Below are 46,284 nucleotides of genomic sequence, written 5' to 3' on the forward strand. Positions count from 1 at the left end.
ACATTCGAGCCGCAATCCTCAATCGGTTTACTGAACTGGGCTGCCCGCAGACGGTGGCTGTGGCGTAGCCACGTCTGGGGTTGGGGAAATCTGGCCTGGGGCTGATTTATGCAACAACGCCCTCAACGACTGGAAGCGGTCGTGGCGACCATCAAGTCCGTCCGTGCCTCTGTCGGTGCCAGTGTGCCCGTAGGCATCCGTGTGTCTCAGGGCAAGGTTAACGATTTCACTCACAAGTGGGCCGAGGGCGAGCAAGGTGCCGAGACCATCTTTGGCACGCTGGCCGCAGCAGGGGTGGATTACATCCACGTCACTGAGTTTGAAGCTTGGCAGCCTGCCTTTGGTACACATGGACCCACGCTGGTCCAACTGGCGCGCCGGTACGCTAAGGGCCCCGCGATCATTGCAAATGGTGGCTTGCATGATGCATCCCGGGCGCTGGACGTGCTGGAGCATGGCGCGGACATCATCGCTTTAGGGCGTGGCGCCCTTAGCAACCCGGATTGGCCCGCGAAGGTTCAGCAAGGCCTCGCACTGGAAGAATTCGACCGAAGCATCCTGGGCCCTATTGCGGACATCAAGGCATCAGAGCTGGCACAAGCGACTTGAGCAACTGTCACACGCAAAGCTGTACATCGCATACCCAGCTTTACGCTGCTTCTGCTTCGATGCTGCGCAAGACGCTCTCGGCGGCCTTTTTGACATGGGCCTCGCACAGTCTTGCTGCAGTATCGGCATCGCCTTGCTCAATGGCGGCAACGATGGCATCCAGCTCCTGCAGCGTTTGAGGCAAGCGTCCAGGCTGCGACATTGAGATACGGCGCAACACCGTCACTCGGTTGTTGAGCTGTTTGAGCATTTGGCCGGCCACCAAATTGCCGCAGCCGTCGATCAGGATGTCGTAGAACTGGTTTTTGAGCGTGAGGCGCATCGCGCCGTCGTCGCCCAGTTGAGCCAGATCGTCGAGCTTGGCGCGCAGGGCGGCCTTCTGGGCTGCAGTCGCATGCAAGGCGAATCCACGCCCAGCCAAGCTCTCCAAACTGGCGCGGACCTCATAGATGTCTCTTACTTCGGGCACCGAAATGCTGGTCACCTCTGGCCCCTTGTGCGGCACGATGGTGATCAAACCTTCCGCCTGAAGGTGCTGCAGTGCCTCGCGCAAGCAAGGGCGGCTCACATCCAAGCTCTCACACAGTTCGCGCTCGGATAGCTTTTGGCCAGGCGCAAATACGCCATCCAGGATGGCTGTTCGCAGCATATTGGTCGTCCGCTCGCGCAGGGACGTTTCTTCGCGGGGTACACGCAGCGTCTGAATCATGGTCGCATCCTACTTGGTTTGCATGCAATCTGATTGTCATACACGTGAATGTGTACTGGTGCAATACATGATTTCATTAATGTCATATTGTCTGACAATCTTAATAATTAGCTTTATCGACCGCTTGTCGCGGTGTTTTATCAAGGAGCTTTCATGACCCGTCCCTATGCACCTAAGAACCAGGCCCTGTTCGACCAAGGCTTGGCCACCCGCCGCGAAGTGCTCGGCCCTGAGTATGTGGATGCGTCGATCAAGAATGCGACCGACTTCAACATCGACATGCAGGAGCTGGTGACCCAATACTGCTGGGGCGATGTGTGGAACCGTCCGGGCCTGGAGCGTAAGACCCGCTCTTTCCTTAACCTGGCCATGATCACGGCCCTGAACCGTCCCCATGAACTCAAGCTGCATGTGCGTGGTGCCATCAATAACGGCCTGACCAAGGACGAAATCAAGGAGGTGTTCCTGCAGGCAGCGATCTATTGCGGCGTGCCAGCAGCCATCGATTCCTTCCGCGTCGCTTCGGAAGTGTTCAAAGAGATGGACATCTAAGGGGCCAATCATGAGACGTATCGGTTTTATCGGACTGGGAATGATGGGCTGCCCTATGGCCCACTTGCTGCACGGCGCTGGACACACCTTGGTGGTCCAGGATGCCAACCCGGACACCACCAATAGTTTTGCTGTCGAACATTCTGGTACGGTGGTGGCCGTCGCCGCGCAGGACTTTGCTGACTGTGACTCCGTCATCACCATGCTGCCCAACTCGGACATCGTGGATGCCGTGATTCAGAGCCTGCAGCTGCACCTGAAATCCGGAGCCTGCGTGATCGAGATGAGTTCGGCCGATCCCAACCGAACCCGCGCCCTGGCTACCCAGCTGGCACAACAGGGCGTGGGTCTGATCGACGCACCTGTCTCGGGCGGCGTCAAGAAAGCGGTCGCAGGGACGTTGGCCATCATGGTTGGCGGCGACCGGCAGGTGTTTGAGCAGCAAAAGTCCGTGCTGGAGTGCATGGGCAAGGCCATCTCCTATGTCGGACCTGTCGGTGCGGGCCATGCCCTCAAGGCTCTGAACAACTATGTCTCGGCAGCGGCGCTGCTTGCCACCGCCGAAGCCATTCACGTCGGCGCTGCGTTCGGCATCGATCCCGTAACCATCGTGGACGTGATCAATGCGTCCACCGGCAAGAACAACACCACTGAGAACAAGGCGCACCAGTTCATGCTGAACGGCGCCTTCAACTCCGGCTTTTCCCTGACCTTGCAGGCCAAGGATGTCGGCATTGCGGCTGCGTTGGGAGCTTCGATGCAGCTGCCCATGGATCTTGCGCAAAAGGTCTATGCAATGACAGCCGACGCGTCTAAGAAGCTGGGCGCTACGGCTGACCACACCGAACTCTACAAGTTCGTCGGCAACAACTAAACCTGCGCGCTCCCACGCGGGAGCTGCCTCTGTGCGAAGCGGTTGTTCAGCCACTTCGCCCTGGAACACACCATGAGTTTTCAACTAGTTTCCCTGTCCGGGCGGCAAGGGTATGGGCTGGTCTGCGACCGCCTTTTGTCCAACTTGGATGGTCCGTGCATCGATGTCAAGAATCCGGCCACTGGTGCGTTGGTCGCTCGCGTGCCCAAGGCCACGGCACAGGACACTCACGAAGCCGTCCAGGCCGCAGAGCGTGCCTGGCCTGAATGGAAGGCGCGAACCGCAGCAGACCGCAGCCGCGTGCTGGATGCATGGTTTGACCTGATCCAGGCCAATAGCGTGCGAATCGCGGAAACCATGGTGCTGGAGCAAGGCAAGCCCCTGGCCGAAGCAACCGCTGAAGTGACCTATGCCGCGAACTTCGTGAAGTTCTATGCAGAGGAAGCCACGCGGCTCTACGGGGAGGTCATCCCCTCGGCCGCCGGTGACCGTCGCAATCTAGTGGTACGCGAACCGGTCGGCGTGTGTGCCGCCATCACCCCGTGGAACTTCCCCGCGGCCATGGTGACCCGCAAGGCCGCCCCAGCGCTTGCGGCTGGTTGTACCATGGTGATCAAGCCGTCCGAGTTGACGCCGCTGACGGCGCTGCTGCTGGTGCAGCTGGCCCGCGAGGCAGGCGTACCTGCTGGGGCCCTCAACATCGTCGTGGGCGACGCATCGGACATTGGCCCCGTGCTCACCGGATCGCCTGTGGTGCGCATGCTCAGCTTCACAGGCTCCACGCGTGTGGGTCAGTTGCTGATGGAGCAATGCGCTCCAACTGTCAAGAAGCTTGGCCTGGAGCTGGGAGGAAATGCTCCCTTCATCGTTTTTGACGACGCAGACCTAGATGCAGCCGTCGAGGGGGCCATCGCTTCCAAGTTCCGCAATGCAGGCCAGACCTGTGTCTGTGCCAACCGGCTATTTGTGCAAAGCACGGTGTACGACGACTTTGCCAAGAGGCTTGCGTTACGGGTTGCACAGCTCAAGCCAGGGTTCGGCATGGAGCCTAGCGTCACACAAGGCCCGCTTATCAATGAGGCAGCCCGCGAGAAGGCCCTGGCCCACATTGCAGATGCGGTGGCCAAGGGGGCGATGGTCTCCGTTGGAGGCAAGGCAGTTGCTGGGCCTGGGTACTTCTTGGAGCCCACGGTACTGCTGAACGTGACGGCAGACATGCAGTGCATGCGGGAAGAGACGTTTGGCCCCGTCGCACCCCTGGTGAGCTTCGACACTGAGCAACAGGCCATCGATCTGGCCAATGCCACTGAGTTCGGCCTGGCCAGCTATTTCTATTCGCAGGACATCGCGCGGTGCTTCCGTGTAGCAGAGGCCATCGAGTCGGGGATGGTCGGCGTCAACACTGGTCTGATCTCAAGCGAAGTCGTGCCTTTTGGCGGGGTCAAGCAGTCGGGCATTGGTCGAGAAGGATCACGCCACGGACTCGATGAATACACCGAACTCAAGTACGTCTGCTTTGGCGGGCTCCGTACGCGCTGACGCATCCATACACCCATAACCAGGAGACAAATCCATGCGTTCTTTCACCAAAAAAGCTCTCGCGATTGCTTTGGCCGCGGCCTCATTGGCTGCAGCGGCCTTTCCCACCAAACCCATCACCATCATCGTGCCATACGCGGCAGGTGGCTCGACCGATGTGCTGGCACGGGTACTTGCGGAGGCTATGACTCGCGACCTCGGACAGCAGGTCATCGTGGAAAATGCCGGTGGCGCAGGCGGCACTATCGGCACCAGCCGCGTGACGCGTGCAGCCAATGATGGACACACCCTGCTGCTGCACAACATGGGCATCGCCACGGCTCCTGCTCTCTATAGCAAGCTCACTTTCGACGTGAAGAAGGACTTGGAGCCGGTGGCTTTGGCTGGCGATGTGCCCATGATCCTGGTGGCTAACAAAAAGTTCGCTCCTGCCAATCTCGCTGACTTCGTTAAACAGATGAAAGCCCATCCTGGCACAGTGAAGTTCTCGCATGCAGGCATTGGTGCTACATCCCATCTGTGTGCGATGCTGATCAACCAAACCCTTGGCACGACTGTGACCATGGTGCCGTACCGTGGGACGGGGCCTGCCTTGCAGGACCTGGTGGCAGGCAATGTGGATGTAATCTGTGATCAGCCGGTTGCGACCGGCCCGCACATCCAGGCGGGCATGCTGAAGGCTTATGCCATGGCCACCAAGGAGCGTGTTAGCACGATGCCAGACGTCCCCACATTCACCGAGTCCGGCATGCCAGGGTTTGAGCTGGCAGTGTGGCATGGCCTGTACGCCCCCAAAGGAACGCCATCCGCCGTCATAGAGCGCCTGAACAAAGCGACGCGTGTGGCTTTCAGTGAGCCTGCTCTGATCAAGCGCTTCAAGGATATGGGAGTCATGATTCCGCAAGGAGATCGACTGAAGCCCGAGGCCTTGCGCAAGCACACAGTGGTCGAAATTCAGCGATGGGACCCGGTGATCAAGGCTGCAGGAGCCAAGGCCGAGTAGCCGCCGGATCGAATGAAATCGGCATATCCGGCCAAACGTCTGGCTACACAGTGGATGGATTCACCTGCGGCCAGCGCTCTGGAGATTTCTTCTCGCTCGGCCAGAGACACCGTCAAGCGAGATCGGCGTCTTGCAGGTGGCCGAATGCCCCCGTCGCACTCAGGATGGTGTGAATGGAGGAGTGTGGTCGGTCAGACAGTTTGCCGATCTCGTGCAAGGTATCGCCAGCTTCCCAGCGATCCCATATCAGGGCTTTCTGGGCTTCGGTGTAGTAAATCCGCGGTCTTTGCTTCATGCCAGTACTCCTTAGTCATTGTGTTGCATTGACCGGTTGAATCCGCCGTCGAAAGCACAACTTGAATGCATGCAAAAACGTTCACTTGGTCGAGTCAGTCTCCGGGCGCAGCTTTGAGGTGTGGAGCGGACCTGCAAGGACGATTCAGTGCTATGACTGCTTTGGTAGCAGCCGTCATCGACCTTGTTGAGTTAACCGGCTGCAACCAGCCTGAAGCTGCTTACCGTGGGATTGTCCTCACCGGCTGCCCATGGCCGATAGCGTGAGCGCATGAATGCACCAGGAGGCAGACATTCTGAGGCGTGAGCTAGACCGGAAAAGTCAGCTGTCAGTGAGGTCGGCGAACTGGGGCTACCGGCCAGTAGCAGTCCTTGGAATTGCTCCTGCAAGGGACTGCTTCTGGCTATGTGAGCGGTCTGTCGCTGGGTGGCAGACTTGATGGGGCAGCGCGATAAACCGAGGGCACCCATCAGCGGTCCTTCGTATCGGCTATCGGTCGATCCTGAGCACTCGCTCACTTACTGCTTGCCAATGACTGCTTCAAGCGTCAAATAGCTGTCAACGGTTCTGATTCAAAAGCGCTATGCAACAACTCCAGGAAATCGGGCGCTGATGGAAGGTTGGCCGGGCCAAGGCGTCGCACTTCGACAGCTGGAGTCCACGAGTTCATGACCGCGGCCCCTTTAAGCGCGGTCAGCGAATCGATGGTGATCTCCTCAAAACGCTGCGGAACTCCCAGGCGCTCCAGCTGGCGCATCACGATGGACATCGTCGTTCCACGCAGCATTTTTGCCTTTGGCCACACAACGCCCTTGCCATCCCAGAAGACCAGATTCCAGATGCTCGCCTCACTCAGTCGCCCTTGGTTGTCGATGAACGCGGCATCATCAAAACCATGTTCAACGGCCTTGCGCTGAAACCATGTTTTTGCAATCTCCCCAACATGCTTGATTTCGGGAACGACTCTCTCGTAGTTCACGATATCCAGCGCCAACGGTCCCTGCGGGCCACTGGATGGCGGCGATGTTCGCACGAGCATGTGCAGCGGCGCATCATTGCCGGGAGGCGTGAACTCGCCCGCTGACGAATAGATGGTTGTGGTCAAGGAGAAGTCTCCGTCATTTCTGGTCTTCAGTGCAGACGCCAGATAGCTTTTGACCGCCTCATCGGTCAAGGCGCAGCCGAACATGGCCAGTGAAGCCGCATGCAAGCGCTGCAGGTGCAAATCCATGCCCCGCACTTTGCCTTCCCTCACCTGTAGGGCGGTGAAGTGGGCATATCCTGCGAAAGCCAGCGGCCCCAATGCCTCTGACGTTGCAGGACGCCCATTGCGCTGCACGGTTGCTTCATTGAAAGGTCGGTTGCTCATATCTGTCATCTTCAACTCCGTTGCTGGTGAAGTTCGGAGGTTAAACTTTGACAGCACTGTTAAGGTCAAGTGTTTTTTGAAAGGATGAGCAAATGCGGATTGGAGAGCTGGCTCGACGCAGCGGCGTCAGTGAACGTATGTTGCGCTACTACGAGCAGCAAGGGCTATTGCGACCTGCCCGCACCGAAGCGCGCTATCGCGACTATGGAGAGGCAGAGCTTTTGGCGGCGATGCGTATTCGCCAGCTCAATGAATCAGGGCTGAAATTGAATGCAATCCGCATTCTGTTGCCCTGCATGGTTGACGGCCCTGCGACCTTTGAGCCTTGCGACGAAATCCGCTCCGTTCTTACTGACGAGCTGAGTCAGCTTGAGAGAAAGCTTCATGATTTGAGAGAGAGTCGGGATATTGTGGTTGGCTACCTGGCATCGTTGGAACGGGCTGGACTCTAAAGTGTGGGACTCGGATGGTGCAAGTGGGAACGACGCGATTTCCTGTTGATCGGCATGCGCCATGCGTCAGCAGATATGACGATCCGGTCATCGTCATCTGCGAGAGGTGACGTTGAGCTGGGTAAATTCAGCGACGGCAGTTGGTCGGTCTCTGTCCGTCGCTGGGCGCCATAGCGAACGCTCGCCGGGATTGGTTAGCAGTGAAGTACCACGTTGAAGCCTTCTCGCGACGATGGCTCAACAAAATGCCTTGTGATCTGTTCAAACTGCTCATCCGTTGTCTGAAATGGATGAGCGCCAGATAAATTCCGAAGTCGTAAACGCTGCTTGCATTCTTCTTCCGGTACATCGAGAAAGTGCAGGTAATGAAACGCTCCTGCCTTTTCAAAAATACTGCGTCCCCATGCCCTTGCATTGAGAGTATTGAAAGGGAAGTCCAGCACGACGGAGGTTCCTGAACTCAGAAGGTCAACGATATGCACCTCCATGGCTGCTCGCAGTCGGCTCGAGAGTCTGACGTAGTCCGAGATCGTTTGAAGCTCATCGGGATAGAGCTGGGACAACCAACCGTCCTCGCTAATGAGAACTGTCTGTGGATTGGATGCGAGTTGTTTGGCAAGTGTGGATTTGCCCGCAGCAATCTTTCCGCTGATGAGGTGAAGCGATCCGATCACGGATTGGTTGGCACCAGCTTGTTCCGCATGGGTGAAGTCCATTCTTCCATCTCCTTTAAGGTGCCCCGGAGACGGAAAACCCACCTCCAGGGTGGGTTGCATGGCTGCGAGGTCGCGAGCTATCCCACCTTCAATGTGAAGATGGAAATAATTCGCTGGTGAACATGGCAAGCCATAGAAGTATGCTAGCAGAACAGGAAGGCAATACTCAGTCGGAAGGGGCTGATCTTTGCCCATTTCAGCGACGCCATGTGACCTATAGCCGTTGTTCACGCATTACGAGAAGAAGGTGCTGACGATCAACAGAACACGCGTCACTGCGATCCACTAGCTGCACCCAACAGGACGCCAAAAATGATCAAGAGTCCGCCGAAGGCTCGGTCAATCCAGTGGCGCACGCTGAGCAAACGGTCACGCATGGTCCCTGCCGAGAAGCAGAGCGCCAGCAACGAAAACCATGCCATGTGTGCCATAGCAATGAAAAGCCCATAGCCCACTTGCACGCTCACAGGTGTACCTGGGCGCACCACCTGCATGAAAAGACTCACGATAAATACCGTGGTCTTGGGATTCATAGCATTGGTCAGAAATCCGATCCGCAGGGCTGCAAGGTCTGACATCGGTGCCATTCTCTTATCGTGCAAGTCGCCTACTGACTTGGATCTGAGCATCTTCACACCCAGATAGATCAGATAGGCCGCCCCCAACCATTTGATGGCATTGAACAACCACAGAGACTGCTGGATCAGAAGACCCACGCCCAACAACGTGTAGGTGACATGGATCAGTACCCCGAGCCCGATTCCCAGGGCCGTCAGTACACCGGCACGTCGGGAAAGTAGCAGGCTATTGCGGGTAACCATCGCAAAGTCAGGTCCAGGACTTGCTACGGCGAGCAAAGTGATTGTGATAACAGCTATCAGTTCAGTCATTCAGAGTAAATTCGTAGGAACACAGATATGACCAATCCTATTGACCTTCGAAGTAGATGAATAACGATGTTTTCTGACAAAGTTGGTGAGTCTAATTCACTATTAAATGATTCGCGATTGCCTTCCCTCCTCGCACTGCGCTGCTTTGAAGCCGCAGCACGGCTAGAACATTTCAGTCGGGCTGCTGATGAATTGCATCTGACGCATGGAGCGGTCAGTCGAGCCGTGCGTCTGCTTGAAGATGAATTAGGTGTGGCCCTCTTTGAACGTCGCAGCCGACGGGTTCATCTAACGAGCGCGGGGCGTACTCTCGCTCAAGCGGTCACTGGTGGTTTTAACCTCATGCGAAACGCGGTCAGCGAGTTGCGCGCCAGCGCACAACGAGAGCGACGCTGGGTCCTTTCTTGCGAGCCCACGCTACTCATGCGTTGGCTCATTCCACGGTGGCCAGACTTCCAAGCACGCCATCCAGAAATCGACGTCCATCTCGTTGCAGGAGGAGGGCCATTTTCGTTCGCCAACGGTATCGACCTCGCCATCCGTCGGGACGATTTCGTGTGGCCTTCGAACTATCACTCTCACGCACTCTTTGCGGAAAGAGTCGGGCCGGTCTGCCGCCCCGACAAAGTGACAACGTGGTGTACCGGAAAGGGGAGCAAGGCAACGCTCGGCCCCAACGCATATTTCCTGCACACGCGCACTCGGCCGGATGCATGGAAAAACTGGGCAACTGCCACGAACAGAACCTTGGCCGTTGAAACAGGACAAAGCTTCGAGCACTTTTACTTTAGCCTTCAAGCGGCGGTTGCGGGCCTTGGTGTCGCTATCGGCTCTTGGCACATGGTTCGGGACGATCTCGACAATGGCGTGCTGGCTGCTCCATGGGGCTTTGTAGAAGACGGTTCACACTACTGCCTCTTTTCGCCGAATTCTTTATGTGACCACAGTCCCCAGGCATCATTGCTTGAATGGCTCAAGGAAATGGCGAAAAAACACCCGTCTGAAATGCCGGGGCAGGTAACCAGGTAAATATGACGGTTCTTGACCGGTCGCAGGCCCTCGCCAACGACCGCTAACCGGCATGCAAACTCGCAACCAAACCTCGTCCATATTGTCCAGTGTCGAGCGACCGCTCCCGCAGAGAGCAGACGCTGGCTAATGATCTCGCTGCGACTGCAATGGGTCGTCAGCACCAATTCGCTGCTTACGAGAGCTGCCGTTCAGGTTGCCTGGCGAGTTGTGATTCGGCAAGTTTCCGGTTTGAGGTGTACAGCGGACGCCTGTCTAGATAGCGGATCAACGTCTGGTATCGGCGGCAGCGGTCACAGGCTTGCCAAATCTCATCGGCTGAAACCAGCATATAGCGCCACTTCGTGCTGGTCGCCGATAGCTCTCTTTCGAACGATTACCTGTCCACAAGTCGAATGAAGAATGTCAGGGCGTACATTGAACTCGTGCTGCCGGCCATGAGCCGCTCTTCGAGGCTGGTAGCTATGCTTCCATGTCTTGCCCCTGACTAATGGCACTTTAATCGTGACTTTTTACATGCTGAACCTGATATTTCTTTCCAGAATTTCGAGGCAGTCGCGTAGGAGCAGGACTTGTACGTTATCTATTTTCGCAGTGTTAGCCAAAATGCTAACAAAGACAAAAAAGCTAACGTAGCTCAACGATGCAGGAAGATTAGGTAATTTCCCAATTTAGCAAAATACATAACTTGAGCTGTCGCGGATGCCCTGCCCAGCGGCTCAGCCGTCTATGGCCGAGTGGCAAGGGCACATTGTTAGATCCGATCCAATCTTGACCACCAGCTGGTCAGTTTTTGGTTAGCACTAACAGTCGCCAAGGCTACTTCCTTTCGCGGCGGGCCTGCACAGACGTCCACCAAGCGCCAAGCACATTAATATCCGCTTCCATCTCCTCGGGCGAGGGCAGCGGAGCATTCGCAACGTATGCACCGTCATGACCTGTGTAGTTTGAGCACTTTGACATCCACACAGTAATTGCCGTTACGTCTTCGCTCTCAACCGAGACCCTCTTCAATCGACTGGTCTCTATGCCCTTACCGAGTCCAAGCACCACATCATTGAGCAATACCTCTTCTACCTCATGTTTCCAAGTCATGCGAAGGTCGTTGTAGATATCTTGCGCGAGGAGCTTATATCCCGCGTTATCGCCCGTCTTGTGCCCGTGCACACTCCAGCTAGCTTGGCTCGTAGCACGCCAACGCGCTGAGCGACAGTCGCCCCTGCAAATGGACGCGCGTCCTCAACAACACAGAATCCCTCTGATGTCTGACTCAACGTGAGCGCCTTTGGTGCAATGCGACAAGCCCACTGACCGGTCTACGCGGCAGCGGTCATTGATCCACCAAAATGGGATGATGGCAGCCAGCCTCTAACAGACACTCTGCCTTTTTAACGAATGAAAAATTACCTCAATCCTTTGAAGATGAGATCTTTTTTTTGCTGGCCCAGACGATAGTTAAGTTGGCAAAAATGAGGAGTGCGGGAGTTTAAGTAGTTGTTTTACTTGAGCTGGTGTCGTGTTTACGACTTTAGTTCGACAGGGGGGTGTAAGTGATGCACTGGAAGGCGCATGGATGCTAGGCCTGTGTTTACGACATTAATTAGCCGGAATATGTAGCGACAACTGCAGTTTGTCCTCGAACCAAAGCCGCAACCCCAGGGTTGCGGCTTTTTCGTTGGCGGGCTTGCACTATCGGTTTTTCTATTGACTTGGCTCAATACCGGCCTGGCCCAGGCGCGGCACAGTGAGCAACTTATGTTCACTCTGCCCTCCATGTCTCAGCTGGCATCCCGTTTTGGTCAGCCAGAATCGTTTGCTGCAGGCTCATGGCTGAGACTGCGCCGTCAAACCATTGATCATGTGCTCTATCTCGACACGGGCAGCGTGCTGCTCGGCGTGGAGCAGGAGTCGGTGCTGCGCCACCAGCTGGGGCAGCTGACGGGGCCGGCCTGGCTGGATGCCGCATTTGCCTTGCTGGGAAAATCCTCGTGCCTGGACATGCAGGCGCTTGGCGAAGGCCGTCTGTTCGTGATTCCGCTGGAGAAGTTCCACCAGGCTGTGGCCGAAATGCCCGGAGCCGCACAGCAGCTGCTTAAGGACCTGGCCAGCGCCTATTGCTCGCAAGCCGAGCTGGCCGTGAGCCGCCTGGCCCAGGATGCCGAAGCCCGCTGTGCCCAGTGGCTGCTGCACCATGCCACGCCCCATGTCGAAGGTGGGCTGCGGGTCATACTCCACTCCAGAAAGCGGCTGATTGCTGCCCAGCTGGGCATTGCCCCTGAGACTTTTTCACGCGTGCTGCGCCAGTTGCGCGAGCATGGGCTGATTGCGGGGCGGGGTAATGTCATCGACCTGCCGCAACCGGGTGCGCTGAAAAGGCTGGCGGTCGCCTGATAAAATTGTAAGAACGTGTTTGCGATGTTTATGCAGCCGCGCCGAGGCGAACGCAAACCAGCTCAAGTATTGCCATACGCAATCAATGTCAGCTTGAAGGCATAGCCCGAGAAGAGGCGGTGCACGACCCAAGCGCTCTGGGGTTCTTCCTGTTGGGCAACGCGAGGGGGCTCTCTATATTGAGTTCTCATGTCGCAAGGCACTCCATCTCTTCCCTCCCATCCGCCCTGGGTCGCCCCGGAGTCGCAGGATGCAGCGGCAACAGACCGATTGTTGCCCTGGAGCCGCCGTGGGCCCGGCCCGATGCTGCGCGGCATGGTGCTGCTGGTAGCGGTTACCTTGCTGGTGGTCAGCGGCGGCTTGGCGACATGGTTGGTGTATTCCATGAGGCAGGCTGCGCTGGAGGAAGCTCTGCCCATGCGTACGCAGGCGCTGGAGCAGATTTCCCGCAATCTGGCCTTCAGGGTGGAGCAGCAGCAAAGACCGCTGCTGGCCCTGGCAGCCCTGATGGCGGAGCACATTCAGGACTCCCGCGAGGCGCAGGAGGCTCTGCTGACGCAGGCCACCTCCATGGCCCGTCTCTATGAAAAAGTACAGCTGGCAGATAGCAAAGGCCAGCTGCTGCTCAATCTGAGCGCAGCCCGTGCTCAGCCTTTGCCGGCCTTGCCTGAGCCGGTGCGCGATGTGCTCAGGCGCGGGCTGCTGGAGGGCAAGCCGCTGGTGCAAGCCTGGATACACAGCGAAGAGGCCGGCTCTCTACTGGAGCTGCAACATGTGGTGGCCATACGCGACAAGCAGGGAGCGCTGCTTGGCGTGCTGGGCGGGAGCAGCAAGGTCTCGGCCCAGACCTTGCTGCCTTTCGAGGCGGATGCATCGGGCAAGGCGTCCAGACTGTTTCTGTACGCCAAGGATGGCCGGTTGCTGGCCCACAGCACCCGTACCCGCTGGCAGCTGGGTATTCCCGAGAGCGGTGTGACCGAGAACATAGACCCCGCCTGGCTGACGGCAGCCCAGTCCGGCGCCGTCAGCGAGCGCAACGGTGCACAGCTCTGGAGTGCCGTGCCTCTGCCCTGGACCCAGTGGGTGCTGGTGCAGATCTCCGATGCCAAGGAGTGGGCTCCGCATCTTGGCAAAACAGAGTATTTGATGATTGCGCTGGTGCTGGTGGCGGTCGCGGTGATGCTGGGCCTGCTGCTGTCGCTGATGGCACATCCGCTGACGGATCTGTATCGCCGCGCCGATAGGGCGCTGGGCCGCGGTGTGGTGGATGTGGCCGATCCCCAGGTGCGCGGTGCCAACTGGTGGCAGCGCCTGTCCGAACATGATTGGGGCGAGGCCCGCACCTTGCGCACTGCGATACAGGCACTGGGCCAAGGGCAGGAAGGGCACAAAGAGCGTGAGTTGCAACTGCAGATGCAGCTGCAGACCTTGATGGACTATGCGCCCGTGGGTCTGGTCGTGACGCACGGCGAGCTGGTGCAGCGGGTGGGCATGCAGGCGGCGCGCGTTCTGGGCTACACGCCCAAGGAGCTGCAGGGCATGCCCATCCGCAGGCTGTGCGCTTCTACACAAAGTTATGAAGAGTTGATGAACCGGGTCAGCCGGGACCTGGATCTCTACGGCCAATTTGATAGCGAGACCTGCTTGCTGCGTAAGGACAAGAGCCCGGTCTGGGTGCGAATTCACGGCCAAAGCATGCAGCGCCTGCGCCGCAGCTGGGAAGCGCCCAGACGAGACAGTAACGAGGATTTTCTGGTCTGGGAGGTGGAGGATGTGACCACCCAGCGCCTGATGCGTGAGCAGTCCAGCTGGAAAGCCATGCACGATACCTTGACGCATTTGCCCAACCGGGCCGCGTTTGCACTGCGCCTCAAGGACTGGCTGCTGGAGAGCGCTGCCATGCCGCGCGAAAGCGTTTCGCTGGATCTGGCCGGCAGCGAGACCGAGGCCGTCTTGGCCCCGGAAGGGCAGGCCGGCGTGGTGCTCTATCTGGATCTGGATCATTTCGCCCAAGTCAACCGGCAGGGCGGTCGGCAGGCGGGCGATGAGGTGCTGGCGCATATCGCCCGTTTGATCGAAGCTTCGGTGCGCCCCCAGGGCTGGGTGGCTCGGGTCGGTGGTGATGAATTTGCGGTGTTGCTGCCCGGTTTTTCTCAGGAGCAGGGCATGCGGGTGGCGCAGCTGCTGTGCATGGCCGTACAGGACTGGGAGGGTTCTTACGAGGGCCAGCGCTATATGCTGGGTGCAAGCATAGGCCTGCTGGCGCTGGACTCCAGGCAGCACACCGTGGCATCGGCCTTGAAGGCGGTGGACATGGCCTGCTACGCTGCCAAGCGCAAAGGCAGAAACCGCGTGGAAGTCATGACAGTTTCGACCTGAGTGCATGCAAGCGCGTGTGATCACTCGCACAGCGATGGCATTGTTGCCGATGAAAGGGCAATCCCTTGGCTGTGCAATACCGGGTGCTGGGTTACGCTCGCCTCTTCCTTTTGTATACAAAACCAGTGATGGCTGCCTTGACCCCTGTGTGGGCCCATGCAGTGTTGGCCTATGCGCGACCAAACCCTGTTTGACAAGATAGATCTGCACCTGATTCGGGTGCTGCACATGGTGCTGACCGAGCGCAGCGTCTCGCGTGCGGCGCTGAAGCTGGGCATGCACCAGCCGGCGGTCTCGGCGGCCCTGCGGCGGTTGCGCGAGTTGTCGGGAGATGCCCTGCTGGTTCGTTCCGGCACGCAGATGCAGCCTACCGAGGTGGGGCAGCACATGGTGCAACCGGCCGCCGACATACTGCGTGCGGCAGAAAGCCTGTTCAGCGATGCGCGCCAGTTCGATCCGCGCACGGCCACGCGCACTTTTCGCATTGCTGCCAGCGACTATCTGGACCCGCAGTTTCTGCCCCGGCTGGTGGCCACGCTCAAGAAGGAGGCGCCTCAATGCCCGGTCGATATCCTGCCCCTGAGTGCCGAGGCCCATTACGAAGGACAGCTGGCCCAGGGCGAGGTGGATGTGGTGATAGGCAACTGGCCGCAGCCGCCCCAGGGACTGCACATGGCTCGCCTGTTCGAGGATGACGTGGTCTGCCTGGTCAGCCCCAGGCATCCTGCCGTGCGTCGGGGCTGGGATGTGTCTCAGTGGCTGGAGGCCGAGCACATCGCTCCCACGCCCACCTATCCGGGCGCGCGCGGCGTGATTGACGAGGAGCTGGCCGCTCTGGGCATGCAGCGCCATATCGTGGCGCGCTGTGCGCACTTCAGTCTGATACCGGACATGGTGGCATCAAGCTTGCTTGTGCTTACCTCTGGCCGGTTGTTCTGCGAGCGCTTTTGCGAGCGTCTGCCGCTGGTCATCCTTCCCTGTCCCGTACCGTTGCCGCCGCTGGGCTATTACCAGCTGTGGCACGCCCGCTCCCACACCGGAGCCGCCACGCGCTGGCTGCGGGAAATTGTCAAAAACGTGGCGCAAACACTGCGAAATCAATAGCTTGCTACGTAGGCCCATAAAGAGCAGAGAGCTTGTTTGAGTCAATTTGTTATTTAAATTGAGAGACAATCCAGCGATGAATCCCCCCCAAACAAACTCCTCTTCAGCGGAGGCGCCTGCACGCCTGCAGCTGGAAGGTATTACCAAGCGATACCCGGCTGTGGTTGCCAATAATGGGGTATCGTTGAAAGTGCGCCCCGGCGAGGTGCACGCCATCCTGGGTGAGAACGGCGCTGGCAAGTCCACGCTGATGAAAATCATCTACGGAGCGGTCAAGCCCGACGAGGGCCGCATTTTTGTGGACGGCAAGCCCGTCCAGATCCGCAATCCGCAAGAAGCCCGCCAATACGGCATTGCCATGGTGTTCCAGCACTTCAGCCTGTTCGATACGCTGACCGTGGCCGAGAACGTCTGGCTGGGCCTGGATAAAAGCATTCCCCTGCTCAAGGTGATCGAACGCATAGAAGCCACGGCCCGTGACTACGGTCTGGAAGTCGATCCCCATCGCCCCGTGCACACCCTGTCCGTGGGTGAGATGCAGCGCGTTGAAATCATTCGCGCCCTGCTGACCAATCCGCGCGTGCTGATTCTGGACGAGCCCACCTCGGTGCTCACGCCCCAGGCGGTGGAAAAGCTGTTTGTGGTGCTGCGCCGTCTGGCAGCCGAGGGCTGCTCCATTCTCTACATCAGCCACAAGCTGCATGAAATCCGCTCGCTGTGCACGGCCTGCACGGTGCTACGCGGCGGTGTGGTCACCGGCGAGTGCAATCCGGCCCAGGAGACCAATGCATCGCTGTCGCGCATGATGATTGGCTCGGAGCCGCCGGAACTCAAGCACCGCGAGGCCCAGGTGGGCGAGGCGGTGTTGCGGGTGCAAGGCCTGTCGCTCAAGAGCCAGGACCCGTTTGGTGTGGATTTGCAGGAGATCGCGCTGCAGGTGTGCTCCGGCGAAGTCATAGGCATTGCCGGCGTGTCCGGCAACGGCCAAAAAGAGTTGATGTACGCGCTTTCGGGGGAAGACACTCGCTCGAGCCCCGAGATGGTGCAGGTCCTGGGCAAGGGCGTGGGCCGCATGGGGCCTGGCCGTCGCCGTACGCTGGGTCTGCATTTTGTGCCCGAAGAGCGCTTGGGGCGCGGTGCCGTGCCCAGCATGGGTCTGGCGCACAACCTGCTGCTGACCCGCAAGACCTCGCTGGGCAAGGGCGGTTGGATTCGCCTGGGCCAGCTTAAGGAGCAGGCGGCGGACATCATTCGCCGCTTCAACGTCAAGGCCGGCGGCCCGGACGCTGCTGCGCAGTCTCTGTCCGGCGGCAATCTGCAGAAATTCATCGTGGGCCGCGAGATCGATGCCAAGCCCAGGCTGCTCATCATCTCCCAGCCTACCTGGGGGGTGGATGTGGGCGCTGCGGCGCAGATCCGGGGCGAGATTCTGGCACTGCGTGATGCAGGCTGTGCGGTGCTGGTGCTCAGCGAGGAGTTGGACGAATTGTTTGAAATCTGTGACCGCCTGCATGTGGTGGCCAAGGGCCGGCTGAGCCCATCGGTGGCGCGGGCGGACGCCACGGTGCAGCAAATTGGCGAATGGATGAGTGGTCTGTGGGAGGGCGCTGCCGCCCCGTCCACCGCCAAGGGAGGCGCCCATGTTTAAGCTGGAACAACGCCCCCAGGTTTCCAGGTTCTGGACCTATGGCTCGCCCATACTCGCGCTGCTGATCACCGTGCTGATCGGTGTGGGCCTGTTCATCTTGCTGGGCAAGGACCCGGTCAAGGGCTTGCAGGCCTTCTTCTGGGAGCCCATCAAATCCGGCTATGCGCTGGGCGAGCTGGCCATGAAGGCCACGCCGCTGCTGCTGATCGCGCTGGGGCTGGCCGTGTGCTTTCGCTCCAATGTCTGGAATATCGGCGCCGAAGGTCAGTTCGTGATCGGCGCGGTGGCCGCCGGCGGCATGGCCTTGCTGGCGGACAAGACCACCGGCCCCTGGATTGTTCCTGCCATCTTGATAGCAGGTGTCCTCGGCGGCATGGCCTGGGCGGGCATTGTGGCCTTGTTGCGCGACCGCTTCAATGCCAATGAGATTCTGGTCAGCCTGATGCTGGTCTATGTGGCGACGCTGACGCTGGGCTACCTGGTCTACGGTCCCTGGAAGGACCCCATGGGCTACAACTTCCCGCAGTCCAAGACTTTTGAGCGTGTCACGCAGATCCCCAAGCTGGTGCAGGGCATGCGCATGAATATCGGCGTCATCATCGCGCTGGCAGGCTCGGCCCTGCTCTGGATTTTCCTGTTCCGCACCCGTGCCGGCTTTGCGCTGCAAGTGGGCGGTCTGGCACCGGCCGCTGCGCGCTATGCAGGCTTTTCCTCGCGCAAGGCGCTGTGGATGGCCTTGCTGATCTCCGGTGGTGCAGCCGGCCTTGCCGGCGCACTGGAAGTGGCCGGCCCTCTGGGCCAGCTCACGCCTTATGTGCCTGCAGGCTACGGTTTTGCGGCCATCATCGTGGCCTTTGTCGGTCGCCTGCACCCGGTAGGCATGATTTTCTCGGCCATTCTCATGAGCATGTTTTATATCGGTGGTGAGCTGGCGCAGTCGCGTCTGGGCCTGCCCAAGGCGCTGACCGGCGTGTTCCAGGGCTTGCTGCTGTTCACGCTGCTGGCATGCGACACGCTGGTGGTCTACCGCATCCGCAGGGTGGGGCAGAAGATCGGTGCGGCTGTATCTGCTGTGAAGGGCGCCTGAAGATGGAATCCTATGCACTGCTTTTGGGCTCCACGCTGAGCGCAGGTACGGTTTTGGCGCTGGCCGCGCTGGGGCTGCTGATCAATGAAAAGTCCGGCATCGTCAACCTCGGTGCCGAAGGCATGATGCTGTGCGCCGCGATTGCGGGCTTTGCCGTCACTGTGCACACAGGCAATACCTGGATTGGCTTTGGTGCCGGCATGCTGGCCGGCGCCTTGCTGGCGGCCATCTTCGGCATTCTGGTCATCTGGCTCAATACCAACCAGTACGCCACGGGTCTGGCGCTGTCGCTGTTCGGCGCAGGCTTTTCGGCCTTTGTGGGCCTGGGTTATGTGCAGGCCAAGCTGCCCGAGCTGCCCAAGTACTCCATTCCCGGGCTGGCCGATCTGCCCGTGGTCGGTCCGGCGCTGTTCACGCTGCACCCTCTGGTCTACGCAACAATTGCGCTGGCGGCCGTCATGGTCTGGTTTCTATACCGCACCCGCGCCGGTCTGGTCTTGCGCGCGGTGGGTGAGTCGCCTTCTTCGGCCCATGCCCTGGGCTACCCCGTGCGCCGCATCCGCCTGATGGCCGTGATGTTTGGCGGTGCCATGTGCGGCCTGGCCGGTGCTTTCATCTCCGTGGTCTATACGCCGCTGTGGGTGGAGGGCATGGTCTCCGGCCGCGGCTGGATCGCGCTGGCGCTGACGACCTTTGCCACCTGGCGCCCCGCCCGCGTGCTGCTGGGTGCTTACCTGTTCGGCGGCGTGACCATGCTGCAGTTCCACCTGCAGGCCACGGGCGTGCAAATGCCCAGCCAGGTGCTGTCCATGCTGCCGTATCTGGCGACCATCGTGGTGCTGGTGCTGATCTCACGCAATCCCACCTGGATTCGTGCGAACATGCCGGCCTCTTTGGGCAAGCCTTTCTATCCGGGCGCCTAGCCCTGTTCCATTCCAATAACGACGTGTGAGGACCTCCTAATGACCACCAAGCGTGCCCTGATCAAGATGATTGGCCTGTCGGCCGTCTCGCTGGCAGCCCTGACGGCCTGCGGCAAGAAGGACGAAGCGCCTGCTGCAGCTCCGGCTGCGGCGCCTGCCGCTGCCCCTGCGGCAGACAAGCTCAAGATCGGCTTCATGTATGTCAGCCCCATTGGGGATGGCGGCTGGACCTTCCAGCACGAGCTGGCACGCAAGGCGATTCAGGAAAAGTTCGGCGACAAGATCGAGACCTCCATGGTGGAGAGCGTGCCCGAGAGTGCCGATGCCGAGCGCGTGATGCGCGACATGGCAGGCCAGGGCAACAAGCTGGTGTTTGCCACCAGCTTTGGCTACCAGGAGTTTGTGCAGAAGACGGCTGCCGATCTGAAAGACGTGAAATTCGAGCACGCCACGGGCTACAAGACGGCCGACAACGTGGCCGTTTACGACAGCAAGACCTTTGAAGGTGCTTACCTGGCCGGTATCGTGGCCGGTGCCATGACCAAGACCAAGACCGTGGGCGTGGTCGCTTCGGTGCCAATCCCCGAAGTGGTGCGCAACATCAACAGCTTTGTGCTGGGCGCGCAAAGCGTGGATCCTTCGATCAAGGCCAAGGTGGTGTGGGTGAATGAATGGTTTGCTCCTCCCAAGGAGTCCGAAGCCGCCACCAGCCTGATCAATGGCGGCGTGGACGTGATGTACCAGAACACCAACTCGCCCGCCGTTCTGAAGACGGCCGAAGAGCGTGGCGTGCGCGCCTTTGGCAAGGACGGCGACATGAGCGCCTTCGCGCCCAAGGCCCACCTGGGCTCGGCCGTGATCAACTGGACGCCTTACTACACCAAGGTGGTGGAAGACACGCTGGCCGGCAAGTGGCAGACCGGCAACTTCTGGTGGGGCGTGAAGGAAGGCGCCATGGATCTGGTCAAGATCGCTGACGACGTGCCCCAGGAAATCAAGGACAAGGTTGAAAAGGCCAAGGCCGGCTTGAAGGACGGTAGCTTCGCCGTCTGGACCGGTCCCATCAAGAACAATGCCGGCAAGGAAGTGCTGGAGAGCGGCAAGGTGGCCGATGACGGCTTTCTGCGCGGCATCAACTTCTACGTGAACGGTATCGAAGGTTCGGTGCCCGGCGCCAAGTAAGCGCACCGAGCAGGGAAAACGTGGCAACACGTTTTCTCCCAAGGCCCCTAGGGGCCTTTTTTTATTGCAGTTTCACCGGCTTAGACCCACCCAGGGGCTTGCATCTGTCGTTTTCCCGAAACCCTTGGAAACATTGGCCCGATTTATGCATATATTCGCAGGGCAGTTTCCAGTGCCATGGCTGCGAGACAGAAGGGCTGCAAACCGCATTGCCGGCTGCCCCCGGTTTTATTTCCCAACGACTCATCAAGGAAACCTCAATGACTGACTTCCACAAGCGCTCCCTGATCAAGGTGGCTGCACTGTCGGCCGTGACAGCCGCCGCCCTTATCGGCTGTGGCAAGAAGGAAGAAGCACCGGCACCGGCTGCTGCTCCTGCCCCCGCACCTGCAGCCGCTGCTGCCGAGCCGCTCAAGATCGGTTTTGCCTATGTGGGCCCTGTGGGTGATGGCGGCTGGTCCTATGCGCACGATCAGGCCCGCAAGGCGCTGGAGAAGGAGTTCGGCGACAAGATCAAGACCAGCTATGTGGAAAGCGTGCCCGAAGGCGCCGATGCCGAGCGCGTGCTGCGCGACATGGCCACACAAGGCAACAAGCTGGTGTTCGGCACCACCTTCGGCTACATGGACGTGATCCAGAAGCTGGCCCCGGAATTTGCCGATGTGAAGTGGGAACACGCCACGGGCTACAAGGTGGCGCCTACCGTCAGCACCTATGACAGCCGTACTTACGAAGGTGCTTATCTGGCCGGCATCGTCGCGGGCTCCATGACCAAGACCAACACCCTGGGCGTGGTGGGTTCGGTGCCGATTCCCGAAGTGATCCGCAACATCAACAGCTTCACGCTGGGCGCACAAAGCGTGAACCCCAAGATCTCGACCAAGGTGGTCTGGGTCAATGAATGGTTCAGCCCGCCCAAGGAAACCGAAGCCGCGACCAGCCTGATCAACGGCGGCGCCGACATTCTGTTCCAGAACACCGACTCGCCCGCCGTGCTCAAGACGGCCGAAGAAAAAGGCAAGCGCGCCTTCGGCTGGGATTCGGACATGACCGCCTACGGCCCCAAGGCTCACCTGGGCTCGTCCATCATCAACTGGGCGCCTTACTACATCGACACCACCCGCAACGCGCTGGAAGGCAAGTGGACCAGCCGCCAGACCTGGTGGGGTGTCAAGGAAGGTGTGATCGACCTGGTTTCCCTGGCGGACGACGTGCCGGCCGAGGCCAAGGCCAAAGTTGAGGAAGTCAAGAAGGGTCTGAAGGACGGTACATTCAGCATCTGGAAGGGCCCCATCCTGGGTCAGGACGGCAAGGAAGTGGTCGCAGCCGACAAGGTCGCTGACGACGGTTTCCTGAAAGGCATCAACTTCTACGTCAAGGGCGTGGAAGGCAAGGTTCCCGGCGGCAATTCGAAGTAATCGCCCCGTCGAGCTGTGAAGGCCGCCGCCGGGCGGCCTTTTTTATTGAAATCAAGAATATCCCCATGACTGAACGTACTCTGTGGCACCCCGTGGCCCAATCCCCTGAAGTGGTGACTGCACCGCTGCCTGTGCAACTGCTGGATCAGGCCCTGGTGCTGTGGCGCAATGCCGAAGGCCTGGTTCAGGCTTTCAACGACCGCTGTCCGCACCGGGGCGCGCGCCTGTCCATGGGGCGGGTGGAGAACGGCAGTCTGGAATGCCCTTATCACGGCTGGCAGTTCAGCAGCGGCGGCCAGTGCGTCAAGGTGCCGGCGGTGCCCGACTTCGTGCCGCCGCCCTCGCAATGTGTGAAATCCTTTGAGGTGCAGGAAGCCTACGGCCTGGTCTGGGTGCGACTGGAAGCTTCCGACAGCCAGCTGCCCGTGTTTGCCGCCGAGGCGGATGCGCATCTGCGCAAGCTCAACTGCGGTCCGTATGACGTGGCCGCCAGCGCGCCGCGCATCATAGAGAATTTCCTGGATATGTCCCACTTCGGCTTTGTGCACGAAGGTTGGCTGGGCAGCCGTGATGCCACGGCCATGGCCAGCTACAAGGTGGAAGCCACGGCAAACGGTGTGCTGGCCACGGGCTGCAAGGCCGTGCAGCCTCAGTCCAATCTGCACTCCACCCAGGCAGCCGAGGTCGAATACACCTATGAGGTGACGGCGCCCTATACCGCGCTGCTGACCAAGATTCCCGAAGAAGGCAGCTCCAAGCAGGGTTGGCGCGAATCGATAGGCCTGTTCATCTGTCCTGTCACCGCGGAAAGCAGCCGTGTCTGGTTTCGCCTGGCCGTGGCAGACTTTGAATCCAGCGACGAGCAGCTGCAGACCTTCCAGCACACGATTTTCGTGCAGGACCAGCCGGTGCTGGAGTCGCAGCTGCCCAAGGCCTTGCCGCTGGACCCGCGTGCTGAAATGCACTCGTCCGCCGATCGCATGTCCGCTGCCTATCGCCGCTTTTTGAAATCGCAAGCCATCACTTTTGGAGTTTGCTGATGAACCATACCGTCCCACAGATAGCGGCCTCGCGCCTGCCCGAGCTGCTGCGCGCCATGCCCAAGGCCGAGCTGCATATGCACATCGAAGGCTCGCTGGAGCCCGAGCTGATTTTTGCCCTGGCCCAGCGCAATCAGGTCGAGCTGCCCTATGACAGCGTGGAAGCCTTGCGCGCTGCCTACGCTTTCACCGATCTGCAAAGCTTTCTGGATATCTACTATGCCGGCGCCAGCGTGCTGCTGTACGAGCAGGATTTCTACGACATGGCGCGTGCCTATCTGAACCGCGCCGCAGCCGACAACGTGGTGCATACCGAGATCTTCTTCGATCCCCAGACCCATACTGCCCGCGGCGTGGGCATGGAGACCGTGATCAACGGCCTGTACCGCGCCTGCCGCGATGCGCAGATCTCGCAAGGCATCTCGGCCACGCTGATCCTGAGCTTTCTGCGCCATCTGAGCGAGGAAGATGCTTTGGCCACGCTGGAGGAGGCTCTGCCGCTGCGCGACCGCTTCATAGGCGTGGGCCTCGATAGCAGCGAAGTGGGCAACCCGCCCGAGAAGTTTGCACGCGTGTTTGCGCGCTGCAAGGAGCTGGGCCTGCATCTGGTGGCCCATGCGGGCGAGGAAGGTCCACCGGCCTATATCTGGGGCGCGCTCGACACCTTGAAGGTGGCACGCATAGACCACGGCGTGCAGTCCGAGAAGGACGAGCTGCTGATGCAGCGCCTGGTGCGCGAGCAGGTGCCGCTGACGGTGTGTCCGCTGTCCAACCTCAAGCTGTGCGTGGTGGACGATCTGGCCGATCACAACCTGCCGCGTCTGCTGGAGGCTGGGCTCAAGGTCATGATCAACTCGGACGATCCGGCCTACTTCGGCGGCTATGTGAACGAGAACTACACCCAGCTGTTTGCCGCCACCGGCATGGGCGCGGACCAGGCCTACCAGCTGGCGCGCAACAGCCTGGAAGCCAGCTTTGCCAGCGATGCGCAAAAAGCCGACTGGATTGCCCAGCTGGATGCGGTGTTTGCAAAGTTTGGCGCTGCAGCCTGAGCGCATCGTCGCTGAAATATCAGTAAAAATAGCATCAAGCGCAATGGATATATGCGCTTGATGCTATTTTTTAATAGTTCGTGTTTGATCTGCCCCTCTTCAGCGCGGCTGGCGCTGGGTGGAGCGACGGATGGCCAGAGCGGGCAGGGGGCTGCTGGCCATACGGCGGCTGGTATCGCCACGCAAATGCTCGAACAGCAGATCGACTGCTTGCTGGGCCACCTCTTCCAGATGCAGATCCAGCGCCGTCAGCGGCGGCTCGCAGCTGCGGGCACGCAGGCCGTCGTAGCGCGTGGCCAGGATCAAGTCTTCGGGGATGCGCAGACCGGCCTCCTGCACATAACGGGCGGCGCCCACGGCAAAAGTGTCCACCATGACCAGCAGAGCATCGAGTTGCGGATGCTCGGCTAACAGCTGCTGCGCCGCTGCGTAGCCGCCGCTCTCGCCCAGGGCTTCGTCCATGCGCAGCACCACGGGCGGCATGCCATAGCCTTCGGCCATGGCGGCGTAGGCCTGCTCGGCCTGGGCGTAGGAGGTGCGGCGCGATGATCCCACCACCAGCGCAATCCGTCTGGCGCCTGCGGCCTGCATATGGGTCAGCAGCACCTGGGTGGCCGGGCCGGACAGCAAGTCCACATAAGGCACGTCGACCTCATCGCCGCCGGGCCGGCCTATCGAGACCACGGGCAGGCCCTGGGCCAGCAGCTCGGCCAGCAGCGGATCGCCGGCCTGGGGCTCTATGACCAGCGCGCCGTCAATGTCCAGACTGCTCAGCGGGGTCTGACCGGACTTGAGCGGCGGCACCAGCACCATGGCCAGGCCGCGCTCCAGCGCCGAAGAGGCGGCGACAGCCGCCACTTCCATGAAAAAGCCCAGGCGCGAGGGCCCGCCCGAGACAGTGGCCGGCATGGACGACATCAGCGCAATCATGTTCGCGCCCCCGGTGCGCAGGCGCTGGGCATGGCGGTTGGGGCGGTAGCCCAGGGCGCGCGCCGCTTCCTCTACCTTCAAGCGCGTGGCTGGATCGACCTGACCGCGACCATTGAGCGCGTGGGACACCGTGGTGCGCGAAACACCGGCTTGTCTGGCCACGTCGGAAATGGTGATGCGTGGGGTTGGCGAGTCAGCCATGGAATTCCTCTGAAATGCAGCCGTGCGGGTAAAAACAGACGGCAGCCTGCGTAAGCCAAGTTTTTGTATACTTTACTTCTCCCAAATCGGTTTGGGTTTGCCTGTCATCAATGCGATCTGCTTTACGGCAGATTTTTTTGACAGTCATGCCAAATCGATTTGGTTTAACGCAACAAGCCTGAGCTTGGGCGTGCCAGGCGCAGCTGATCACGGCGCAGCGCATGGCCGACCTGATGGCCGCAGGCATGGCTTTGCGCCTGCAGTCTGCCTGACCGCAATGAATGAAATCAAGACCGCCTGATGGGCGCTGCCGTGCGCAGCCGCCATCAGGCGCTCTGTTAACTGGAGAATGAATGTGCCCAAATCGGATTTGAGCCGGCGCAGCTTTTTGAAAGCCACGGCCGCTCTGGGCGTGATGGCCGGTGTGCGCCCCCTGGAGCAGGCGCTGGCCCAGATGGTGGAGCCTGCCAGCGCACAGGACGCGGGCTGGATGGCCGACGGCCGTCTGCGTTACCGCCGCGACGGCATGGCCAAGGTCACGGGGCAAAAGCTGTTTGCCGTGGACTTGCGTGCCAAGGACATGCCGGGCTGGCCGGCCCAGCAGTCTTATGCGCTGCTGATCATGATTCCGCGTGCCGATCGCATTTTTGCGGGCCTGGATCTGTCGGTGCTGGGTCAGGAGTTTGCTCCCGATGTGTTGGTGGATGCGCAGCGCGTGCAGGCCGATGGCGTGCTCATGCCCGAGCCGGTCTTCTACGGCAATCATTTTTTGCCCAAAGGCCAGGTCTCGCCCATGCTGGGCCAGCCGGTGGCGCTGGGCATCTGGCATGACTACGAGCGTTACCGCGAGGCCGTGCGCCGGCTGCGCTTCAACGACGGCATCTTCCAGTACGGCGCGGCAGCCACGCCGCCACAGCGCAAGCCCTATGTGGCGGCGCGCTATGTGCGCATGGGCGCTGAAACCCACGACGAGCCCGATCTATACGCTCCGCTCACGCACGGCATCGTGCGCCCGGCGCTGACCGGCCCCGAGGTGCAATGGCCAGGGGTGGATGATGCCAAGCATGGCAAGGCCATGCAGTACGCGGGCGAGATTCAGCAACTGATGCAGCAGCCGCCAGAAGGCCTCAAGGTGTTCTCGCGCGACTATCAAAGCCAGTCCACCGAACCTGCGGCGCTGGAGCCCGAAAACGGTCTGGCCTGGTATGACGGCGCCAAGGGCGTGATGCACATGGTGGGCGCCACGCAGGCGCCCCATGCCACGGCCGCGCATGTGGTGAGCATGGTCAAGGCCAGCCGCTTCGCGCTGCATGAGATGGACTATCTGAGCGCCTACACCGTGGGTTACGGACAAAAAGAGCACCACTCCTTTCCCTACTACGTGGCGCTGGCGGCTTTGTATGCCCAGGGGCGGCCCGTGCGCCTGGCGCTGGATCGCTGGCAGCAGTTCCAGTTCGCGCTCAAGCGCCATCCTTTCGACCTCAATACCTCGATTGCCGTGGATGACCAGGGGCAATTCCAGGCGTTCACGGTCGATATGCGCGGCGACGGTGGCGGCACCATGAACTTCAGTCCCTCGGTGGGAACGCTGGGCGTGGCTTCCTCGCAGTCGGTGTATTACTTTCCCAAGAGCGATCTGTCGGTGGCGGTCTATCCCAGCGCCGAAGTCACGGCGGGCTCGGTGCGAGGCTATGGCACTTTGCAGTCCATGGCGCCCACGGAAATGCTGGTCGATGAAATCGCCGAGCAGCTGCAGATGGATGCGATTGCGCTGCGCCAGAAGAACATGATGCGCACCGGCTTGCGCAACACCCAGGGCTCGGTGCCCGCCGGGCATTTGCGCATCGGCGAGATTCTGGAACTGGCGGCCAAGGACAGCGTCTGGACCCAGCGCGCCAAGCGCAAGGCCGAGTACGAGGCCGCCAACCCCGGCATGCTGTATGGCGTGGGCTTTGCTGCGGTGCAAAAAAGCTTTGGCACGGCGGGCGAAGCTGCGCTGGCGCTGATCGAGCTGTCGCCGGACGGCAAGCTCAAGATGAAGCACATCACGGCCGAGATCGGCACCGGCACCACCACGGCGCAGATGCTGGCAGCCCAGCCTTTTCTGGGCCGTCCCATAGACGAGGTGGAGTTTGCTGCGCAAAAGTGGCCGCAGATGCCGGTGCATACCGAGGACAAGCCCAACTCCACGCCCCAGGCCGATGAAGACCGCCAGTCGCAAGACCCGTACTGGGTGCCCAGCTTCACCTCGCCCCAGTCGGCTTCCAACTCGGCTTACTACTTCACCCACACCACGCGCCAGGCGGCCAAATTGCTGCTGGCCCACGGGCTGTGGCCTGCGGCACTGTCTATCTGGGGCAACCCATTTGGCGGCCCGCTGCAAGGCATGCCCGTCACGCTGGACCAGGCCGAGTGGGTGGACGGCAAGCTGGTGGCCGGCGCCATGCCGCCGCTGAGCTTTGAACGCCTGGCCGAGCGCGCCCATGCCCTGGGTCTGGTTACCGGCGTGTGCGTGCACACCTTCAACCGCCGCTCCTGGGCCAGTGCGGAGTTTGAGCTGGACGGCAAGCGCTTTGCTGCCGAGATCGATGCCTTGTCCGTGCGCTGGGGCGATGGCGCAGACGCGGCCAAGAAAGCCGCCATGGACAGTGGCGGCTATGCCTTTCAGCCCCGTGTCAAGGTCAGCTACCCGCCGGTGCACCGCCTGGCGGCAGGCGCGGTGTATTACGCACCCTGCGCCACCCTAGTGGAGCTGGCGGTCTCCAGCGGCACCGGCAAGGTCAGCCTGCTGGGCCACAAGACCTGGCTGGACTGCGGCGCGCAAATCGTGCCCGAGCTGGTTTCCGGCCAGTTGCAGGGCGGCGTGGCCATGGGCATAGGCCATGCCCTGTATGAAGAGCTGCCGCTGGGACCTACCGGTCCGGGCAACGGACAGTGGAGCTTCAACCGCTACCACCTGCCGCGCGGCAGCGAGGTGGCGGTATGGAAGGCCGAAGGCCATGTGCTGGCGCCGATCTCCCGCACCGACCCACCCAAGGGCATGGCCGAGGTCGTAATGATCCCCGTCGTTGCCGCCTGCGCCAATGCCGTGGCCCACGCCACAGGCAAGCGTTTTTATCAATTGCCGCTGACTGCGCAGCGAATCAAGAAGGCATTGTGATGCAGCAACGTATTGAGTTTTACGCCACCATCAACGGCCAAAAGACCGGCCCGCATGATCTGCCCCAGGACTTGATGATGATCGAGTTTCTGCAGGAGTATCAGGGCCTGACGGGCACGCGCCTGGGCTGCGGCCAGGGCGTGTGCCGGGCCTGCACCATCATCGTGGACGAGCCCGGCAAGGGCTCGCACACCGTGCCCGCCTGCGTGACCGGCGTCAGCTGGCTCAACGGCAAAAGCATACGCACCATCGAAGGCGCGGCAGCTACCGATGACAAGGGCCAGATCACGGCCTCGGCGGTGCAAAAAGCGTTTCTGGAGCATTTCTCGTTTCAGTGCGGCTATTGCACGCCGGGCTTTGTCAACTCGGCCACGGTGCTGATGGAACAGCTGCGCGCCAAGCCTGTAGCCGCCAATGCGGTGGAAGAGGCCGTGGAAGCCGCGCTGGACAAACATATCTGCCGCTGCACCGGCTATGTGCGCTACTACCATGCCGTGCGCGACCTGATTTTGGCCACGCCCGGCCTGACCACCGGCCAGCGCACGCGAGAGGTCAGCCAGCATGGATAAGCGCAAGTTGACCAAAATTGCCGCAGCTGTGGCCGCAGCCGGCGCACTGCTGCTGGGCGCCATGTATATCGCCGGTAGTTCCAGCGGCAGCGTGCCGCCCGCCAGCGTGGATCTGAGCCAGCTCAGCCCCGAGCACAAGCAGCAGCTGTCCGAACGCGGGCTGCAGGTGTTTCGTGCGGCCGACTGCGCTGCCTGCCACAGCTCGCCCACCACGGGTGCCGAGCTGGCCGGCGGCATGGCCATGGTCACGCCCATGGGCACGCTGTATGGCACGAATATCTCGCCCTCCAAGGAGCACGGCATAGGCAACTGGTCGGCCGACGATCTGTACCGCGCCGTGGCGCGCGGCATGGCTCCGGGGCGCAAGAATCTGTACCCGGCCATGCCTTATGCCAGCTATCACGACATCACACGTGCCGACGTGGATGCGCTGTGGGTCTGGCTGCAGCAGCAGCCGGCGGTGGAAGTGCCCAACCGCGCGGCCGAGATGCACTTTCCCTTCAGCATCCGCCCGGCCGTGGCCTTGTGGAATGCGCTGGAGCGTCCGGCCAGCCAGCCCGCCCCCAAGGCAGCACCTGCGGCGGCCAATGAAGCCGACCTATTGATAGAGCGCGGCCGCTATCTGGTCAACACCCTGGGCCATTGCGGCGAATGCCATACGCCGCGTACCGCCAGCTTTGCCATGGACTTGAAGCAGTCCCTGGCAGGCAATGTGATCGAAGGCGCTTATGCCCCCGATCTGCGACCCGAAGCCATGGCCCAGCGCGGCTGGAACGAGGGCGATCTGCTGCGGTTCATGCGCACCGGTCTCTCGCCCCAGGGTGTGATGACCATGGGCATGTTCCCCGTGCTCGAGCATTCCAGCTCGCAGATGGACGAGGCCGACCTCAAGGCTATGGCCGCCTATCTGATGCGGGGCGACAAGGCCGGTGCAGCTGCTGCGGTGCCTGCCGTAGCCGCCAAGCCTGAGCCTTTGCAGGACGTAGCGCCCCAGACCCAGGTTTCGGCCAACGGCCAGCGGGTGTATCTGGGTCTGTGCGCGGGCTGCCACGGGGTGGATGGTCAGGGTCAGCCACATTCCTCGCTGCGCCTGGATAGCAACACCACGGCCATGTTTCCCACGCCGCTCAATCTGGTACGGGTGATTCGCGAAGGCCTGACTGAGCGTGATCTGGCCCATGGCGAGCGCATGCAGGCCATGCCGGGCTTTGCCCAGCAGCTGCCCGATCAGGACATGGCCGATCTGGTCAATTACATGCGGGTGCGCTGGGGTCGTCAGAAGGGTGATGTGACGCCGGCCCAGGTGGCGGATCTCATCAAGACCGCTGAGTCCCACTGAACCGGGCTTAAATAAAAAGAGCTGCCAGTGCTTTAGCAATAAGCGCTGGCAGCTCTTTTTTTGCTAGCGGTGCAATTTACTGCATCGCCAGTTGGAGCTTTTGCGCCAGCTCGGCCAGCACAGCAGGGCCGGGTTCCTCGCGCTTCCAGGTCACGGACAGGCCGTCGCCCGCGAAACGCGGCAGCACATGCAGGTGAAAGTGGAATACGGTCTGGCCAGCTGGTGCGCCATTGGCCTGGAAGAGGTTGATGCCATCGGGCGCAAACGCCTTGGCCGCCGCAGCCGCCACACGCTGGGCGGTCTGCATCACGGCAGCGGCTTCCTCGGGTGTCAGCTCCAGCAGATCCACAGCATGGCGCTTGCTGGCCACCAGCACATGGCCCAGGCTGGCCTGGCCTATGTCCATGAAGGCAATGCTCAGCTCGTCCTCATAGACCTTGGCCGATGGAATCTCGCCCTTGACCAGCTTGCAGAAAATGCATTCGCCGGGCGGGGAGTTGTCGATAAACATGGGCATACCCGTCTCCTTGTTGTTATGCAAAACCTGGATCTTATAAGCGAGGCCGGCGTTGCTGCTATGACTGGGCTAGCTGCTGGCGCAATGGTTTGAATGATTTCAAAGAGGTTTGCTTCTGATTTGATTCATAGATATGCGCAAGCTGCTTTCAATTGCATAGCAATTCACAAGGCTTGTTGCAGCACATTTTTGAACAATCCGTATAGGGCTTATAAGCCTGGGCGTGTGCCGCTTCAGGCCGCAGCGGCTTAAGCTTGTACCTTATGAAGATCTACCGTAGTGCTCTGCTGCGCTTTGCCGATGACGGCCAAGCTGTTTATGACTCTGACGCCTTGCTGGCCGTCGCGCCCGATGAGCGTGGCGTGCAGCGCGTGGTGGCTGCCGGTAGCTGGCAGTCGCTGGCGGCGCAGTACATCGACCGCGAAGGCGTGGAGGTCATCCATCTGCCTGGCCGCCTGCTGGCGCCGGGTTTTGTGGATTTGCATATCCACTATCCGCAAACCGATGTGATTGGCGCACCGGCCGCCGGCCTGCTGCCCTGGCTGGAAAATTACACTTTTCCCCACGAGTCGCGCTTTCACGACCGCGGGTACGCGGACAGCGTGGCCGACTTCTTCATGGACGAGTTGCAGCGCAATGGCGTGACCACGGCGCTGGCTTTTGCCACCTCGCATCCGACCTCGGTGGACGCCATAATGACGGCCGCCCAAAAGCGCAACATGCGCATGATTGCCGGCAAGGTCATGCAAGACCGCAACAGCCCCGACGGCGTGCGTGACGATACCGAACAAAGCCTGATCGATACCGAGACGCTGATCCAGCGCTGGCATGGCGTGGATCGTCTGGGCTATGCCATCACCCCGCGTTTTGCGCCCACCAGCACCGATGCCCAGTTGCGCGGTGCCGGCGAGCTGGCGGCCAAGTACAGCGATGTCTGGATCCAGTCCCATGTGGCCGAGAACCTGGACGAGATTGCCTGGGTCAAGGAGTTGTTCCCGCAGGCACGCAGCTATCTGGCCGTGTATGACGACTTTGGCCTGATGCGCGAGCGCGCGGTCTATGCCCACAGCATCTGGCTGGATGAAACCGATCGCCAGCTCATGCGCAGCACGCGCTCGGCAGCGGCGGTGAGCCCGACCAGCAATCTGTTCCTGGCCAGCGGCTTTTTCGACTACCTCAAGGCCGACGAAGCCCAGATGCTTTACGGCCTGGCCAGCGATGTGGGCGGCGGCATGAGCTTTTCGCCGTTTCGCACCATGCAGGCCGCCTATGTGGTGGGCCGCGAAAGCCATACCAAGCAGGGCCAGAGTCTGTCGCCGCAAAACCTGTGGTGGCAACACACGGCGGGCGCGGCGCGGGCCCTGGGTCTGGCCGGCGTGGTCGGCAATCTGCAACCCGGCTGCGAAGCGGACTTTGTCGTCATCAACCCGGCCTGCACGCCGCTGATGGAGCGCAAGACTGGACAAGCGCGCGATCTCAACGAGTTGTTGTTCGCCATGATCATCCTGGGAGATGACCGCCTGATTGAGCAAACCATTGTTTCTCAAGCAAAATAGGAGTCTTGCGCTGGTTGTATAGCCGGATGGCGCTATCAATAATCGAGCGAAACAGGATTCCCAATGAGCATCAAGAGCGACAAATGGATCCGTCAGATGGCGGAACAGCACGGCATGATCGAGCCCTATGAGCCCGGTCAGGTGCGTCAGGTCGACGGCAAAAAGGTCATCAGCTACGGCACCTCAAGCTACGGCTACGACATTCGCTGTGCGCGTGAATTCAAGGTGTTCACCAATATTCACAGCACCGTGGTGGACCCCAAGAACTTCGACGAAAAAAGCTTTGTCGATTTCGAGGGCGACTACTGCATCATTCCGCCCAACAGCTTTGCGCTGGCCCGCACGGTGGAGTATTTCCGCATTCCGCGCGATGTGCTGACCGTGTGCCTGGGCAAGAGCACTTATGCGCGCTGCGGCATCATCGTCAACGTGACGCCCTTCGAGCCCGAGTGGGAAGGTTATGTGACGCTGGAGTTCTCCAACACCACACCGTTGCCGGCCAAGATCTATGCCGGTGAAGGCTGCGCCCAGGTGCTGTTCTTCCAGGGCGACGAGCAGTGCGAGACCAGCTACAAGGACCGCAACGGCAAGTACCAGGGCCAGCATGGCGTGACCTTGCCCAAGGCCTGAGCTAGCTGCTGCTTCACAAAAAAGCCCGCTGTATCTGCAGCGGGCTTTTTGCTTTTCCGGCTTTCAAATTCCGGTCATTTCAGGCGGCCAGCATTTCGCGGGTCGGATAGTCGCTGTTGCAGTGCGCGCCCACGCTTTGCTGGCGCTGAAGGGCGGCATGGACCATCAGCGTGCAGACATCAAGCTGATTGCGCAGCGCAGCATCGATGTCTTGCAGCTGGGCACGCCACAGCGCCAGTTGCTCGGCGGCTCGGGCCAGACCCTGGTTGCTGCGCACAATGCCCACATGGGTGAGCATGAGCTGTCTCAGCTCTTGTTCGATATTTGAGCTGCTTTTGCCGCTGAAGCCATTGTCAGGATTGCGGTAGTTGCTATGCAATTTATATGATGAATCCAGAGGCTGGCCGGCGATGTGCTGCGCCGCCGCACGCCCCATCACCACGCATTCCAGCAAGGAGTTGCTGGCCAGCCGATTGGCACCATGCAGGCCGGTGCGGGCCACTTCGCCAATAGCATAAAGTTGCGGCACCTCGGTTCGCCCGTCCACGTCGGCCTGGATGCCGCCGCAGGCGTAGTGAGCGCAGGGCGCCACGGGAATGGGCTGGCTGGCGATGTCGATTCCATGGGCTGCACACAGCGCCATCACGCCGGGGAAATGCTGCTCCAGCCAGCTGCGGCTCTGGTGGCTGATATCCAGATGCACATAGGCCAGGCCATGCTCGGCCATTTCGGCCCAGATGGCGCGGGCCACGATATCGCGCGGGGCCAGTTCGGCGCGCTCGTCATGGCGCAGCATGAAGCGCTCGCCATTGGGTAGCTTCAGCAGCGCTCCTTCGCCGCGCAGCGCTTCGGAGACCAGACCCGCAGCCTTGCCGTTAATCTGCAGCGCCGTAGGGTGAAACTGCATGAACTCCAGATCCTGCAGGCGGCAGCCCGCGCGCCAGGCCATGGCCAAGCCGTCTCCGGTCGCCGTGCCCGGGTTGGTGGTGTAGGGGTAGATCTGCCCCATGCCGCCGGTGGCCAGAATGGTGTGGCGGGCCTGCAGCTGCTGCTCGGAGCCATCGGCCATGCGCAGCCAGGCGCCGGTGCAAGCGCCGGTACAGGGGCCGCCTGCATCTTGCAACAGGGCCAGGGCAGCCGTGTTCTCCAGCAGCGTGAGATTGCTGCGGCTTTGGCAAGCCTGCAGCAGGGCCGTATGCACGGCGTGACCGGTGCGATCTGCCGCATGGGCAATGCGGCGCTGGCCGTGGCCGCCTTCGCGTGTCAGGTGCAGTGATCCGTCGGCGTTGCAGCTAAAGGGTACGCCGTGACCTTGCAACCAGGCCATGGCGGCAGGGGCCTGCTCCAGAATCTGGCGCACTGCGGCCTCATCGCACAAGCCGGCACCGGCAATCAGCGTGTCCTGCACATGCTTGGCCACGCTGTCGCCAGCATCGAGCACAGCGGCAATGCCGCCCTGGGCCCAGGCGCTGGCGCATTCCTCAAAGCGGCTCTTGCTCAGCAGGGTGACGCGCAGTTGCGGGGGTAGGGACAGGGCGGCGCTCATGCCTGCCAGCCCGGCACCGATGATCAGCACATCGGTCATGGGAAGCTTGGAGTTCATACGGGGCTCCTCAGGCCGGACCGAAGTGCTGGAACAGGGCCCCGTCTTTTTCCAGCGCGCCGCTGGCGCGTACCGGCTGGCGCTGGGCGGCGGCAAACTGCAGCATGCGCTCGATGGGTTTGCGGGCGGCGCGGGCCAGCGTGGCATCGAGCTCGATGGCTCCATGGCCGTGCAGCAGAGTCTGCTCCACACCGGCCAGACTGTTCATGGCCATCCAGGGGCAGAAGGCGCAGCTTTTGCAGCTGGCGCCGCTGCCGGCCGTGGGCGCGGCCAGGAAGGTCTTGTCCGGGTGGCGCTTGCGCATATCGTGCAGGATGCCCTGATCGGTGGCGACAATAAACGTCTGCGTCGGCAGGCGGCCTACGGCGGCGATCAACTGCGTGGTGGAGCCGACCACATCGGCCAGCGCCGCCACGGAGGCCGGGGATTCGGGGTGGACCAGGATGGCGGCCTCGGGATGCGCATCGGCCAGGGCCTGCAGCTCGTCGGCCTTGAATTCATCGTGAACAATGCACGAGCCCTGCCACAGCAGCATGTCGGCTCCGGTCTGGCGCTGGATATGGCTGCCCAGGTGGCGATCGGGTGCCCAGAGGATTTTTTCGCCGCGCGCATGCAAGGCGGCCACGATGTCCTGGCCCACAGACGATGTCACCACCCAGTCGGCCCTTGCCTTGACTGCGGCGCTGGTGTTGGCATAAACGACCACGGTGCGGTCTGGGTGGGCGTCGCAAAAGCGGCTGAATTCATCGGCCGGGCAGCCCAGGTCCAGCGAGCAGGTGGCGTCGCCATCGGGCATGAGCACGGTTTTCTCGGGGCTCAGAATCTTGGCGGTCTCGCCCATGAAGCGCACGCCCGCCACGATCAGCGTGGTCGCGGCATGCTCGGAGCCGAAGCGGGCCATCTCCAGCGAGTCACCCACGCAGCCGCCGGTCTCGCGGGCCAGGTCCTGCAAGGCGCCGTCCACATAGTAGTGGGCCACCAGCGCGGCATTGCGTTCGCGCAGCAGCTGGCGTATGCGTTCGGCGCTTTCGCGCTGCTGCTGCAGGCTTGCCTCGGCAGGCACTTTGGCCCAGGCCTGGCCTATGCTGCACTGGCCGCCGACAAAAGAGGTGGGTTGGTCGAAATCCACAGATTTGAGCTGCATGGTCTCCATCCGGTTGTTATATAAAATAATAATGCTCGAATTGAGTATTATTAAACCCGGGTTTCAGCAAACTGTCATCTATTGATTTTTAGACGGGTGGTGGCGGGGGCAGCGGCTGGACGTTGTTGCGGCCTGCAGCCTTGGCGTTGTACAAGGCTTCGTCGCTTCGGCGCAACAGACCGCTGGCCTCCATATCGGTGTCGCTCAGACAGCTCACGCCGATGCTCAAGGTCACCTGCTGGCCGTGGGGCATGGGCGCGCTTTCCATTCGGGTGCGTAGCTCTTCGGCCAGCTCCATGGCGGTGTCCAGAGAGGTGTCGGGCAGCAAGGCGATGAATTCTTCACCACCCATGCGGGCCAGCACATCGGAGACGCGCAAACGTGATTTGAGCACCTGGGCCACGCACTGCAGCACCATATCGCCCACCTCGTGGCCAAATTCATCGTTGACCGATTTGAAGTGATCGATGTCCATGGCCAGCAAGGACAAAGGTCGATTGCCGCGCTTGGCCAGAGCCAAGGCGTAGAGCATGCGTGCGTCAAAGCCGCGGCGGTTGAGCAGTCCGGTGAGCGGGTCGCTGTGTGCCAGCAGCTCCAGTTCGGCATTGGCTTTTTGCAGCTGCAGCGTGCGCTCGGCCACCTGCGCTTCCATGGCATCGTGGCTGGCTTTGAGTTTGGCAATGCTGCTGTGCAGCATCCGCGAGAGGTGGCTGATTTCCCGGCTGCTGTGGGTCAGGGGAATTTCGGCACCTTGATCGCCATCATGAATGGCGCGGGCTGCGCTGGCCAGGCGTTTGATGTCCTGGCTCAGGCGTCTGGCGGCCCACCAGGCCATGACGGCGGCGAGCACGGCAGCCACCAGGCCGGTGGCCAGCACCTGGTACACCGCCTGGCGGGCCTGGGCGTAAGCTGTTTGCAGCGGCTGGCGGGCCACGATGTACCAGCCCAGGTCGGTGGCGGCGCTGCGTGGTTGCAGCGGCACGATGGTGGTCAGGAAATCCTTGCCGCCGTCCTTCCATTGCACGATGCGCGGGCTGGGACGTAGCTGTCGTGAATCCACTTCAGCCATGCGGGGCATGAATGGCAGCTCCTGGCCTGCGTCGATGAAGGGCTTGATCTGCCCGCCTGGGGCATAGATCATCTGCCCGTTTTTGTCGAAGATGAACAGCGAGATCTGCTGCTCCTGAGCGTTGCTTGGCAGCAGCATTTCCACGGTTTCGCCGGTCCAGGCCCAGCTGCTTTGTATGCCCAGTACGCCTATGGTCTTGCCTTGCAGCTGGATGGGGGCGGAGAAATCCATGACGCGGTAGGGCTCGCCATTGGGCAGCGGAGGCAGCAGATCGGCCAGCCGCACGACGGGATGCATATCGCCCACATAGATGCTGTTGAGCCCGTTCTTGAACCAGGGACGGCTGCTGACGTCGCTACCGAGCAGCAAATCATTGGTGGCGCTGAGCACGGTGCCCTTGGTGTCTGCTACGCCAATCCAGGTGCTGTGCGGCTGTACGGCGCGCAGGCGCGACAGCAAGGCGGTGACGCCGGGGGCGGCAAGGCCCCTCTCCCATAGCGAGGTAGAGCTGACCAGCACCTGCACGGTACGCGCCTTGCTGTGCAGATCGTCCGCCAGCAGGCGGGACGCATTGGTAGCCACGCTGTGCAGCGAGGCGCCGGCTTCGCGCTCGGTGCGCACGCGCAGCAATTCGGCAAATCCCAGGGACATCAAAATGCCCAACAGCAGCACCAACGACCCAAAGACCAGGGCCAGCTGGGTGCGCAAGCCCAGGCGTTGCCAGCGATCGGGTCCAGCGAATTGCAGTCGAGACGGAGTCATGATTGAAATCTCAGTGAGTCCCCAGTGAATAAACCGCAGTCAGCTATATTTTTAGGAGTTACCAAGATCAGGTTGCATGCCACGAAGCGCGGATCCGTCGTCATGGAAACAGCGCTTGTGGCTGTGACTGTACACAGGCTGAGCGCGAACGCAAACGCCTGAATCGACGCGATTGTCGTAACTGCTTACAAAAATCCGTCGCAACCGCTGCTTGCCGACAAGCGGCTCAGACAAAGACGCGGCCGCAAGGCAGTTGCAGCGAGCACAATAGCGGCCGTTACATCAACGGATTTTCTTCATGCTCGGTCTCCCCTCTCGCTCTGGACAACGCAAGGAACCCACCTGGACTCAGGCGCCTTCCAGCGGCGCTCAAAGCGAGCCGGTGTGGAAGGACGATGTCAGCGCCGCGGCCCACGAGCCCAGCCGCCACCAGGGACAGGCCCCGCGCAAGGCTTACCGCTTCTGGTTCAGCTTGGTGCTGGCCGTTGCCGGCTTGCTGGCGGTGGCGTATTTGCTGCTCAGCATGGTGGAAGTGGTGGAAGAACATATGGCCCGCAACCAGCCGCAAGCCCCTTCGGCTGCGGCACGCCCGGCTATGACCCTGGTTTCCAGCCCGGACGGCGGCGCCAGGACCGTGGGTGGTCCGGTTGCCAGATAAGCATGGCAGCCTATCAATTGTCAACAACTGTGGTTGGCGGAAAAATGACTTCAGATTCAACAAAACACAGATGCCCGACTTGCTCGCGGCTGGTGAAAGGCAACACATGCCGCCGGCCTTGGGACTTAGCGCTTGCGGTATCAAAACCAAGGAGTAAGTACCATGCGATGGGAAGGTAACCGCGAGTCGGACAATGTGGAAGACCGCCGTGGCGAAGGCGGTGGCGGCGGTGGTGGTTTTGGCCTGGGCGGGCGCAGCATTGGCATTGGCACGGTGGTGCTGGCACTGATTGGCTGGGGCGTGTTCGGCATCAACCCGCTGACCACGATTGGCGTGCTCTCCGGTGGCGGCTCGCCTCAGGTGCAGCAGGCGCCGGCTCAGCGCCCGGCGGGAAATGACCAGGGGGCCAAGTTCGTCTCCACCGTGCTGGCGTCGACCGAAGATGTGTGGACGCAGATGTTCTCCCAGGGCGGCGCTCAGTACCAGCCGCCCAGGCTGGTGCTGTTTACCGGCGTTACACGCACGGCCTGCGGTACGGGCCAGTCGGCCATGGGGCCGTTTTACTGCCCGGGTGATCACAAGGTCTATCTGGACATGGATTTTTTCAACACCATGAGCCGCCAGCTGGGCGCTCCGGGTGAATTTGCCCGCGCCTATGTGGTGGCCCATGAAGTCGGTCATCACGTGCAGAACTTGCTGGGGATTTCAGGCAAGGTGGATGCCATGCGTGGCCGTGTGAGCGAGCGTGAGCAAAATGCCATGTCGGTACGCCTGGAGTTGCAAGCCGACTGCCTGGCCGGTATCTGGGCCAACAAGTCCCAACAGGCCAAGAACTGGCTGGAGCAGGGCGATATCGAGTCGGCCGTGAATGCAGCCCAGCAGATAGGCGACGACAAGCTGCAGCGCGAAGCCACGGGCACGGTGCGCCCGGACAGCTTTACCCACGGCTCCAGTGCCCAGCGCGTGCGCTGGTTCACGCAGGGCTACAAAACCGGTAGCGTCAAGGCCTGCGACACCTTCTCGGCGCAGCAGCTTTAGGGACTTGGAAATAGGCAAAAAAGGCGTGTGATGCTTCACACGCCTTTCTTTTTTGTGTGTCACCATGGCGTTGACTTCGGGTTATCCCGGCTGTTTGCACGGGATATATCCGGCGTTTTCCCCTCTGTAGCGCCATGCGGTGGTGCAGTAAAAGAACACTGCTTTCCAGCAGGCAAGCGCGAAAAATGCACTCGGTGCGACAATAACGCCCTCAATGACAAGCTCTTTCTCCAATCTTCACTTGGCTGAGCCCCTGGCGCGCGCCGTGGCCGACATGGGCTATGAGTCCATGACCCCAATCCAGGCGCAAGCCATTCCGGTCGTACTGACCGGCAAGGACGTCATGGGTGCTGCCCAGACAGGCACGGGCAAGACGGCGGCGTTCTCGCTGCCGCTGCTGCAGCGCCTGATGCGCCATGAAAACGCCTCGGCCTCGCCTGCTCGCCACCCTGTACGCGCTCTGGTGCTGTTGCCCACGCGTGAGCTGGCAGATCAGGTGGCGCAGCAGATTGCTCTGTATGCCAAGCACACCAAGCTGCGTAGCACCGTGGTGTTTGGCGGCATGGATATGAAGCCCCAGACCGCCGAGCTCAAGCGCGGAGTGGAAGTGCTGGTGGCAACGCCAGGCCGTCTGCTGGACCATATCGAAGCCAAGAACGTGGTGCTCAACCAGGTGGAATATGTGGTGCTGGACGAGGCCGACCGCATGCTGGACATCGGCTTTCTGCCCGATCTGCAGCGCATTCTGTCCTTCTTGCCCAAGAGTCGCACCACGCTGCTGTTCTCGGCCACCTTCTCGCCCGAGATCAAGCGCCTAGCCGGCAGCTATCTGCAGGATCCGGTGACCATTGAAGTCGCCCGTCCCAATGAAACGGCTTCCACGGTGGAGCAGCGCTTTTACAAGGTGACGGACGACGACAAGCGCTATGCGATTCGCTCGATTCTCAAGCAGCGCAATATTCGCCAGGCCTTCATCTTCTCCAACAGCAAGCTAGGCTGTGCACGTCTGACGCGCGCGCTGGAGCGCGACGGACTGCGTGCCACGGCCCTGCACGGCGACAAGAGCCAGGACGAGCGCCTGAAGGCTCTGGAAGCCTTCAAAGCCGGTGAAGTGGATCTGCTGGTGTGTACCGATGTGGCGGCGCGTGGCCTGGATATCAAGGATGTGCCGGCCGTGTTCAACTTCGACGTGCCGTTCAACGCCGAAGACTATGTGCACCGCATCGGCCGTACCGGCCGTGCTGGCGCATCGGGTCTGGCCGTGACCCTGGTGACCGATTCGGACAGCCGCAATGTGGGCGATATCGAGAAGCTCATCAAGAAGAAGATCGATGTGGAAGTCTGCCCCATGGAAGATTTCCGCCCGGCCCGTCAAAGCCGTTCGGGCGAGGAGTTCCGTCCTCGCCGTGAGCGTGGCGAGTACGAGCGAAGCGAAAGCCGTGCCCCGTCGTCCTCCAGCCACAGCCACCGCCCCTCGCGCATGGCTCAGCGTTCGGCCAACAGCGATCCATTCTTTGACAAGCCCTATGTCTCGACTGCAGCCCATGAGCCCGCAGCCTGGGAAAGGCAGATCGCCGCCCCGGTGAAGGGCGTGAGCAGCAATATCAAGCCCAAGCGCAAGATTGCTGCGTTGTTCAAGGCTCCGGTGGCTCCTCAGCTCTGAGGTACTCACCTCCATGAAAAACGCCTGCGTGATGCAGGCGTTTTTGTTTGCCGGTGCTCAGTGCTGGCCTGGCACCTGTGCCTGGGGACATTGCAGCTGAATCAACTCGCGCTCCGACAGCTTGTCGCCTATGCGCATCATGCTCAGGCATCCGCCCCAGACGCAGCCGGTATCCATGGCCATCAAGTCAGCTCGATTGACATGACCCAGCGTGGACCAGTGGCCAAAAGCCATGAGCGTGTCGGCAGTGGCGCGGCCTGGCACGTCAAACCAGGGCATCAGTCCCTCTGGGGCTTGCTCGGCCGATTCGGCACTTTCAAAATCCATCACTCCATCGGCAGAGCAAAAACGCAAACGGGTGAAGGCATTGACGATACAGCGCAGGCGGTCATCGCCTTGCAGGCTTGATGACCAGCGATCGGGCTGATTGCCGTACATGTGCTGCAGAAAAAGCGCGAAGTCCGGGCTTCTCAGCACGGCTTGTATCTCGGCATCCAGTTGCAGGCTGTCCTGCACGCTCCACTGGGGCAGTACACCGGCATGCACCATGAACAATTGCTCACCAAGTGCATTGGTGTGCAGACGGCTCAGGGGCTGCTGGCGCAACCATTCAAGCAATTGCGCACTATCGGGCGCTTCAAGCACCCGATTGAGCGTGTCGCGTTTGCTCTGGCGACGCAAACCCTGCGATGCGGCCAGCAGGTGCAGATCATGGTTGCCCAGCAGAGCGCGCATGGAATCGCCGGCCTGCATGCAGCGGCGCAGAACTTCGGCCGATTGTGGGCCGCGATTGACAAGATCGCCGAGCACATAAAGTGTGTCCCGGCTTTCGGAGAAATCCACGGTTTGCAGCAAGCGCTCGAAAGCGTCGTAGCAGCCCTGGATGTCGCCTATGCAGTAAAGCGCCATGGTTGTCTTTCTTGTGTACGAAGTATGGATTTTCTGCTGGATCCTACGGTCGGCGCTGCTCCGAGGTGTACTCGGCGATGCAGATGATTGGCGAAAGCAGGCAGTCTTGGACTAGTAGGAAAAACTCAGGCAATCTTTGCCTCTGTTGCCGGGTGGCATAAGCTCAAGGAGCTGCTTTACGAGATTTTGGGAGAAGCAATGCTTCATTGCTGGCATTGCGTCCCGGGTGATATCTCCGAGGTTATCTACGTCCCTGGCTTCAATAACCGTCATCGTCGTGCTGGTTATTGTTATTGCTTTTATAACGATAATTTATGCCTGATCAGTTATTGTGCGAATAGTTCAGCCTTATCTGGAACTGATTGCAATCGCTATTGCCTCTTTTCTTTGTCTGGATTGCTTGCGCAAAAAGCCATTTGTACGACTATTGTCATTTTCAATGCATTCAGTTTTGACATAGCGATACATAAATGAATCTGGCAATTGTTCAAGGGCCGCAGAGAATTGACCGTCAGTTTGGGGGATGGGGCGAAGCTGAATTGATAGAAGTCCACGAGCCTCCAGTCGAGCAAACGTTTTTCGTATGCAAGACTGCATCTTTGATGCAGTCGCGTCCTGCTGCACATGAACCGACGGTTGCACACACTGCCCGTATGATCGGTGAAGCATATGGATACTCCCGGTATCCGTCTTTCATGCCACGGTTGACAGGGCTCTGAAAGCAGCGAGTGTGAGCAAGCTGGTGGTCTTTGGCTTAGAGAATCAGGCTTTGTTGCGAAAGCATGTGCTTGCTGCCTTCGTTCCGATCTGAAACTTTGAGCACCATGAAATGGCAGGGAGTGCGCTTGCCAAAACCGGGCGTACGATGGTTTTGATGAAAAAATGGGCTGCAATGCATCGTGACATCAGATGATTTGCAGCCGGTGATCACCATCAATTTGCACTCGCTTGATGAAGCTCTGATCCGGGCGAGGTTGAGTGATATATAGCCGGGTCTTTGCAGGGTGGATGGTTGAAGATCGACGAACTGAGAATCAGACTAGACATTCGAAACAAGCTGACGAAATAAAGAGAAGATATAACAATGTGACAGCTTGTTGGAGGTCTGAAAGCGATTGTTTGCACCATTTTGGTGAAAAAAGTAGAGTGAAGCCAAGACTTTTGAAGTGATTGCTCTGGAAGGAAAAAGGGTTGATAAAATTTTGGCAAGCAAGGTCTGTGTTAATTAGATAAATTACACAAAGTTACTTTTGTATGATTTGAATATTGTGGTTTGTGCGTATAGAAAAAACGAGATCGATCATTAATTCTCCGTATAATAATATTTCTTAAATCAACAATTGAAGCGCACATCATGAGCACATACAAGGAACTGCTAAAGCAAAAGCAAGATCTGGAACAGCAAATCAACGAAGCTCGTACCCGTGAACTCGCTGATGCTGTGGCCAAGGTCCGTGCATTGATCGAAGAATACGGTCTGACTGCTGAAGACGTTTTCCCTCCCGCACGTGCGCGCTCCGCTAATGCCGGTGCCAAAGTGGCTCCCAAGTATCGCGATCCCGCAACGGGTCAGACTTGGACTGGCCGTGGCAAGCCGCCAAAGTGGATTGCTGATCAGGACCGCGAACAATTCGCTATCTGATCGCCATTCGCTGCGCAAGTTGAAAGAGCCCGCCTTCCAGGTGGGCTTTTTTCATGGGGCTTGGAATATCAAAAGATCCATGGGCATATGGTTGGGCGTTTTGATCTGACTTGATCAAGCAGCGCTAACCGGGCCTGCGCAAGGCGGCACAATATTCATATGAATAAGCAGGTGTTGATTGCAGGTGGCGGCATTGGCGGCCTGGCCACGGCGATTGCAGCGGCGCGCTCCGATTGGGATGTGCGCCTGTTTGAGCGGGCCGCGCAGTTTTCCGAGGTAGGTGCAGGTATTCAGCTGGGGCCGAATGTGATTCGTTGTCTGCAGGCCTGGGGTTTGCAGCGGCCTTTGCAGCAGGTGATTGCATCGCCTACGGCCTTGCGGGCCTGCAGCGCGGTATCGGGTCAGGAGCTGGGGCGTTTGCCGTTGGGTTCGGAAATCGTTCATCGCTATGGTGCAGCCTATGCCACGATTCACCGTGCCGATCTGCACAGCCTGCTGTTGGCGGCGCTGCAGCAGCAGTCTCAGGTGCATCTGAACCTGCAGCAGTCGGTGCTCTCCTATACCGATCAGGAGGGCGTGATCACCATACGTACCGATGCTGGCAAGCTGATCGAAGGTGATGCCTTGATCGGCGCCGACGGTGTGCGCAGTGCCGTACGGGCTCAGATGCTGGGCGACGGACCGCCGCGAGTCACCGGGCATCTGGCCTACCGTGCCATGGTGCACCAGGCACAGCTGCCCAAACGTCTGCGCACCGGCGAGGTGACGGCCTGGCTAGGCCCGCAGCTGCATGCGATTCAATATCCGGTGCGGCGTGGCGAGCTGCAAAACCTGGTGGTCATTGTGAGCGGTCCGGCGCCCGATGATCTGGACCATTGGGATCACTCTGCCAATCTGCCCGATCTGCTGCAGCACCTGAAAGGCGTTTGCGGCTATCTGCAGGATCTGGTGCAGCATGTGCCGGAGGCTGGTGGTGAATGGCGTTTGTGGCCGGTGGCAGACCGGGTTCCGCTATCTTCTGCGGCCCAGATGGCCCAGGGCCTGGTGGCTCTGGTAGGGGATGCCGCCCACCCCATGCGACCCTATCTGGCCCAGGGGGCGGGCATGGCGATCGAGGATGCGGCAGAGCTGCAAAGAGCGCTGTCCATGCACGATCTGGATGTGAGCTTGCGCCTGCGCCGCTATGCGCTGAACCGCTGGCAGCGCAATGCGCGGGTGCAGGAGCGCTCCCTGCGCAATGGCCGTATCTTTCATGCGACCGGCCCTATGCGCTGGGGGCGGGATCTGTCTTTGCGTGCCCTGGGCGGGCGCATCATGGACGTGCCCTGGCTCTATGACGGCGAGAACTGAGTGGCTATAAAAACATAGCTACCTGCACTTAGATATTCAAGGCTGGAGCCTTGTTTTGCTTGAAGTTCTTAGTGCGCCGCTTTTCCAAGCATGGGCGAAGCCTGGATGAAGCGGTATGCCAGTGCGCCGGATACCAGCATGGCTGCAATCATCAGCATCACGGCCAGATAGATGTCCGAGCCCTGGCGCTCGGCAAATCCGGCCACCACGCCCGATAGCGACTGCATCAGGGCTGCGCCCAGAAACATGGCCATGGTGAAGATGGACAGTGCCCGGCCCGTGGTCTCGCGCGGGTAGGAGGAGCGCACATCGGCATACAGCAGGGCGCCATAGCCTGACAACACGCTCATGAGCAGCAGCAAGAGCACGGTCAGCACAGGGTGATGCACCAGTGCCAACGCCGTGAAAATGCCGCCCATGAGCAGGGCAAAATTGAAAATACGCGTGCGCCGCTGGGTAGGGCCGGGGTCCACGCGCCCGAACATGGACGGCGCAAACAGCGAAATGACCGATGCCGCCAGCGCCACGTTGCCGGTGGAGACCAGCGAGAACTGATAGCGGTCCATGAGCATGGGGCTGAGCCACAGGCCGCGCACGGTGAGAAAAGAGGCATAGCTGACCATGCCCAGCAGCACAATGCCCCAGGTGTGGGGCAGCAGCAGCAGGCTGCCAAAGCCTTTGAGCGCTTCCATGAAGCTGGGTTTGGGCAGCGCATCGCTGGCCACCATCGGCTCATGCACGCGCAAAAAAATCAGCAGCCAGGACAGCACGCACAGCACGGCCAGCAGGCCAAAGCCGGTGCGCCAGCCATAGTGCTGTACCAGCCAGGCCAGCGGCGTGCCGGTAAACAGCAGACCCAGGCCGCCCAGGCCCAGGGCCACGCCGGAGATGTAGGCGAATTTTTCGGGCGGAAAGTGGCGCGCGATAAACATGGTGGAGGCCAAAAAGGCCGGCGAGCAGCCCACGCCTATCAGCAACTGGCCCAGCATCAGCCAGGAATAGCTGGGTGCCATGGCCGACAGGGCCGCGCCCACAATGGTCAGCGGAAAGGTCAGCAGCACGGTCTTGCGCAGGCCGTAAATATCCATGCCTATGCCCATCAGCAACTGTGCCACGCCAAAGGACAGGCCGAACAGCCCGGCAAACGAGCCCAGGGATTGGGCGGAGAGGCCGAAGTCGGTGCGCAGCCCGTCGGCCATGATGGAGGCCGTGGTGCGAAAAGCCTGGCTTAGCGCAAAGCCGGTGAGCAGGCAGACCAGCATGGCCCAAACGTTGGAGAAGGG

Annotated in this window: 39 protein-coding genes and 1 pseudogene; 28 read left to right on the forward strand and 12 right to left on the reverse strand. The window is 60.5% G+C overall.

Annotated elements, in window-relative coordinates; all coding sequences use genetic code 11:
* Positions 1–108 precede the first annotated feature (108 nt).
* The gene (locus ACNAZA_RS15910) at positions 109–609 is read left to right on the forward strand and encodes an oxidoreductase (protein ID WP_415797524.1); all 501 of its coding nucleotides are present in this window, start codon (positions 109–111) and stop codon (positions 607–609) included.
* A gap of 40 nt (positions 610–649) precedes the next feature.
* Here ACNAZA_RS15910 and ACNAZA_RS15915 read toward each other — a convergent pair whose 3' ends face one another.
* Positions 650–1,318 (reverse strand): GntR family transcriptional regulator, encoded by a 669-nt coding sequence (locus ACNAZA_RS15915; RefSeq protein WP_415797525.1) that lies wholly within the window; start codon positions 1,316–1,318, stop codon positions 650–652.
* 153 nt (positions 1,319–1,471) lie between these two features.
* Between ACNAZA_RS15915 and ACNAZA_RS15920 the strand changes: the two genes are divergently transcribed.
* The 4 genes from ACNAZA_RS15920 to ACNAZA_RS15935 all read left to right on the forward strand — a co-directional run bounded on the left by ACNAZA_RS15920 (position 1,472) and on the right by ACNAZA_RS15935 (position 5,286).
* On the forward strand, positions 1,472–1,870 hold the full coding sequence (locus ACNAZA_RS15920; protein ID WP_415797526.1) for a carboxymuconolactone decarboxylase family protein: 399 nt from the start codon (positions 1,472–1,474) through the stop codon (positions 1,868–1,870).
* Positions 1,871–1,880: 10 nt separating this feature from the next.
* A complete protein-coding gene (locus ACNAZA_RS15925; RefSeq protein ID WP_415797527.1) occupies positions 1,881–2,744 on the forward strand; it encodes an NAD(P)-dependent oxidoreductase in 864 nt (287 codons plus the stop codon).
* 72 nt (positions 2,745–2,816) lie between these two features.
* The gene (locus ACNAZA_RS15930; protein WP_415797528.1) at positions 2,817–4,283 is read left to right on the forward strand and encodes an NAD-dependent succinate-semialdehyde dehydrogenase; all 1,467 of its coding nucleotides are present in this window, start codon (positions 2,817–2,819) and stop codon (positions 4,281–4,283) included.
* 34 nt (positions 4,284–4,317) lie between these two features.
* Entirely contained in the window at positions 4,318–5,286 is a 969-nt protein-coding gene (locus tag ACNAZA_RS15935) for a tripartite tricarboxylate transporter substrate-binding protein (protein ID WP_415797529.1), read from the forward strand.
* Between the two features lie 32 nt (positions 5,287–5,318).
* On the opposite strand, the pseudogene ACNAZA_RS15940 reads toward ACNAZA_RS15935, so the two are convergent.
* Positions 5,319–5,581, reverse strand: a pseudogene (locus ACNAZA_RS15940) (IS30 family transposase); the annotation flags it as partial.
* A gap of 547 nt (positions 5,582–6,128) precedes the next feature.
* Positions 6,129–6,959, reverse strand: coding sequence for an aminotransferase class IV family protein (locus ACNAZA_RS15945; RefSeq protein WP_415797531.1), 831 nt, complete (start codon positions 6,957–6,959; stop codon positions 6,129–6,131).
* 83 nt (positions 6,960–7,042) lie between these two features.
* Here ACNAZA_RS15945 and ACNAZA_RS15950 point away from each other — a divergent pair, with 83 nt between their 5' ends.
* Complete coding sequence (locus tag ACNAZA_RS15950) at positions 7,043–7,402, forward strand: MerR family transcriptional regulator (protein ID WP_415797532.1); 360 nt, start codon at positions 7,043–7,045, stop codon at positions 7,400–7,402.
* Positions 7,403–7,596: 194 nt separating this feature from the next.
* Here the strand turns inward: ACNAZA_RS15950 and ACNAZA_RS15955 are convergent, their stop codons facing one another.
* Both ACNAZA_RS15955 and ACNAZA_RS15960 read right to left on the reverse strand, forming a co-directional pair.
* The gene (locus ACNAZA_RS15955) at positions 7,597–8,118 is read right to left on the reverse strand and encodes a P-loop nucleotide/nucleoside kinase family protein (RefSeq protein WP_415797533.1); all 522 of its coding nucleotides are present in this window, start codon (positions 8,116–8,118) and stop codon (positions 7,597–7,599) included.
* 272 nt (positions 8,119–8,390) lie between these two features.
* Entirely contained in the window at positions 8,391–9,008 is a 618-nt protein-coding gene (locus ACNAZA_RS15960; protein ID WP_415797534.1) for a LysE family translocator, read from the reverse strand.
* A gap of 66 nt (positions 9,009–9,074) precedes the next feature.
* Here ACNAZA_RS15960 and ACNAZA_RS15965 point away from each other — a divergent pair, with 66 nt between their 5' ends.
* From ACNAZA_RS15965 to ACNAZA_RS16015, 11 genes are all read left to right on the forward strand, one after another.
* Positions 9,075–10,037, forward strand: a complete 963-nt coding sequence (locus tag ACNAZA_RS15965) for a LysR family transcriptional regulator (protein ID WP_415797535.1) — start codon at positions 9,075–9,077, stop codon at positions 10,035–10,037.
* Positions 10,038–11,792: 1,755 nt separating this feature from the next.
* Positions 11,793–12,428 carry a Crp/Fnr family transcriptional regulator gene (locus ACNAZA_RS15970; RefSeq protein ID WP_120970329.1) on the forward strand — a complete coding sequence of 212 codons (636 nt, stop codon included), beginning with the start codon at positions 11,793–11,795 and terminating at the stop codon, positions 12,426–12,428.
* 303 nt (positions 12,429–12,731) lie between these two features.
* Complete coding sequence (locus ACNAZA_RS15975; RefSeq protein ID WP_462936559.1) at positions 12,732–14,807, forward strand: sensor domain-containing diguanylate cyclase; 2,076 nt, start codon at positions 12,732–12,734, stop codon at positions 14,805–14,807.
* A 171-nt stretch (positions 14,808–14,978) separates the two neighbouring features.
* Entirely contained in the window at positions 14,979–15,911 is a 933-nt protein-coding gene (locus tag ACNAZA_RS15980) for a LysR family transcriptional regulator (RefSeq protein WP_415797537.1), read from the forward strand.
* A 76-nt stretch (positions 15,912–15,987) separates the two neighbouring features.
* Entirely contained in the window at positions 15,988–17,559 is a 1,572-nt protein-coding gene (locus tag ACNAZA_RS15985; RefSeq protein WP_415797538.1) for an ABC transporter ATP-binding protein, read from the forward strand.
* Entirely contained in the window at positions 17,552–18,646 is a 1,095-nt protein-coding gene (locus ACNAZA_RS15990; RefSeq protein WP_120970321.1) for an ABC transporter permease, read from the forward strand. The genes ACNAZA_RS15985 and ACNAZA_RS15990 overlap by 8 nt, the downstream gene beginning before the upstream one ends.
* Positions 18,647–18,648: 2 nt before the next feature.
* Positions 18,649–19,569, forward strand: a complete 921-nt coding sequence (locus ACNAZA_RS15995; protein WP_415797539.1) for an ABC transporter permease — start codon at positions 18,649–18,651, stop codon at positions 19,567–19,569.
* A gap of 39 nt (positions 19,570–19,608) precedes the next feature.
* Positions 19,609–20,751, forward strand: a complete 1,143-nt coding sequence (locus ACNAZA_RS16000) for a BMP family ABC transporter substrate-binding protein (protein ID WP_415797540.1) — start codon at positions 19,609–19,611, stop codon at positions 20,749–20,751.
* 260 nt (positions 20,752–21,011) lie between these two features.
* The gene (locus tag ACNAZA_RS16005; protein WP_120970315.1) at positions 21,012–22,169 is read left to right on the forward strand and encodes a BMP family ABC transporter substrate-binding protein; all 1,158 of its coding nucleotides are present in this window, start codon (positions 21,012–21,014) and stop codon (positions 22,167–22,169) included.
* 65 nt (positions 22,170–22,234) lie between these two features.
* Complete coding sequence (locus ACNAZA_RS16010; RefSeq protein ID WP_415797541.1) at positions 22,235–23,209, forward strand: aromatic ring-hydroxylating dioxygenase subunit alpha; 975 nt, start codon at positions 22,235–22,237, stop codon at positions 23,207–23,209.
* The gene (locus ACNAZA_RS16015; RefSeq protein WP_415797542.1) at positions 23,209–24,261 is read left to right on the forward strand and encodes an adenosine deaminase; all 1,053 of its coding nucleotides are present in this window, start codon (positions 23,209–23,211) and stop codon (positions 24,259–24,261) included. Before ACNAZA_RS16010 ends, ACNAZA_RS16015 begins: the two co-directional genes overlap by 1 nt.
* A 99-nt stretch (positions 24,262–24,360) precedes the next feature.
* On the opposite strand, the gene ACNAZA_RS16020 is transcribed toward ACNAZA_RS16015, so the two are convergent.
* On the reverse strand, positions 24,361–25,392 hold the full coding sequence (locus tag ACNAZA_RS16020; RefSeq protein WP_415797543.1) for a LacI family DNA-binding transcriptional regulator: 1,032 nt from the start codon (positions 25,390–25,392) through the stop codon (positions 24,361–24,363).
* Between the two features lie 22 nt (positions 25,393–25,414).
* On the opposite strand from ACNAZA_RS16020, the gene ACNAZA_RS16025 reads away from it, so the two are divergent.
* The 4 genes from ACNAZA_RS16025 to ACNAZA_RS16040 are packed head-to-tail and all read left to right on the forward strand — an operon-like array spanning position 25,415 to position 30,460.
* On the forward strand, positions 25,415–25,693 hold the full coding sequence (locus ACNAZA_RS16025; protein WP_415797544.1) for a hypothetical protein: 279 nt from the start codon (positions 25,415–25,417) through the stop codon (positions 25,691–25,693).
* A 48-nt stretch (positions 25,694–25,741) separates the two neighbouring features.
* Positions 25,742–28,552 (forward strand): xanthine dehydrogenase family protein molybdopterin-binding subunit, encoded by a 2,811-nt coding sequence (locus ACNAZA_RS16030; RefSeq protein WP_415797545.1) that lies wholly within the window; start codon positions 25,742–25,744, stop codon positions 28,550–28,552.
* A complete protein-coding gene (locus tag ACNAZA_RS16035; protein WP_415797546.1) occupies positions 28,552–29,121 on the forward strand; it encodes a (2Fe-2S)-binding protein in 570 nt (189 codons plus the stop codon). The genes ACNAZA_RS16030 and ACNAZA_RS16035 overlap by 1 nt, the downstream gene beginning before the upstream one ends.
* Complete coding sequence (locus ACNAZA_RS16040; protein WP_415797547.1) at positions 29,114–30,460, forward strand: c-type cytochrome; 1,347 nt, start codon at positions 29,114–29,116, stop codon at positions 30,458–30,460. The genes ACNAZA_RS16035 and ACNAZA_RS16040 overlap by 8 nt, the downstream gene beginning before the upstream one ends.
* 76 nt (positions 30,461–30,536) lie before the next feature.
* On the opposite strand, the gene ACNAZA_RS16045 is transcribed toward ACNAZA_RS16040, so the two are convergent.
* Positions 30,537–30,977 (reverse strand): HIT family protein, encoded by a 441-nt coding sequence (locus ACNAZA_RS16045; RefSeq protein ID WP_415797548.1) that lies wholly within the window; start codon positions 30,975–30,977, stop codon positions 30,537–30,539.
* 263 nt (positions 30,978–31,240) lie between these two features.
* On the opposite strand from ACNAZA_RS16045, the gene guaD reads away from it, so the two are divergent.
* Together guaD and dcd are read left to right on the forward strand one after the other, a co-directional pair.
* On the forward strand, positions 31,241–32,533 hold the full coding sequence (gene guaD / locus ACNAZA_RS16050; protein ID WP_415797549.1) for a guanine deaminase: 1,293 nt from the start codon (positions 31,241–31,243) through the stop codon (positions 32,531–32,533).
* A 63-nt stretch (positions 32,534–32,596) separates the two neighbouring features.
* Positions 32,597–33,163 carry a dCTP deaminase gene (gene dcd, locus ACNAZA_RS16055; RefSeq protein ID WP_415797550.1) on the forward strand — a complete coding sequence of 189 codons (567 nt, stop codon included), beginning with the start codon at positions 32,597–32,599 and terminating at the stop codon, positions 33,161–33,163.
* Positions 33,164–33,242: 79 nt separating this feature from the next.
* Here dcd and nadB read toward each other — a convergent pair whose 3' ends face one another.
* From nadB to ACNAZA_RS16070, 3 genes are all read right to left on the reverse strand, one after another.
* Positions 33,243–34,766 carry an L-aspartate oxidase gene (gene nadB / locus ACNAZA_RS16060; protein WP_415797551.1) on the reverse strand — a complete coding sequence of 508 codons (1,524 nt, stop codon included), beginning with the start codon at positions 34,764–34,766 and terminating at the stop codon, positions 33,243–33,245.
* Between the two features lie 10 nt (positions 34,767–34,776).
* Complete coding sequence (gene nadA / locus ACNAZA_RS16065) at positions 34,777–35,910, reverse strand: quinolinate synthase NadA (RefSeq protein ID WP_415797552.1); 1,134 nt, start codon at positions 35,908–35,910, stop codon at positions 34,777–34,779.
* 88 nt (positions 35,911–35,998) lie between these two features.
* Positions 35,999–37,741, reverse strand: a complete 1,743-nt coding sequence (locus tag ACNAZA_RS16070; protein WP_415797553.1) for a sensor domain-containing diguanylate cyclase — start codon at positions 37,739–37,741, stop codon at positions 35,999–36,001.
* Between the two features lie 298 nt (positions 37,742–38,039).
* Here ACNAZA_RS16070 and ACNAZA_RS16075 point away from each other — a divergent pair, with 298 nt between their 5' ends.
* The 3 genes from ACNAZA_RS16075 to ACNAZA_RS16085 all read left to right on the forward strand — a co-directional run bounded on the left by ACNAZA_RS16075 (position 38,040) and on the right by ACNAZA_RS16085 (position 41,100).
* Positions 38,040–38,399 carry a hypothetical protein gene (locus ACNAZA_RS16075; RefSeq protein ID WP_415797554.1) on the forward strand — a complete coding sequence of 120 codons (360 nt, stop codon included), beginning with the start codon at positions 38,040–38,042 and terminating at the stop codon, positions 38,397–38,399.
* Positions 38,400–38,561: 162 nt separating this feature from the next.
* On the forward strand, positions 38,562–39,437 hold the full coding sequence (gene ypfJ, locus ACNAZA_RS16080) for a KPN_02809 family neutral zinc metallopeptidase (RefSeq protein WP_415797555.1): 876 nt from the start codon (positions 38,562–38,564) through the stop codon (positions 39,435–39,437).
* A 214-nt stretch (positions 39,438–39,651) separates the two neighbouring features.
* On the forward strand, positions 39,652–41,100 hold the full coding sequence (locus tag ACNAZA_RS16085) for a DEAD/DEAH box helicase (RefSeq protein WP_120970294.1): 1,449 nt from the start codon (positions 39,652–39,654) through the stop codon (positions 41,098–41,100).
* A 57-nt stretch (positions 41,101–41,157) separates the two neighbouring features.
* Here ACNAZA_RS16085 and ACNAZA_RS16090 read toward each other — a convergent pair whose 3' ends face one another.
* Positions 41,158–42,009, reverse strand: a complete 852-nt coding sequence (locus tag ACNAZA_RS16090) for a symmetrical bis(5'-nucleosyl)-tetraphosphatase (protein ID WP_415797556.1) — start codon at positions 42,007–42,009, stop codon at positions 41,158–41,160.
* A 1,354-nt stretch (positions 42,010–43,363) separates the two neighbouring features.
* On the opposite strand from ACNAZA_RS16090, the gene ACNAZA_RS16095 reads away from it, so the two are divergent.
* Positions 43,364–43,651, forward strand: a complete 288-nt coding sequence (locus tag ACNAZA_RS16095; RefSeq protein WP_120970291.1) for an H-NS histone family protein — start codon at positions 43,364–43,366, stop codon at positions 43,649–43,651.
* A 159-nt stretch (positions 43,652–43,810) separates the two neighbouring features.
* Positions 43,811–45,001, forward strand: a complete 1,191-nt coding sequence (locus ACNAZA_RS16100; protein WP_415797557.1) for an FAD-dependent monooxygenase — start codon at positions 43,811–43,813, stop codon at positions 44,999–45,001.
* A 68-nt stretch (positions 45,002–45,069) separates the two neighbouring features.
* Here ACNAZA_RS16100 and ACNAZA_RS16105 read toward each other — a convergent pair.
* On the reverse strand, positions 45,070–46,284 hold a 1,215-nt coding region (locus tag ACNAZA_RS16105), incomplete at its 5' end, for an MFS transporter (protein ID WP_415797558.1).

Origin of the sequence: Comamonas aquatilis (assembly GCF_965139575.1) — a bacterium.
Taxonomy (GTDB): Bacteria; Pseudomonadota; Gammaproteobacteria; order Burkholderiales; family Burkholderiaceae_C; genus Comamonas; species Comamonas aquatilis.

What these genes read in the sequence shown, in the direction of transcription:
- ACNAZA_RS15925 (WP_415797527.1), top strand. Translation starts at nt 1,881, where the DNA reads ATGAGACGTATCGGTTTTATCGGACTGGGAATGATGGGCTGCCCTATG.
- guaD (WP_415797549.1), top strand. Translation starts at nt 31,241, where the DNA reads ATGAAGATCTACCGTAGTGCTCTGCTGCGCTTTGCCGATGACGGCCAA.
- ACNAZA_RS16035 (WP_415797546.1), top strand. Translation starts at nt 28,552, where the DNA reads ATGCAGCAACGTATTGAGTTTTACGCCACCATCAACGGCCAAAAGACC.
- ACNAZA_RS15975 (WP_462936559.1), top strand. Translation starts at nt 12,732, where the DNA reads ATGCTGCGCGGCATGGTGCTGCTGGTAGCGGTTACCTTGCTGGTGGTC.
- ACNAZA_RS16020 (WP_415797543.1), bottom strand. Translation starts at nt 25,392, where the DNA reads ATGGCTGACTCGCCAACCCCACGCATCACCATTTCCGACGTGGCCAGA.
- ACNAZA_RS15930 (WP_415797528.1), top strand. Translation starts at nt 2,817, where the DNA reads ATGAGTTTTCAACTAGTTTCCCTGTCCGGGCGGCAAGGGTATGGGCTG.
- ACNAZA_RS16000 (WP_415797540.1), top strand. Translation starts at nt 19,609, where the DNA reads ATGACCACCAAGCGTGCCCTGATCAAGATGATTGGCCTGTCGGCCGTC.
- ACNAZA_RS15970 (WP_120970329.1), top strand. Translation starts at nt 11,793, where the DNA reads ATGTTCACTCTGCCCTCCATGTCTCAGCTGGCATCCCGTTTTGGTCAG.
- ACNAZA_RS15920 (WP_415797526.1), top strand. Translation starts at nt 1,472, where the DNA reads ATGACCCGTCCCTATGCACCTAAGAACCAGGCCCTGTTCGACCAAGGC.
- ACNAZA_RS15910 (WP_415797524.1), top strand. Translation starts at nt 109, where the DNA reads ATGCAACAACGCCCTCAACGACTGGAAGCGGTCGTGGCGACCATCAAG.
- nadA (WP_415797552.1), bottom strand. Translation starts at nt 35,910, where the DNA reads ATGCAGCTCAAATCTGTGGATTTCGACCAACCCACCTCTTTTGTCGGC.
- ACNAZA_RS15915 (WP_415797525.1), bottom strand. Translation starts at nt 1,318, where the DNA reads ATGATTCAGACGCTGCGTGTACCCCGCGAAGAAACGTCCCTGCGCGAG.
- ACNAZA_RS16040 (WP_415797547.1), top strand. Translation starts at nt 29,114, where the DNA reads ATGGATAAGCGCAAGTTGACCAAAATTGCCGCAGCTGTGGCCGCAGCC.
- ACNAZA_RS15935 (WP_415797529.1), top strand. Translation starts at nt 4,318, where the DNA reads ATGCGTTCTTTCACCAAAAAAGCTCTCGCGATTGCTTTGGCCGCGGCC.
- ACNAZA_RS16085 (WP_120970294.1), top strand. Translation starts at nt 39,652, where the DNA reads ATGACAAGCTCTTTCTCCAATCTTCACTTGGCTGAGCCCCTGGCGCGC.
- ACNAZA_RS15955 (WP_415797533.1), bottom strand. Translation starts at nt 8,118, where the DNA reads ATGGACTTCACCCATGCGGAACAAGCTGGTGCCAACCAATCCGTGATC.
- ACNAZA_RS16070 (WP_415797553.1), bottom strand. Translation starts at nt 37,741, where the DNA reads ATGACTCCGTCTCGACTGCAATTCGCTGGACCCGATCGCTGGCAACGC.
- ACNAZA_RS16075 (WP_415797554.1), top strand. Translation starts at nt 38,040, where the DNA reads ATGCTCGGTCTCCCCTCTCGCTCTGGACAACGCAAGGAACCCACCTGG.
- ACNAZA_RS16100 (WP_415797557.1), top strand. Translation starts at nt 43,811, where the DNA reads ATGAATAAGCAGGTGTTGATTGCAGGTGGCGGCATTGGCGGCCTGGCC.
- ACNAZA_RS15985 (WP_415797538.1), top strand. Translation starts at nt 15,988, where the DNA reads ATGAATCCCCCCCAAACAAACTCCTCTTCAGCGGAGGCGCCTGCACGC.
- ACNAZA_RS16095 (WP_120970291.1), top strand. Translation starts at nt 43,364, where the DNA reads ATGAGCACATACAAGGAACTGCTAAAGCAAAAGCAAGATCTGGAACAG.
- ACNAZA_RS16090 (WP_415797556.1), bottom strand. Translation starts at nt 42,009, where the DNA reads ATGGCGCTTTACTGCATAGGCGACATCCAGGGCTGCTACGACGCTTTC.
- ypfJ (WP_415797555.1), top strand. Translation starts at nt 38,562, where the DNA reads ATGCGATGGGAAGGTAACCGCGAGTCGGACAATGTGGAAGACCGCCGT.
- ACNAZA_RS16005 (WP_120970315.1), top strand. Translation starts at nt 21,012, where the DNA reads ATGACTGACTTCCACAAGCGCTCCCTGATCAAGGTGGCTGCACTGTCG.
- ACNAZA_RS15950 (WP_415797532.1), top strand. Translation starts at nt 7,043, where the DNA reads ATGCGGATTGGAGAGCTGGCTCGACGCAGCGGCGTCAGTGAACGTATG.
- ACNAZA_RS15960 (WP_415797534.1), bottom strand. Translation starts at nt 9,008, where the DNA reads ATGACTGAACTGATAGCTGTTATCACAATCACTTTGCTCGCCGTAGCA.
- ACNAZA_RS15965 (WP_415797535.1), top strand. Translation starts at nt 9,075, where the DNA reads ATGTTTTCTGACAAAGTTGGTGAGTCTAATTCACTATTAAATGATTCG.
- ACNAZA_RS15995 (WP_415797539.1), top strand. Translation starts at nt 18,649, where the DNA reads ATGGAATCCTATGCACTGCTTTTGGGCTCCACGCTGAGCGCAGGTACG.
- ACNAZA_RS16045 (WP_415797548.1), bottom strand. Translation starts at nt 30,977, where the DNA reads ATGCCCATGTTTATCGACAACTCCCCGCCCGGCGAATGCATTTTCTGC.
- ACNAZA_RS16030 (WP_415797545.1), top strand. Translation starts at nt 25,742, where the DNA reads ATGAATGTGCCCAAATCGGATTTGAGCCGGCGCAGCTTTTTGAAAGCC.
- nadB (WP_415797551.1), bottom strand. Translation starts at nt 34,766, where the DNA reads ATGAACTCCAAGCTTCCCATGACCGATGTGCTGATCATCGGTGCCGGG.
- dcd (WP_415797550.1), top strand. Translation starts at nt 32,597, where the DNA reads ATGAGCATCAAGAGCGACAAATGGATCCGTCAGATGGCGGAACAGCAC.
- ACNAZA_RS15945 (WP_415797531.1), bottom strand. Translation starts at nt 6,959, where the DNA reads ATGACAGATATGAGCAACCGACCTTTCAATGAAGCAACCGTGCAGCGC.
- ACNAZA_RS16010 (WP_415797541.1), top strand. Translation starts at nt 22,235, where the DNA reads ATGACTGAACGTACTCTGTGGCACCCCGTGGCCCAATCCCCTGAAGTG.
- ACNAZA_RS16015 (WP_415797542.1), top strand. Translation starts at nt 23,209, where the DNA reads ATGAACCATACCGTCCCACAGATAGCGGCCTCGCGCCTGCCCGAGCTG.
- ACNAZA_RS15990 (WP_120970321.1), top strand. Translation starts at nt 17,552, where the DNA reads ATGTTTAAGCTGGAACAACGCCCCCAGGTTTCCAGGTTCTGGACCTAT.
- ACNAZA_RS15980 (WP_415797537.1), top strand. Translation starts at nt 14,979, where the DNA reads ATGCGCGACCAAACCCTGTTTGACAAGATAGATCTGCACCTGATTCGG.